Source organism: Acetobacter orleanensis (assembly GCF_001581005.1).
Lineage (GTDB): Bacteria > Pseudomonadota > Alphaproteobacteria > Acetobacterales > Acetobacteraceae > Acetobacter > Acetobacter orleanensis.
This window is the reverse complement of record NZ_LHZV01000067.1, coordinates 285,148-342,818: the sequence shown is the minus strand read 5'-3', so window position 1 is coordinate 342,818 and position 57,671 is coordinate 285,148. Positions and strand designations below refer to the sequence as shown.

The 57,671-nt window shown below is 58.4% G+C and carries 49 protein-coding genes and 1 pseudogene (2 of these 50 only partly in view); 32 read left to right on the top strand and 18 right to left on the bottom strand.

The window, feature by feature from the left end:
• Nucleotides 1–655: the 5' end (the start) of an FUSC family protein gene (locus tag AD949_RS13415; protein ID WP_052944531.1), read on the bottom strand. 1,556 nt of this gene lie to the left of the window's left edge; 655 of the gene's 2,211 nt are visible here — the first part of the coding sequence; it begins with the start codon at nucleotides 653–655; its stop codon lies beyond the left edge, outside the window.
• Between the two features lie 95 nt (nucleotides 656–750).
• A complete protein-coding gene (locus AD949_RS13410; protein WP_048835255.1) occupies nucleotides 751–2,934 on the bottom strand; it encodes an FUSC family protein in 2,184 nt (727 codons plus the stop codon).
• A gap of 253 nt (nucleotides 2,935–3,187) precedes the next feature.
• Between AD949_RS13410 and AD949_RS13405 the strand changes: the two genes are divergently transcribed.
• Nucleotides 3,188–3,559 (top strand): YidB family protein, encoded by a 372-nt coding sequence (locus tag AD949_RS13405; RefSeq protein WP_048835256.1) that lies wholly within the window; start codon nucleotides 3,188–3,190, stop codon nucleotides 3,557–3,559.
• A gap of 115 nt (nucleotides 3,560–3,674) precedes the next feature.
• Complete coding sequence (locus tag AD949_RS13400) at nucleotides 3,675–4,202, top strand: hypothetical protein (RefSeq protein ID WP_048835257.1); 528 nt, start codon at nucleotides 3,675–3,677, stop codon at nucleotides 4,200–4,202.
• Here AD949_RS13400 and AD949_RS13395 read toward each other — a convergent pair whose 3' ends face one another.
• The gene (locus AD949_RS13395) at nucleotides 4,203–5,180 is read right to left on the bottom strand and encodes a hypothetical protein (protein WP_244463302.1); all 978 of its coding nucleotides are present in this window, start codon (nucleotides 5,178–5,180) and stop codon (nucleotides 4,203–4,205) included.
• A 322-nt stretch (nucleotides 5,181–5,502) separates the two neighbouring features.
• On the opposite strand from AD949_RS13395, the gene AD949_RS13390 reads away from it, so the two are divergent.
• Together AD949_RS13390 and AD949_RS13385 are read left to right on the top strand one after the other, a co-directional pair.
• Nucleotides 5,503–6,759, top strand: a complete 1,257-nt coding sequence (locus AD949_RS13390; RefSeq protein WP_048835258.1) for a dicarboxylate/amino acid:cation symporter — start codon at nucleotides 5,503–5,505, stop codon at nucleotides 6,757–6,759.
• Nucleotides 6,760–6,939: 180 nt separating this feature from the next.
• Complete coding sequence (locus AD949_RS13385) at nucleotides 6,940–8,367, top strand: carbohydrate porin (protein WP_248845783.1); 1,428 nt, start codon at nucleotides 6,940–6,942, stop codon at nucleotides 8,365–8,367.
• Nucleotides 8,368–8,412: 45 nt separating this feature from the next.
• Here the strand turns inward: AD949_RS13385 and ccmI are convergent, their stop codons facing one another.
• The 7 genes from ccmI to AD949_RS13355 all read right to left on the bottom strand — a co-directional run bounded on the left by ccmI (nucleotide 8,413) and on the right by AD949_RS13355 (nucleotide 13,820).
• The gene (ccmI, locus tag AD949_RS13380; RefSeq protein WP_048835259.1) at nucleotides 8,413–9,144 is read right to left on the bottom strand and encodes a c-type cytochrome biogenesis protein CcmI; all 732 of its coding nucleotides are present in this window, start codon (nucleotides 9,142–9,144) and stop codon (nucleotides 8,413–8,415) included.
• A 4-nt stretch (nucleotides 9,145–9,148) separates the two neighbouring features.
• Nucleotides 9,149–9,625, bottom strand: coding sequence for a cytochrome c-type biogenesis protein (locus tag AD949_RS13375; RefSeq protein WP_174766751.1), 477 nt, complete (start codon nucleotides 9,623–9,625; stop codon nucleotides 9,149–9,151).
• Nucleotides 9,619–10,194 (bottom strand): DsbE family thiol:disulfide interchange protein, encoded by a 576-nt coding sequence (locus AD949_RS13370; protein WP_048835261.1) that lies wholly within the window; start codon nucleotides 10,192–10,194, stop codon nucleotides 9,619–9,621. The genes AD949_RS13375 and AD949_RS13370 overlap by 7 nt, the downstream gene beginning before the upstream one ends.
• Nucleotides 10,191–12,176, bottom strand: coding sequence for a heme lyase CcmF/NrfE family subunit (locus AD949_RS13365; RefSeq protein WP_048835262.1), 1,986 nt, complete (start codon nucleotides 12,174–12,176; stop codon nucleotides 10,191–10,193). Before AD949_RS13365 ends, AD949_RS13370 begins: the two co-directional genes overlap by 4 nt.
• Nucleotides 12,177–12,310: 134 nt before the next feature.
• Nucleotides 12,311–12,877, bottom strand: coding sequence for a cytochrome c maturation protein CcmE (ccmE, locus tag AD949_RS13360; RefSeq protein ID WP_048835263.1), 567 nt, complete (start codon nucleotides 12,875–12,877; stop codon nucleotides 12,311–12,313).
• Nucleotides 12,874–13,035 (bottom strand): heme exporter protein CcmD, encoded by a 162-nt coding sequence (locus AD949_RS14200; protein ID WP_141325324.1) that lies wholly within the window; start codon nucleotides 13,033–13,035, stop codon nucleotides 12,874–12,876. Before AD949_RS14200 ends, ccmE begins: the two co-directional genes overlap by 4 nt.
• Nucleotides 13,032–13,820 carry a heme ABC transporter permease gene (locus AD949_RS13355; RefSeq protein ID WP_048835264.1) on the bottom strand — a complete coding sequence of 263 codons (789 nt, stop codon included), beginning with the start codon at nucleotides 13,818–13,820 and terminating at the stop codon, nucleotides 13,032–13,034. The genes AD949_RS14200 and AD949_RS13355 overlap by 4 nt, the downstream gene beginning before the upstream one ends.
• A 169-nt stretch (nucleotides 13,821–13,989) precedes the next feature.
• On the opposite strand from AD949_RS13355, the gene AD949_RS13350 reads away from it, so the two are divergent.
• A complete protein-coding gene (locus tag AD949_RS13350; RefSeq protein WP_048835265.1) occupies nucleotides 13,990–14,283 on the top strand; it encodes a YciI family protein in 294 nt (97 codons plus the stop codon).
• Nucleotides 14,284–14,285: 2 nt separating this feature from the next.
• Complete coding sequence (locus tag AD949_RS13345) at nucleotides 14,286–14,702, top strand: EVE domain-containing protein (protein ID WP_048835266.1); 417 nt, start codon at nucleotides 14,286–14,288, stop codon at nucleotides 14,700–14,702.
• A 101-nt stretch (nucleotides 14,703–14,803) separates the two neighbouring features.
• On the opposite strand, the gene AD949_RS13340 is transcribed toward AD949_RS13345, so the two are convergent.
• Nucleotides 14,804–15,139, bottom strand: coding sequence for a TIGR01244 family sulfur transferase (locus tag AD949_RS13340; RefSeq protein WP_048835267.1), 336 nt, complete (start codon nucleotides 15,137–15,139; stop codon nucleotides 14,804–14,806).
• Nucleotides 15,140–15,298: 159 nt separating this feature from the next.
• On the opposite strand from AD949_RS13340, the gene AD949_RS13335 reads away from it, so the two are divergent.
• From AD949_RS13335 to AD949_RS13325, 3 genes are all read left to right on the top strand, one after another.
• On the top strand, nucleotides 15,299–16,273 hold the full coding sequence (locus AD949_RS13335; protein WP_048835268.1) for a threo-3-hydroxy-L-aspartate ammonia-lyase: 975 nt from the start codon (nucleotides 15,299–15,301) through the stop codon (nucleotides 16,271–16,273).
• A 194-nt stretch (nucleotides 16,274–16,467) separates the two neighbouring features.
• On the top strand, nucleotides 16,468–16,884 hold the full coding sequence (locus AD949_RS14595) for a hypothetical protein (RefSeq protein WP_048835269.1): 417 nt from the start codon (nucleotides 16,468–16,470) through the stop codon (nucleotides 16,882–16,884).
• 219 nt (nucleotides 16,885–17,103) lie between these two features.
• Nucleotides 17,104–17,943 (top strand): sulfotransferase family protein, encoded by an 840-nt coding sequence (locus tag AD949_RS13325; RefSeq protein ID WP_244463303.1) that lies wholly within the window; start codon nucleotides 17,104–17,106, stop codon nucleotides 17,941–17,943.
• 110 nt (nucleotides 17,944–18,053) lie between these two features.
• On the opposite strand, the gene AD949_RS13320 is transcribed toward AD949_RS13325, so the two are convergent.
• A complete protein-coding gene (locus AD949_RS13320; protein ID WP_048835271.1) occupies nucleotides 18,054–18,758 on the bottom strand; it encodes a hypothetical protein in 705 nt (234 codons plus the stop codon).
• Nucleotides 18,759–19,096: 338 nt separating this feature from the next.
• Here AD949_RS13320 and AD949_RS13315 point away from each other — a divergent pair, with 338 nt between their 5' ends.
• Nucleotides 19,097–19,933, top strand: coding sequence for an EcsC family protein (locus AD949_RS13315; RefSeq protein ID WP_048835272.1), 837 nt, complete (start codon nucleotides 19,097–19,099; stop codon nucleotides 19,931–19,933).
• An 80-nt stretch (nucleotides 19,934–20,013) separates the two neighbouring features.
• On the opposite strand, the gene AD949_RS14195 is transcribed toward AD949_RS13315, so the two are convergent.
• Together AD949_RS14195 and AD949_RS13310 are read right to left on the bottom strand one after the other, a co-directional pair.
• Entirely contained in the window at nucleotides 20,014–20,199 is a 186-nt protein-coding gene (locus tag AD949_RS14195; RefSeq protein WP_141325322.1) for a hypothetical protein, read from the bottom strand.
• A 25-nt stretch (nucleotides 20,200–20,224) separates the two neighbouring features.
• Nucleotides 20,225–21,199, bottom strand: coding sequence for a 2-hydroxyacid dehydrogenase (locus tag AD949_RS13310; RefSeq protein ID WP_048835273.1), 975 nt, complete (start codon nucleotides 21,197–21,199; stop codon nucleotides 20,225–20,227).
• A 184-nt stretch (nucleotides 21,200–21,383) separates the two neighbouring features.
• Here AD949_RS13310 and aat point away from each other — a divergent pair, with 184 nt between their 5' ends.
• From aat to AD949_RS13290, 4 genes are read left to right on the top strand one after another with little or no spacing between them, the layout of a single operon-like run.
• Nucleotides 21,384–22,085, top strand: a complete 702-nt coding sequence (aat, locus tag AD949_RS13305; RefSeq protein WP_048835274.1) for a leucyl/phenylalanyl-tRNA--protein transferase — start codon at nucleotides 21,384–21,386, stop codon at nucleotides 22,083–22,085.
• Between the two features lie 42 nt (nucleotides 22,086–22,127).
• On the top strand, nucleotides 22,128–23,024 hold the full coding sequence (locus tag AD949_RS13300; RefSeq protein WP_052944532.1) for a DUF4412 domain-containing protein: 897 nt from the start codon (nucleotides 22,128–22,130) through the stop codon (nucleotides 23,022–23,024).
• On the top strand, nucleotides 23,021–23,839 hold the full coding sequence (locus AD949_RS14590; RefSeq protein WP_244463304.1) for a hypothetical protein: 819 nt from the start codon (nucleotides 23,021–23,023) through the stop codon (nucleotides 23,837–23,839). The genes AD949_RS13300 and AD949_RS14590 overlap by 4 nt, the downstream gene beginning before the upstream one ends.
• Before the next feature lie 34 nt (nucleotides 23,840–23,873).
• Nucleotides 23,874–24,596, top strand: coding sequence for a hypothetical protein (locus AD949_RS13290; RefSeq protein WP_052944533.1), 723 nt, complete (start codon nucleotides 23,874–23,876; stop codon nucleotides 24,594–24,596).
• Here the strand turns inward: AD949_RS13290 and AD949_RS13285 are convergent.
• Nucleotides 24,554–27,775, bottom strand: a complete 3,222-nt coding sequence (locus AD949_RS13285) for an AsmA-like C-terminal region-containing protein (protein WP_244463305.1) — start codon at nucleotides 27,773–27,775, stop codon at nucleotides 24,554–24,556. The two genes, AD949_RS13290 and AD949_RS13285, sit on opposite strands and share 43 nt — an antisense overlap.
• 71 nt (nucleotides 27,776–27,846) lie before the next feature.
• Between AD949_RS13285 and AD949_RS13280 the strand changes: the two genes are divergently transcribed.
• Both AD949_RS13280 and bcp read left to right on the top strand, forming a co-directional pair.
• Nucleotides 27,847–30,963 carry a bifunctional [glutamine synthetase] adenylyltransferase/[glutamine synthetase]-adenylyl-L-tyrosine phosphorylase gene (locus tag AD949_RS13280; RefSeq protein ID WP_082064627.1) on the top strand — a complete coding sequence of 1,039 codons (3,117 nt, stop codon included), beginning with the start codon at nucleotides 27,847–27,849 and terminating at the stop codon, nucleotides 30,961–30,963.
• A 56-nt stretch (nucleotides 30,964–31,019) separates the two neighbouring features.
• On the top strand, nucleotides 31,020–31,517 hold the full coding sequence (bcp, locus tag AD949_RS13275; protein ID WP_048835276.1) for a thioredoxin-dependent thiol peroxidase: 498 nt from the start codon (nucleotides 31,020–31,022) through the stop codon (nucleotides 31,515–31,517).
• A gap of 48 nt (nucleotides 31,518–31,565) precedes the next feature.
• Here bcp and AD949_RS13270 read toward each other — a convergent pair whose 3' ends face one another.
• From AD949_RS13270 to AD949_RS13260, 3 genes are all read right to left on the bottom strand, one after another.
• Nucleotides 31,566–31,976, bottom strand: a complete 411-nt coding sequence (locus AD949_RS13270) for a hypothetical protein (protein WP_048835329.1) — start codon at nucleotides 31,974–31,976, stop codon at nucleotides 31,566–31,568.
• Between the two features lie 128 nt (nucleotides 31,977–32,104).
• Nucleotides 32,105–33,367, bottom strand: coding sequence for an MFS transporter (locus AD949_RS13265; protein WP_048835330.1), 1,263 nt, complete (start codon nucleotides 33,365–33,367; stop codon nucleotides 32,105–32,107).
• Between the two features lie 73 nt (nucleotides 33,368–33,440).
• Complete coding sequence (locus AD949_RS13260) at nucleotides 33,441–34,730, bottom strand: dicarboxylate/amino acid:cation symporter (protein WP_048835277.1); 1,290 nt, start codon at nucleotides 34,728–34,730, stop codon at nucleotides 33,441–33,443.
• 177 nt (nucleotides 34,731–34,907) lie between these two features.
• Here AD949_RS13260 and AD949_RS13255 point away from each other — a divergent pair, with 177 nt between their 5' ends.
• From AD949_RS13255 to tuf, 16 genes and pseudogenes are all read left to right on the top strand, one after another.
• Entirely contained in the window at nucleotides 34,908–36,191 is a 1,284-nt protein-coding gene (locus tag AD949_RS13255) for a DNA recombination protein RmuC (protein ID WP_048835278.1), read from the top strand.
• Nucleotides 36,188–36,931 (top strand): response regulator transcription factor, encoded by a 744-nt coding sequence (locus AD949_RS13250; protein ID WP_048835331.1) that lies wholly within the window; start codon nucleotides 36,188–36,190, stop codon nucleotides 36,929–36,931. The genes AD949_RS13255 and AD949_RS13250 overlap by 4 nt, the downstream gene beginning before the upstream one ends.
• Nucleotides 36,918–38,288 carry a sensor histidine kinase gene (locus tag AD949_RS13245; RefSeq protein ID WP_082064628.1) on the top strand — a complete coding sequence of 457 codons (1,371 nt, stop codon included), beginning with the start codon at nucleotides 36,918–36,920 and terminating at the stop codon, nucleotides 38,286–38,288. The genes AD949_RS13250 and AD949_RS13245 overlap by 14 nt, the downstream gene beginning before the upstream one ends.
• 116 nt (nucleotides 38,289–38,404) lie before the next feature.
• Nucleotides 38,405–41,574, top strand: a pseudogene (locus AD949_RS13240) (efflux RND transporter permease subunit).
• Complete coding sequence (locus AD949_RS13235) at nucleotides 41,571–42,890, top strand: efflux RND transporter periplasmic adaptor subunit (RefSeq protein WP_048835280.1); 1,320 nt, start codon at nucleotides 41,571–41,573, stop codon at nucleotides 42,888–42,890. The pseudogene AD949_RS13240 and the gene AD949_RS13235 overlap by 4 nt, the downstream one beginning before the upstream one ends.
• Nucleotides 42,891–42,964: 74 nt before the next feature.
• Nucleotides 42,965–44,515 (top strand): efflux transporter outer membrane subunit, encoded by a 1,551-nt coding sequence (locus AD949_RS13230; RefSeq protein WP_244463312.1) that lies wholly within the window; start codon nucleotides 42,965–42,967, stop codon nucleotides 44,513–44,515.
• 105 nt (nucleotides 44,516–44,620) lie between these two features.
• Nucleotides 44,621–45,052 (top strand): 50S ribosomal protein L11, encoded by a 432-nt coding sequence (rplK, locus tag AD949_RS13225; protein WP_048835282.1) that lies wholly within the window; start codon nucleotides 44,621–44,623, stop codon nucleotides 45,050–45,052.
• Nucleotides 45,053–45,056: 4 nt separating this feature from the next.
• The gene (gene rplA, locus AD949_RS13220) at nucleotides 45,057–45,749 is read left to right on the top strand and encodes a 50S ribosomal protein L1 (protein WP_048835283.1); all 693 of its coding nucleotides are present in this window, start codon (nucleotides 45,057–45,059) and stop codon (nucleotides 45,747–45,749) included.
• A 99-nt stretch (nucleotides 45,750–45,848) separates the two neighbouring features.
• Entirely contained in the window at nucleotides 45,849–45,983 is a 135-nt protein-coding gene (locus AD949_RS14655; protein WP_257007521.1) for a hypothetical protein, read from the top strand.
• 53 nt (nucleotides 45,984–46,036) lie between these two features.
• Nucleotides 46,037–46,561 (top strand): 50S ribosomal protein L10, encoded by a 525-nt coding sequence (gene rplJ, locus AD949_RS13215; protein WP_048834593.1) that lies wholly within the window; start codon nucleotides 46,037–46,039, stop codon nucleotides 46,559–46,561.
• A 98-nt stretch (nucleotides 46,562–46,659) separates the two neighbouring features.
• Nucleotides 46,660–47,034: a 50S ribosomal protein L7/L12 gene (gene rplL, locus AD949_RS13210; protein ID WP_048834594.1), complete on the top strand. Its 375-nt coding sequence runs from the start codon at nucleotides 46,660–46,662 to the stop codon at nucleotides 47,032–47,034.
• 229 nt (nucleotides 47,035–47,263) lie between these two features.
• Entirely contained in the window at nucleotides 47,264–51,436 is a 4,173-nt protein-coding gene (gene rpoB / locus AD949_RS13205; protein ID WP_048834595.1) for a DNA-directed RNA polymerase subunit beta, read from the top strand.
• Nucleotides 51,437–51,529: 93 nt separating this feature from the next.
• Complete coding sequence (rpoC, locus tag AD949_RS13200; protein WP_048834596.1) at nucleotides 51,530–55,705, top strand: DNA-directed RNA polymerase subunit beta'; 4,176 nt, start codon at nucleotides 51,530–51,532, stop codon at nucleotides 55,703–55,705.
• Between the two features lie 351 nt (nucleotides 55,706–56,056).
• Nucleotides 56,057–56,428 (top strand): 30S ribosomal protein S12, encoded by a 372-nt coding sequence (rpsL, locus tag AD949_RS13195; RefSeq protein WP_025826436.1) that lies wholly within the window; start codon nucleotides 56,057–56,059, stop codon nucleotides 56,426–56,428.
• Between the two features lie 14 nt (nucleotides 56,429–56,442).
• Nucleotides 56,443–56,919 carry a 30S ribosomal protein S7 gene (gene rpsG / locus AD949_RS13190; protein ID WP_043552235.1) on the top strand — a complete coding sequence of 159 codons (477 nt, stop codon included), beginning with the start codon at nucleotides 56,443–56,445 and terminating at the stop codon, nucleotides 56,917–56,919.
• A gap of 91 nt (nucleotides 56,920–57,010) precedes the next feature.
• Nucleotides 57,011–57,671, top strand: partial view of an elongation factor Tu gene (gene tuf / locus AD949_RS13185; protein WP_048834597.1) — the 5' portion only. Its footprint extends 530 nt past the window's final position; 661 of the gene's 1,191 nt are visible here — the first part of the coding sequence; its start codon is at nucleotides 57,011–57,013; the stop codon falls past the right edge of the window.

Below are 57,671 nucleotides of genomic sequence, written 5' to 3'. Positions count from 1 at the left end.
TGCTCAGGCAGGCACCGCTGAGGGCTTCCATCAGCCGGGTGCGAATTTCATCATGCGCCACAGTATTCAGCCGGGGCGCGAACAGACCCGCCAGCGTGCTTTCACACACAATGCCCAGCGTGATGTAGGTGGCGCGGGATATGGCGATCATGAAAATATTGTCGGGCTGACTGGCTCCGCTCAGCACGATGATGGTGCAGGTAAACGCGACCAGAACCAGCGCGTAGGACCGGAAGTTGCGCAGAAAGGTCGCTTCCGCGCAGCATGCTCCGGCTCCCAGCGCCAGCAAGGGGAAGAGCAGCCACGGCTCTTGCGGAAAAGCCGCCAGAAACGCGATGCCGCATATGGCCCCGATGCAGGTGCCAATCAGCCGCCATTTCGCTTTGGAGATGCTCTGCCCGCGTGAATTCTGCGCGACAATCCATGTCGTCATAGCCGCCCATTGTGGGCTGTCCAGTTCCATCCACAAAGCGAGGCTCAGGGCCAGCAGAGCGGCGCAGGTTGTGCGTAGTGCGAAACCCAGATTGGCCGGGGAGGGGGCGATCAACCACGCAAGGGGTGCGTTTTCTGAAAGACCGGGTCGGCCCGATAAAACTCTGTTCCCCCATGCACGCATACGCTGCGCAAGGTGGTCAGATAACGAAGACACATGCACGGGCCAGCTATTCCTCCAGACCTCGTGTTATAACACGAAGCGGAGGGTCTGGAGCATATTAAAATAGTTTTTCAGAAGAGCGGGTTAAGCGGCTCTTAAACAGCCTTGTAGGGTTTGGAGGCATCAAGGAATACCGCGTTGGCGTCCAGTTCGTGCGAGACCACAATCAGGTAGGCAATCGCGCGGGTCAGCTCAATGCGGGTGCTGATATTGGCTTCCATCGCCTCAATACGGCGCAGGGCTCTCGTGGCAATACGCGCGCTCTGGGCGGTGCGACCATATTTGCCGGTAAAGCGGCTCATGCGCTGCATCACCACTTCAATCGGCCTGCGGGCCGAAGGCGGGATCTGGTCGCGTTGCAGCAGATTGCGCAGGCGGATGATATTGAGGCCAATGGTCATGGCCGCCAGCGTGCCCTGTAGGCAGCCTTCAATGGTGGGGGAGGGCGTAGGCCCGGCATGGCGGATCAGCCGCGCGAAGCGGTCAATATTCCGGCCAATCCAGTTCTGGTTAAGCGGAATGGGATTAGCCGACGCCAGTGTGCGGAGGTCACGCAGCAGGGTACGCCGCATGCGCCAGCGTTCCGCCGCGCTGTTAAAGGGCATAACAGCCCGGAACATGATAACGGCAAACCCCACGCCAAGCACAACGGCGGCCGTCGTGTTGAACCACGCAATTTCGTTCTCGCGCCCCTGATTGAAGGGATGCACAAAGTTTGGCAGCAGCAGCGTATAGGCTGCGGCGTGCAGCGCGGTTCCGGCGTTCCGGCTGGCCAACCCACCCGCAATCATGGGCAGAGTAAGGGACGCGACCAGCATTTCATAATTTTCCTGTGTGGGCAGGACCACAAACACAAGAAAGAATGCGACAAGAGCAGCCCACAAGCTCCCCACCATGAACTGCGTTGTGGCCAGCACCGGGTTTTCCCGCGTGGCGAACAAGCCGCAGACAATGGCCACAAAAGTAATAAAACCGAGGCCCGCGGGCCATGCGGTGACTTCCCACACCAGCCCGGCGGCCGTGATGGCGACTGTCGCGCGTAGTCCGTTATAAAAGGCTTCCCGTTTGTCCACATGCGATTGCAGACGGAAGTGAAAGTGGTCTCCGCGAATAAAATGCTGGCTAGCATCATATTCCCGAATGGCCTGCTCCAGTTCTCCCAGCAACTCATCCAGCGCGTTGTGTAGAATACGGCCATCCAGAAGAGCCTGAATTTCCGGATTATCCTGCACCCGGGCCTGCTGCATGCTGATCTCGGTCGTCAGCGCATCGACAATCTGCTGGCGGCATTCCGCGCGCAGCAGACGGAGGTCTTCCAGAAGATTCTGGACGGTATCATCATTTTCAAGCTGAGGTGGTAGACTGGTCAGGAAGGTGCTTACCCTCGCAGCCGTCGCTCGGAAAACCGGCTGGTCCGTATCCACATATTGCAGCCGCACGGCCATGCCCAGTCCGCGGGAGAGCAGGACGGAAACAGCGGCCAGTGCCGCGCGGGCGTGGTCGCCCTCATGCCCGTGCGGCCCCATTTCCACTTCAGAGAATTCAATCTGGTCATTAATGGACAAGATGGGGCCAAACATGGCGCGGGAACGGACGAGCGCTTCCTCATCGCCCGAAAGCAGGCTGGAGACGGAAGCAGAGACATTCCCCAGCGCGGTGCGCAGTTTGTCACGGATATTACGGCGGGCGATATCCGCCAGATTATGCGCAAACAGGCCTGCCAGAACGCTCTCACACGTAATGCCCAGTACGATATAAGTCGCGCGGGACATGGCGGTCATGAACACGTTGGCGGGGTTGGGAATGGCCCCAATGGCAATAATGGCGCAGGTATAACCCGCCAGAACCAGCGCGTAAGACCGAAAATTGCGGACAAGTGTGGCGAGCGTACAGCACAACCCGACCCAGATACCCAGAGCCGGGAAGAAGAGCCACGCCTGCTGGATAAAGGCGGAAATCAGCGTAATGGACATCACCACGCCAATGGCCGTACCCACCAGTCGCCATTTGGCTTTGGAAATACTCTCCCCGCGTGAGCCCTGCGCCACAATCCAGACAGTCATGGAGGCCCATTGCGGGTCATCCAGTTCCATCCACAACGCGATAACCAGCGCAATCAGGGCAGCTGCGGTGGTGCGCACGGCAAAGCCGACCGCTGGCAGCGATGGCGCAAACAGCCACCGGAGGCGGCCGCTCTGCTGCTCGCCGGGGCGGCGCAGCGGACGCAGATGGCGCAGAGGCCCGATGCGGTCGAGAAGGAAGAGGGGGAGACTGGGCACGGTGCTACTTTTTTGGCTGCGGCTGTTTGAAGCGTTTCAGTCTTTCAAACTAGCCCGATTCCCTGAACTTTCCTCGTAGGCTCAGACGCATATCAGCTATCAGCCCCTCTCAGCAGGGTACCCGGACGATAAGAAAGGCAATTATAAATCTCGCACATGATTGTTATCTGGTCCATAATCATAATGATAAATGCGGGTCTGGCACAGCAACAGATTTGCACACAGGCTTAGTGGAAGAGCAGAGAGGCTTTACATGTCCGATTTCATTCAGAATCTCGTTGGCAAAGTAGAAGGCGCGCTGGGTGTCAACCTTCAGGGCGAGATGCAGCAGCAGCTTCAGAAACTGCTCCAGCCTGAAACGCTTCAGAACATTCTGGCGCAGGCTGATCAGGCCGGTCTGGGTGACAAGGTCCGCTCATGGATTGGTCAGGGCAGCAACGTGCCCGCAACGGCTGATGAAATCCGCGATATTCTGGGTAGCGGCACGGTGCATGATCTGGTGCAGCGCACCGGCCTCCCGGCTGATGCCGTGCTGACCACGCTGGCTCATTTCCTGCCGCAGGCTGTGGACAAAAAAACACCGGACGGCACCCTACCCACCACAGAGCCCGCAAAAGAAGCCTGAGAATACCGCTCGCGCCCGGCCCTCAGCGATGGGCCGGGCGTGATTTTGTTATCCGGATGGCAAGCTTGCAGGATTGAAAGGTGCATCCCGCCTGACAATCCGTTAGGATGCTGCCATGAACCTTGGTGAGCGCATCACGCGTGTTGATAGCTGGCTGCTGGATGAACTCTGTCAGCCTCTGGCGGACAGGTTGCCCGAGCGCATGCCTGCGCTTGAAGTTGGTATGAGCTGCCAGCTTGGCTCTCTGCTGTTTTCCGCTGTCTCCATTATCGCCGTGTTTGTCATTGGCGGCATGGAAGATATTTCCAATATGATGTTCAACGTGCTGGTCTGGGGCCTGTGCGTGACATTTTTTATCGGCCTCAACCGCATGCGGGTGCTGGTGCAGCCCGGCAAGCCAAACCCGTTGCGTTATATGCTGGTGGGGGTGCGGTTGGTCTCCATTCCGTTTACAGCTTATGTGCTGTTTCAGGCGTATGGAGCACCGGCACCGTATCGGTTGCCAATGTGGTTTAACGCGCTGTCCAACCTTGTTTTTGTGGTGGGGCTTTATTTTATTTCCTGCCAGCCCCGTCCACCCCAGCGCCGCGCGCGGGAAGATATCTGGGCACGGACTCCGTTGCAGGAAGCCGGGAATAGCTGATCAGAACACGGTGTTCACAGCAAACTGCGGGGCGATTTTAATGCCCGTATCATGCCCCGCGTAATAGACGGCGGCGCCGACAATCACACCCCAGCGTGGGTTCCAGTTATATTCAACTGCCGGTGCAATCTGCCAGTCTGTTGAGGCAGCGCTGATTTTGTTGATCCGCGCCCCCGCAGCGTTCCACCCCTTGAGGTGAGACCCATTTCCCCAATCCCGCGCCAGATCCATAGCCAGAACCCAGCGTTGGTTAATGCCGTATTCCAGAGAAAAGCCGGTCTGGCCGCTCATGCCCGGACGCCCAGTGCCCCGGAAGCCTGCTGCGGTGCCGTAGGTCGTGACATCCCGCAGGCGCGCACTTGTTAAAGCGCGCCGCCACCAGTTCCACACGCGTAGGCGCAGGGCATGGTTACCCGGCAATGTGTAAGTGGACTGGCTGGTAATGGCAAAGCGGAAAACATAGGCGCCTGTGCCGTTGCCATCCTGCGCGGAGCGCAGGTGGGAATAAGCCCCCGTTGGCATGACAACACCGGCAAACAGGTTGAGGTCCGGGATAAAGCGTTTCGGGTTGGGGTGGAGAAACCGCCAGATGAGATCCACCGGGAAATCACCAAACTGCGGGCCGTGGGCATGTCCTGCTGCATGTTTCCAGCCGTAGCCGACCACCGTATGGGCCTGAACGCTGAGGTCATCCGTAATGCCGTATTTCCACAAGGTGGAATTACTAAAGCTCTGTTGCCGGGGGTGAAGGGGATGGCTGGACCCGTTGGACGCAAAGGAACCGACCGGCTGGCTGTACGAGTAGTAAGGTTCTATCCCCATATCGCCCGCATGGTTTTTTGCGCCAGACGGAGAAACCAGAGAGCCTGTGTACCACTGGTCCGCCTGTGCCGCATGACCGGAGAGATTTGCTAGGGATGATCCGGCCAGCACTGCGTAAAAAAAGTGGCAACAACGATGCAGTGACGGTCTGACCATAACCTTAAAAAACACCTCTTTATTGAACTCTGGCACGAGGGAGCCAGCAAACCCGCTGAAAATCAAGAACAGGTGGCGATATTTTTAAAAATAATATAAGAGATTATTGAAAGACTGTGAGTTTTCTGCGGTTGATTTGGAAATTTTATTTCGTTGCGAAGTTATATCGTTTTGTTATTGTTGCGATTATTTAACTATTTTACGGAGTCTGTTTTGGCAGAAAGAATTCATGAGATAGGTCCGGTCTGGTCTTCAAATATTCTAGCCGGTAGCGTAGAACCCGGCAAAATAGTGGCAAAAAACCAGAATAGGGAACAACGTGATGGCTATTGGGACGCAGCCGGTCAACACCAGACGGCGGACTTATGCTATTTTGATTGCCCTTGTTCTGGGCGTCCTGAGCGGACTTTTTATTCATACGCTCTCGCCTGCCGTTATTCATTTTGCCGAGCAGGCCGCAACCCTGATGACGGGTATTTTCCTGCGGTTGATCAAGATGGTGATCGCGCCGCTGGTGTTTGCCACGCTTGTCAGCGGGATTGGCAAGCTGGGGGGCGACAGTCAGGTGTTCCGCGTTGGTGGTAAAATCCTGCTGTGGTTTATCTGCATGTCCTTTGTCTCTCTGCTTATCGGGCTGTTAGCAGGGAATGTTTTTCAGCCGGGGTCTGGGTTTGAACCGCCTGCGGTGGCGGATATGGCTAATCTGAAACACCCGTTTCAGCCGGTGGACTTCCTACTGCATATTGTGCCAACCAGCATTCTGGATTCCATGGCCCGGAATGACATCCTCCAGATTGTCGTATTTTCCGTACTGTTCGGTCTAGCCCTTCCCGCGGCAGGCAAGACCGGAAAGACCATGCTGGGCTGGACGGAGGAACTCGGCCACATCATGCTGCGTATGACCGATATGGTCATGCTGCTTGCGCCCATGGCCGTTTTTGGCTCTGTTATGGGCAGTATTGCCCATAGTGGCGGCGGGATGCTTATCCAGTACAGCCGTTTTCTGGTTGAATTCTACACCACCATTCTCCTGCTATGGGTTGTGCTGACAACGCTCGCTTTTCTAGTGCTTGGCCCGCGGATTAAAGACCTGATCCGTGAACTCGTGCAGCCACTTATTCTTGGCTATGCAACCGCCAGCAGTGAGTCCGTCTATCCGTTGCTTTTGGAAAAGCTGGAAGCTTTCGGGGTGCCGGTACGGATCAGCGGTTTTGTGCTGCCGCTGGGTTACAGCTTCAATCTGGATGGTTCCATTCTGTTCCAGAGTTTTGGCGCGCTGTTTATCGCACAGGTGTATGACATCCATCTGTCCGCCATGCAGCAGCTCACTATGGTGCTGGTCATGATGCTGAGCAGCAAGGGTATTGCCGGTGTGCCCCGCGCTTCCATTGTCACACTCGTTGCCGTGCTGCCGCAGTTTGGCCTGCCGGAAGCCGGCATTACATTGATCCTCGGCATTGATCACTTCCTCGACATGGCCCGCACGGCCACCAACGTGCTGGGCAATGGCTATGCCGCTGCGATTTCCGCCAAGTGGGAAGGGGTGCTGTCTGATGGGCCGACAGAGGATCGGCTGTAGAAGGTACAGTCAGTTTAATTAAAAATAGACACACGAATAATTTAGTTGGCAGGTGATTATATTTTTATGTCTTTTTAAAAAAAATAAGAAAGACATTATGTGGATCAGGCTTTTCTTGTTGGCGATTTGACGAGAGCTAAGCCGTCAAGTGCCGACGCAATCATGCGGACAGCCCCGTCTATGCTCTCTCTTGCGCTGGGCGGTGTGCTGTTTTGGGGCGCACCCGCCAGCGCACAGGTCATGGACCGGGATATCGGATCGGCTCCCAGCCTGCTGGTGTCGCGCCCGTTGCCCAGTCATGATGCATACAAGACGTGGGTGCCGCCGTTTTCGCAACCGGAAGCGGTGGCACCCAATCCTGTCTCAAAATGGTTGCGCCGCCGAGGCATAAATTTCCTGCTGGACAATACCAACGAATTTGCGGGTGCCATAACGCCACCCACGCGCGGGACAACACCGGGATTCAGCAATTACAAACAGGGCGCGAGCAATGCGGGACAGTATGCCGTGCAGCTTGACGTGGACTGGGACAAGCTGGTGGGGTGGCGCGGCTTTGCCACGCATATGGTGACTGTCGGCCGTTATGGCACGACCGCCAACCGCATGTTCGGGGACTGGCTGAACCATGCATCGGAAGATTATGGCGGTGGTGGTAACGTGGTGGTCCATCTTGTCTATGCCTATGGGGAGGAAACGCTTTTAGGCGGGCGGCTGGCGATTGCGGCAGGTCGCATGGCCGAAATATCGGACTTTGCCGCCAGTCCGCTGTTTTGCAACTTCCAGAATGGAAGTTTCTGCGGTCGGCCCAAGGGGATAACGGACACAAATTTTGCTGCCGGTTATCCGGCATCGACATGGGGGTTCCGCGTGCGTGGTCGTCCCGCGCGGTCCATCTATGTGCAGACAGGTCTGTATCCGATTGAAAACGGGATTTATCAGGTGTACCAGCACCGGACCGGGTTCAAGTTCAATGGCGCGAACATCATTGGCTATACCGCACCGATCGAAACCGCGTGGGAACCTGTTTTCCGTCATAACACTTTGCCGGGCCATTACAAATTCGGTGCGCAACTGTTCAGCACGCAGCAAAGTGACAATTACTTTGACGTTAATGATGAGTCTTACGGACTGACGGGTCACAAACAGAAGCAGCATGGTGCGTCGTGGTCCACATGGGCCATGTTCGACCAGCGTCTGCTGCATTATCACGACAAAGAGTCTGGCCTGACCGCGCTGGCCGGTGCGATTTATAACGACCCGCGTACGTCATTGCGTCATTATCTTGTGTATGGGGCACTGCTCAATCGGGGTTATTTTCGCACGCGTCCCTATGACACGTTGGGCTTTGCCATCACTTACACAAAAATCGCTGATGGTGTGAGCCTGACGGAACAGAACATGATTGATCGCGGCGCGAGAAGAGGCCTGCCTAATCATGCGACTGGCGTGCAGCACAATACGATTGTTATGGAAGCGAACTACGCCATACATGTCATGCGGGGCGTTATTTTTACCCCTCTGTTTGAATATTATATTCACCCCAATGCCCAGTCCAACCTGCGTAATGCCGCCCTTCTGGGTTTTAAAAGCCATATCCAGATCATGTGACGCAGGTATTTTTCTGTTTTGGTCTTATGTGGTGTTTAAAGTCTTTTACGGATTATCCTGCTCATGCTCACCTTCGGCAATGCGGGCCTGAATGGCACCGCGCCATGGGGCATCTTTGGGGGCGGCATCAAGGGCTTTGCGGAATAGATCCAGCGCCTGCGGGGTAACATGACTTGCGGCGCGCGTCAGGGCTTCACCCGTGCGGGCGGCCACTTCGGGGTCAAAACCCAGTGTGAGGGCGTGGTTCCACGCCTCGGCGGCTTCCGCATAATGTTCCCGGCCTGCCTCGGCCTGCCCGAGCAGCAGGTAGCCTTGCCGTAGGTTCGGGTCTCCTGCCGGGATCATCGCCAGAGTGGCTTTCAGGCGCTGGATGACGGCATCTCCACGGGTGTTCTGCTCATGCTGTGCCGCCAGACGCGGGCCGAGTGGCTGCGCGGGCAGGGACGGGACGCCGTTGGTCAGATAAAGCCCGACAGCAGCGACCGGGATGAGCGCCAGCGCACCCCATACGGCAAAAGGCGGTAGCACATCATGCGCGTGCGTAGGGGCGGTATCGGCCACCAGAATACGGCGCTGGATTTCCAGCCGGGCAATATCATGCTCCGTCGGGGCGATCAGGCCGATCTCTAGATCACGGTCAATTTCAGAAAGCTGGGCTTCATGCAACGCCAGTGCGGCGCTGCGTTCATCCCGGACCTGCCGGGTGCGCCGCCAGAGCGGGAGGGCCGCCGGAGCCAGAGCCAGACAGCTTAACAGCAGAATGGAAAGCCAGATCATGCGCTCAGTCCTTTGTCAGGTCGGCCAGACGGGCCTTTTCTTCCGCTGTCAGCGGTGGGGGGGCAACAGGGGCGGTGCGTCGGCGGCGATAGGAGAAAAACGCAATGGTCAGACCCAGCAGCAGCGCCAGAACCGGCATACTCCACAGCAGCAACGTGCCTATGGAAAGAGGCGGGCTGAGGCGGATGAAATTACCGTAGCGGTTGACCATCCAGTCCATGATCTGGCGGTTACTCTCGCCTTTGGCGACGTGCTCGCGCACCACGCGGCGCAGGTCTCGCGCAAGGCCTGCGCTGCTGTCCTCAATGGATTCATTCTGGCAGACCAGACAGCGCAGCTGGGAGCCAATGGCTTCCGCCCGCGCTTCTTCCTGCGGGTTGGGGAGTATTTCGGACGGATCATCCACCGCCAGAACCAGAACTGGCGCCACGAGCAGGGCGCAGCCCAGAAACAGGGCGGAGAGGCGGCGCAGCATCATGATTTTTTCAGGCTTTCCAGCAGAGGGGCCAGTGTGCTGCGGATGGTGTCTACATCCAGCGGGGCCGCGCTATGCCAGCGGATAATGCCGCCGGGGCCGATCAGGAATGTTTCCGGTACGCCAGAAATGCCCCAGTCAATGCCAACCCGGCCATCGTGGTCATTGCCCAGCCGGGTGAACGGGTTGCCAGAATGTTTCAGGAACCCGGCGGCGTTTTCCGGGCGATCCTTGTAGGCGATGCCCCACATCGGCAGATCATCCTTCAGGCCCATCAGGGTAGGCATTTCTGCAAGACAGGGGATGCACCATGAGGCAAAGAAATTGACCAGAACCGGCTGCGTCAGCGCCCGAAGGTCCTGCGCCGTAAAGCCCTGACCGGGGGCCTGATCCGGCACACTGAAGTCAGGCACCGGGCGATTAAGCACAGGGGCGTTGATGTTATGCGGGTTAAAAGACCCGTGCTGCATGCCGGACAGCATTTTCCAGAACCCTACGCCGACAACCGCCGCTCCGGCCAGAGGGACGGCCATCAGCAGCCGTCTGCGGGTGGTGTTTTCGGGAGGTGTGCTCATGCTGTCGTCACCGTATCGGAGGAAGATTTGGCGCGGCGCGGCGCGCCCACGCGCATGCGCCGGTCAGACAGGGAGAGCGCGCCACCAATTGCCATAATCAGCGCGCCCAGCCACATCCACGGGGCCAGCGGATTGTAATGCAGGCGCAGCACATAGGTCGGGGCAGCATCCGTGCCGTGTTTATCCCCCAGCACGCCATACAGATCAGCCAGCAGATTGGTGTGGATGGACACTTCCGTGGTCGTCTGGTTCTGGCTGTTAAAGCTGCGTTTGGACGGGTGCATGATGGTGACGATTTTACCGTTATGTCGCACCTCAAGGGTTGCAACCAGAGCGGTATAGTTCGGCCCCGGCTCCTGCTTCACATCTGTCAGCGTCCAGTCATACCCGGCCAGATGTTCCGTAGTGCCAACCGGTACTTCCACAATCTTGTGCTGGGCCTGAGACATGGCGGCCAGACCAAGAATCGTTATCCCTACACCGGCATGGGCAATAGCCGTGCCGAAAATAGAGCGGGGGAGCATCCGTGCCCGCTGGAGACTACCGGAAAGCGGCATACGGAACAGGCGCACACGGTCCGCAATATCCAGCACGGATGAGCAGATGACCCACACCGCCAGCGCACTGCATAGAATAGGCGGAATGCCGGACATGCCAAATGTAAACACGGCAAAAGCCACGCCAGCCAGTAACGCGGCAATCCACAGCCGTTGCAGGACCGGCCAGAGCTGCGCGCGCTTCCATGGCAGCATGGGGCCAAACCCCATGAAGATGAACAGCGGAATGGCCAGCGGAATGGTTGTGGCATCAAAGAACGGTTTGCCGACGGAAATGGTGCGGTCAAAGAGCAGGGACATGAAGGGCGGATACATGGTACCCGTCACGACAACCGCGCACAGGGAGCACAACAGAATGTTGTTGAGTACGAGTGCGCCTTCCCGCGAGACGGGGGCGAACAGGCCGCCCGCCGTCAACGTGGGGGCACGATAGGCGAACAGCGCCAGAGAGCCACCAATCACCACAGCCAGCAGGCCAAGAATGAAAATGCCGCGTGCCGGGTCATTCGCAAAAGCATGTACGGAGTTCAGAATGCCCGAACGGACAAGGAACGTGCCGGAGAGCGAGAAGGAGAACGTGGCGATGGCCAGCAGCACTGTCCAGATTTTCAGGCTTTCCCGCTTTTCCACCACAATGGCGGAATGGATCAGCGCGGTGCCGGTCAGCCATGGGATGAGGGAGGCGTTTTCCACCGGGTCCCAGAACCAGTAACCACCCCAGCCCAGCACGTAATAGGACCACCATGAGCCAAGAGCGATGCCGCAGGTCAGGAAACACCATGCCGCCACGGCCCACGGGCGCACCCAGCGACCCCATGCGGCGTCCACCCGGCCTTCCATAAGGGCCGCAATGGCAAAGGCGAATGGCACCGCAAACCCGACATAGCCGGTGTAGAGAATGGGCGGATGGAAAGCGAGACCGGGGTCCTGCAACAGCGGGTTCATACCCTGCCCATCCATGGGCGCGGGCCAGACGCGGGCAAACGGGTCTGATGTGGTCAGGCAGAACAATTCAAATCCGGCGGCCACGGCCCCCAGCACGGCAATCACCCGCGCCCGCAGGGCGGAAGGCAGGTTGCGCCCAAAGGCCGCCACGGCAGCCCCGCAGATGCCCAGAATAAGCGCCCAGAGTAGAATGGAGCCTTCATGATTACCCCAGACACCGGTGATTTTATATAGCAGCGGCTTGGAAACAGCACTGTTGGCCGCAATGTTCTGGACCGAGAAATCATCCGTCACGGCGGCGTTTACCAGACAGAGGAACGAGGCCAGCAGAGCCAGAAGCTGGCCGACAGCTAGCCCCGGCGCGAGCATCATCACCCGTCTGTCGCGTCGTTGCGCGCCGATAAGAGGCAGAATGCCCTGCGCGGCGGCAAGGATGCAGGCAAGGGCCAGCGCATAATGTCCGAGTTCAGGGCTCAGCATGTCAGAGGGGTGTCTCCGGGTGGCGGGCTGTGGGGACAGCGTAAAAGAGAGCGTAAAAGAGTCTGGCAGGGCAGAAGTTCTGCCAGACAGAGGTTTAAAGCCTCAAAAAGAACAACACGGCGTGGCACGGGGCTTCAGTTGCTTGCCGGGGAAGTGGGCGGCGCTGTGGGCGCTCCAGAGGGTGCTCCGGCGGGCGCAAGGTCTTTCTTCGCATCCTGCACCGTCATGCTGTTCCAGCTTGCGGCACTCGGCGGCGGGCCGAAGCGCGGGTCCCACTTGCCGGACTTTTTCAGAGCTTCCGCCACTTCTTTCGGCATGTAAGTTTCATCATGCTTGGCCAGAACCTCACTGGCGACAAATCCGTCCTTATGCATGGTGCCCACGGCCACAACACTCTGCCCCTCACGGAATAGGTCGGGCAGAATGCCTTCATACCGCACGGTTACAGCGGCCTGTCCGTCTGTCACGTCAAAGCGGGCAATGGGAGTTTCCCCCTGCTTTTCCCGTTTGACGGACCCGGCCACCACCATGCCACCCAGCCGCACGGTACGGTCAGGCGGTGGCGCAGAGGCTGCTACCTGTGAGGGCGTGACAAAGAAAACAATATCCGAGGAAAACGCCTTGAGCATGAGGGCGGCAGCCGCCCCCAGACAGGCAACGCAGGCGAGGACGAGCCAGAGGCGACGTGTCTTGCGGGTCATAGAGACGGGGTGGCTCCTGTCGTGCGGTCGGTCGGTCGTTCAAGGGCGGCCAGACGTGTCCGGGCTTTTTTCAGGCGGACGGCGGCCCCGACGGAAAGGGTCAGGGCGATCACGGCGGCCAGACCGTAGCTGGCCAGAATATAGGGCAGATGGGTCATGCTGCGTCTCCTGCGGCATTGCTGCCACGGCGGCGCGGGCTGGAGAGCAGGCTGCGGATACGGCTTTCCATGACAGCCGCCCGGGTGCGGGCCAGCACAATGGCGGCAAAACCCAGAGAAAAGCCTAGCGTGGAGAGGGCCAGCGGCCACAGCATGGAGGAGGACATGGTGGGGGCACCTGTTAGCGTAATGCTGTCCGGCTGGTGCAGGGTGTTCCACCACTGCACGCTGAATTTGATGATCGGCAGGTCAACAGCGCCAGCTAGCGCAAGAATGGCGGCGGCCCTGTAGCCCCGCTGCGGGTCATCAAATGCGCGGATCAGCGCGATGTGGCCAAGATACAGGAAGAACAGCACCAGCACGGAAGTCAGCCGGGCATCCCACACCCACCATGTCCCCCACATCGGCTTGCCCCACAGGGAGCCTGTGGCCAGACACAGAGCGGTGATGCAGGCACCCACAGGGCCGATTTCCACAGCGGCCAGATCAGCCAGCGGGTGCCGCCAGACGAGGGAGAGCACAGCGCAGACAGCAAGCCCGGCATAGCCAGCGGACGCCAGCATTGCGGCGGGCACATGCACATACATAATGCGGACAGAATCCCCCTGCTGCCAGTCAGCGGGGGAGAAAAACAGTCCCCAGCCCAACCCTGCGAGGGTGAACAGTAGGGCAGGCCATGTCAGCCAAGGTTGCAGGCGTGCGCCCAGCTTGAGAAACCGGCCGGGATTGGCATACCGATGGAAAAATGTCCCGGCACGCGCGACGAGGGTCGGTGTGGCGCTCAAATGTCAGTCCGTTCCGTAGCTCAACAAATCAGGTCAATGTGCAGTGGTCCGTGCGCGGGAGTCCCCCGCCCAGACATGCGCTCGCGCACCTTTTACATCATTCGGGGCATCTTGACACGGGGCAGTTATTCATGGGCGTCCTGTTCCGACAACACAGCGGAGAGAAGACATGGTGTTTGCCATTATTTGCACAGACCGTCCCGGAGCACTGGAAATACGCAAAGCGACGCGTGAGAAGCATCTGGCTTTTCTGGAACAGTACAAAAAGGCCATTCAGTTCGCCGGACCTCAACTTGACGTGAACGGTGCGCCTTGCGGCAGCCTTATCCTGCTGGATGTGCCGGACCGTGCTGCTGCGGAAGGCTTTGCCGCAGCGGACCCGTATGCCGAGGTCAATCTGTTTGAAAGCGTGGTGGTGCGTCCGCTACGCACCGTGTTCCGTGATGGCGAATTGGTGGAATAGCCATGGCGTACTGGTTGATAAAAAGCGAGCCGGACGCTTTTAGCTGGGATGAGCAGGTGGCGCATAATGTCGAGCCTTGGACCGGGGTGCGGAATCATCAGGCTAAGAAGAATCTGGCTGGCATGAAGCTGGGGGACCGCGCGTTTTTCTACCATTCCAACGTGCAGCGCGCGATTGTGGGGGTGGTTGAGATTGTGCGGGAAGCCTACCCGGACCCGACGGCGGAGAGCGGAAGCTGGGTCTGTGTGGATGTCAAAACTGTCGGCCCCATGCCTCGGCCTGTGACACTGGCTGAGATCAAGCAGGATGAGGCTCTGGCGGATCTGGCACTGGTTCGGCAGTCCCGCCTGTCCGTCTGTCCTGTCTCGCCAGAACATTGGCGGTATCTCTGCCAGATGGGCGGCTGGTCTGGCGATTGAGTGCCGGGACGGCGGCGTGTCTGACTCAGGCATGTTTGTAAAATTACAAAAAAGGGAGCGGCCCGGTCTGGGCGCTCCCTTTTTTGTTCGCTCTTTGGGGATCAGCCCTGCGTGGCCAATGTCCAGAGCTGGCCTGCGCGGTTGCCGGAACGACAATAGGCAAAAATCGGGCCGGGCAGGGTGTTGAGTGTTTCCTGCATGATGATCACGGCATCGGATGACGGCGGCTGCCCACCATGAACAGGAATGGACATGAAGGAGAGCCCTTCTTTTTTGGCGGCGGCACCAATGGTTTCAGCACTCGGCTGGCCGGGGTCTTCCCCGTCCGGGCGGGTGCAGAGAATGGTTTTGAAACCTGCCTCTTTGATGGCCGGAATATCGCTGACGGCAATCTGCGGCGCGACAACAAAATCGGGGGAAATGCTGCGATAGTTCATGGTCAGTAATGTCCTTTCAGACTGTGCTCGGCTCACAAGCTCCCTGATCTTGTAGGCCCGGACCGGGCGAGCGGAAAGAGGGGGCTGCAATGTTCTGGCTGTATGCCTGTTCGGGGTGCAGATAGAGTGCGGGAACACAGGACGGAAAAGGAGCGTGTCATGCAGGTTGAACCGGATTTTTCAGACGTTGTTGCGGCATCGGTGCGGCTGAAAGGACATGCGCATCGGACACCGGTTCTCACGTCCCGCTATCTGAATGCGCTGAGCGGTGTGGAACTCTTCTTCAAGGCGGAAAATTTTCAGCGTGTCGGGGCCTTCAAGTTCCGGGGTGCGCTGAATGCAATCCTGTCTCTGCCGGAAGAGGTGCGTCGCCGGGGCGTGGTGGCGTATTCCTCCGGCAACCATGCGCAGGGTGTGGCCTGTGCCGCGCAACTGGCCGGGATTCCCGCCGTGATTGTCATGCCGGAAGATGCGCCCGCCATGAAGCAGGCGGCAACCCGCGACTATGGCGCGCATGTGGTGCTGTATGACCGCTATACGGAGGACCGGCAGGCGATCGGCTCCGCCCTTGCGGCGGAGCGCGGAGCGACGTTGCTGCCGCCGTTTGACCATCCGGACATTATTGCCGGGCAGGGCACGGCAGCACTTGAACTGTTTGAGGAGACTGGACCTCTGGACGCCCTGTTTGTGCCGGTTGGTGGGGGTGGGTTGGCCTCAGGCTGTGGATTAGCCGCGCAGGCGGTTGCTCCTGGCTGCACGGTGATCGGGGTGGAACCGGCTGCTGGTGATGATGCGCGGCAGTCTTTCGCGGCGGGTCATATTGTGCAGATCGACGTGCCCAAAACTCTCGCGGATGGGGCGCAGACAACAGCGATCAGCCCGCTGACTTTCGGTTTAATGCGCAGGCTCCTGCGTGAAATTATCACGGTGGAGGACGCGGCCCTTGTGGCCACCATGCGCACACTGGCTGAGCGGATGAAAATTATTGTCGAACCAACCGGCTGCCTTGGTGTCGCTGCCGCTTTGGCTGCGGCCTCGCAATGGCAGGGGAAGCGTGTTGGCGTCATCATTTCCGGCGGGAATGTCGATATGGCGCGGTTTTCCCGCCTGATGCAGGGGATGGAAGAGGGGTAGGGGTGGTGTTGCCTATGGGGCAAAGATGCTCCTGATGCGTGGGAAACCTTTAATTTTAGCGCGATAAATGAATTTTTGTAACAGGATGAAATAGAGTTTTATGAAAGTGTTTTTAGTTTAATCTGTATATGTGGCTTTAATGTGACAGGGCGGAGATGTCCCGTCCGCACTCCCAAGGCTACAGGACAGTAAAGATGATTTCCCACGCGCTTTCAACACGGGAAAAGACCCAGCGAGCATCGCACATCTTTCACGTCCTGTTCATGCTGCTGCCGGGGGCTGGATATGCGCAGTCCACAACTCCGACCAGTGTTCTGAAAGTCAACACGCCGCTGACAGCATCTTTTTATAAAAAGGCTCCTGATCCGCATTTATATGACCGCTTTGAAGCGGTGGGGGACTGGACGCATCTGGGGGTATTTACTGTTGAACACAGCACCGCCGCGCCCATGCTGTTTGAGCAGGGTACAACCGTAACTTTCGCCTACCCGGTTAAAGGCGTGCAGGGGCTGGATCTGGTGCTCAACACGTTTGGCGGACACAGGCAGACCAATACTGGCAGCCACGTTGGGTCAGCCGCCGTTACGGCGGGCGTGCGGCTGAAATGGTAAGAACGGCAGGGCGTTTCTCTGGGCAGAGTGTCTCAGCGTCTCGCGCCCGGCTTCTTTGACAGTATCGGTGTAGGCCGCACCAGACAGGTCTTCCACGCTATTCCTTAAACACTGAAGTGACAGACAGTCTTTTACCAAAAGCCAGAACGCTGGCTGAGGAAAAAGAGACTGTAGCGTCCCTTTTTGACACTTCTGTACAGCCCATAAAGGTTGCCTCCTGTGCCAACATCTTCCGTGCATTTTATGTCTGGACTCCCTCGCTCCGGCTCAACGCTTCTCAGCGCCATTCTCATGCAGAACCCGGCGGTTCGTCATGCCGGAATTATTACGCCTGTCGCCCCCATGATGGTGAAATTGTCATCCCTGATGGTGGAGGGCGAGTATGCGACGGAATTTGATGAAGAAACCCGTAAACGCCTCCTGCGTGGTGTTCTTTCACATTATTATTGCGAGAAGGACCCGGAAACTGGGCGTCGGGCAGGGATGATTATTGATAATAACCGGATGTGGTGTACGCGGCTCGGGCTTATTGAGCATCTCTTCCCCGCAGCGCGCATTATCTGCTGCGTGCGTAACCCTGTTTGGATTATTGATTCGTTCGAGCGTGTTATCCAAAAAGACCCTGCTCTGGGCTCAAAGCTTGTGCCTATTGAGCGGCGCGGCACATTATATGACCGCGTAGAAGCCTTAACCGCGCCCAACGGGTCATTCGGCTATTGTTGGCGTGCCTTGCAGGAAGCCTTTTACAGCACTTTGGCACATAAGCTGATTGTGGTTGAGTATGACCGGCTGGTTAAGCACCCGCAGGACACAGTTGGTCATGTCGCGAGCCTGCTGAAACTCCCTGAATGGCGTTATGATTTTAACGACGTCGAGTTTAACGGCGCATCAGGGTTTGATCAGGCGCTTAATACGCCGGGCCTGCATGAGGTGCGCAGAAAAGTGGCCTATATGCCGCGTCGGCCCGTTTTACCGCCAGAAATTGTGGAGCGGTTATCGGGTGAACTGTTCTGGCGGAACCCGGAAAGAAACCCCGGACGCGCAACCGTTCTGGCGTGATGGGCCGTTGTGGTGCGACAAGTGGCAGAACTGACAGGCCTTCTGTCCGGAAGCGAGAAGACGGCTTCTCTCTCCCGGACAGATATCATGCAGGCTGTTCACTCAGTCTGTTAGCGATGAATGAAATACAGGTCTGAATACAGGTCTTTCAGCGCGGCCTTGTTGGCCAGACAGCGGCGGACCAGATGCGCGCGGAGGTCTAGAGCGCCCTGTTGCACAATCGGGTCTTTGGAGGGCGTATCAAAGGCGGGGTAACGCTGGATGCAGGATTTCAGGTCCGGGTCGTTCATGTCCAGCCCGGCTTCAATCTGCTTCATCGTCGCATCATATTCTTGCGTGACTTCCGCGTCGGAATACCATTCGGTCAGAGCGGAGCGCACTTTATTATCGCGGATCAGGTAGGTGAAAGTCAGAAACCCGTTTTCCGTTTTGCCATCCGGCAGTTTTGTGCTCAGGCGGCAAACACGGTGGAAGTAGGGCGGCAGGCTGAGGTCCGGCATGGCCGTGGCGCTGGTTACGCTGACCGTCATGCTTGGCTGGAACGAGGAGTCCGGCTTGTCATCCCGCTTTGCGGTCTTGCCGGATTGCAGGCTGTGGTCGCGCTGCATGGCTTCCGCCAGCAGCGTGTCATACTGGTGAGAATAGCAAAAAGACGGGTCCGTCCGCGCATGTTCCAGTGCGGAGTGATAGGCCTGTTGCTGCGGCGTTTGGGCACAGCCGGTGGCCGCGAGAACAGCAGCGACAGAGGCTGCACGCAGCAAATGCTGCCAGCGTCCGCTGCGGGCAGGGCGGGGGGAGCGCAGTGTGTGCGACATGGAAAAAACTCCTGTTGGCGCACGGTCTGCGCCGAAATGGTCTCACACTGAGGTGTGTATGGTGTTCCGCCGCGTGTGACAACCATTGCGGCGTAGCGGGATGCGGTGCCCCATAGCCGGGGTGTAGCAGGCAACTTTTCAGTCCGTCAGGCTTTTGGGAAGGAAGAGGAACATCCCTGTTCTGGAGATGGGAGGCATATGCGCCACGAGGGGCGGCCTGTGTCGCTTTTTGGACATGCTATGCTACACTCTCCGTTACAAAACAGAGTTTTACGGGCGCTGCATTGCGCCCCCTCCCGGTCTTTCAGGGCAGGGACGAGTAAGCAGAGAGGGCGCAGATGACAACGCAGGACATGACAGGCAGCGAGATGGTAACGCTCAGGCTCAGCGGTCAGGATCTGGTGGAACTGGAGCAGGCTCTCGCACAGGTCGAGTCTGGCAAGGGCGTTCTGGTGCGGCTGGCGGACCTTATGGGCGGGGCCGTGGGGCATGCCACGCGCCTTGGCCTGCGCGGGCTGGGTATGGCGCCGGGGATGGAAGACAAGTTGCGTGGTCTGGCGGAAACGGCCATTACCCGCGCTTTTGATATGGCTATTCTGGGCATGCGCAACGCGGGGGATGCCTTTGCGGAACCGCAGCCGTGGCGCGGACCAGCCTTGCAGGCTGCGGTGGCGGTTTCCGGTGCAGTTGGTGGTTTTGCGGGGCTTGCGGGGCTGGCGCCGGATATTGGCTTCACAACGCTGACGATCATGCGTGAAATCGGCCGGATTGCGCGCGAAGAAGGCGAGGACCTGTCCGCCCCGGATGCCCGCCGCGCCTGCCTTGAAGTGTTCGCCCTGCGCGCCTTCCCCAATGCGCGCAAGGCGGATGAGAGTGAACTGGGATATTTCTCAGCCCGTGCGCTGCTGCGGGGCCGCCCGGTAGTGATGCTGATTGCGGAAGTCGCTTCCCACTACGGTCTGGCGCTAGGCCAGAAAGTGTCTGTGCAGTTGATGCCGGTTGCCGGGGCGTTGTGCGGGGCCTCGCTGAATACGGCGTTCCTTAACCATTATCGCGCACTGGCACGGGCGCACTTTACTATTCGTCGTCTGGAGCGCGAACACGGTCCGGTTGTGCGGGATACGGCTGAAGCACTGCGGGATCAGGTTGCAGCGCACGGTGGCCGGGTTTCCTGACGTGCGAAAAGCCTTCATGAAAACAGCCCGAGGGTGATCCTCCGGCTGTTTTTTCAGGCTGCTTTTTTGGAGCCGGGTCCTTAAGCGGGGTCCGGCTTTTTTTGTTTTTTGGCCGGTGGCGGTTCTTCATTCATCAACGTGGCAATCAGTGCGACAAACAGCATCACGCCGCCGACAGTCACGCAGGTCTGTTGATAGTGGAAGTCGATCAGTCTCACGATTACGCAGATCACGATGCCCATCAGGCAGGCCAGTCGTAAGGTCATAAGGCGCTCCGATTATACGGTTTTTTCAGGCTGTCACGGGGGTGACAAGCGGTTTGCCTGCGGCGAGTGCCGCCACGTTATCCAGACAAAGCATGCCCATGGCCGTGCGGGTTTCCACTGTGGCGCTGCCGGTGTGCGGGGTCATGAAAATCTTGGGCAGGGCGAGCAGGCTGGGGTTCGGGTTGGGTTCGTTCTGGTAAACATCCAACCCGGCGTTAAAGAGATGGCCGGAACGCAGGGCGTCTAGCAGAGCCGTCTCATCCACCAATGCGCCGCGCGCGGCGTTAACCAGCACGCTCCCGCGCGGCATGAGGCCGAACATGCGGGCTGTCATCAACGGTGGAGCACCGGCTGTTGCGGGCATATGCAGGCTGAGAATGTTGCAGTGGGGCAGCATCTCTTCCAGATTTTCAAAATAGGTCGCACCCTCTTCCTGCGCGGGGTCCAGCTTGCGGCGGTTGTGGTAGAGCACCTTCATCTCAAACCCGCGCGCACGGCGGGCCAGCGCCTGCCCGATGCGCCCCATACCGACAATGCCCAGTGTCTTGCCGGTAACGCGGATGCCGAGCATTTCGTCCATTTCCAGCGTGCGGCCCCAGCCGTCTTTCATCAGCGTATAATATTCCGCGGCCCGGCGGCAGGCGGCCAGAATGAGCATCATCGTCAGATCTGCATTACAGTCGGTCAGTACATCCGGCGTGTTGCAGACCTTAATGCCGCGCGCCAGCAGAGCGGGCACGTCCAGATGGTCAAGCCCGACGCTGACTGTCGCGACCAGTTTCACACAGTCCGGAATGGCGGCAACATCGGCCCCTTTGAGCGGGCAGTGATGCGTCACCAGCATCGCAAAGGCCTTCTGCTGCTCGGCCAGCGCCAGCATTGCGGCGGTATCAAGCGGTGCGTCGGGCGGGGGTAAGGCGGTAAAGTCGGTCTCAATCCGCTTTTCAACAGCGGCAGGGAGCCGGACGGAACGGATCAGGTAAGGCTTTTCGGAAGGCATGGGCGTTCCTTTTTTCTGTAGGGCAGATTGAGTTTCCGTATCGGCAGACTAGCATGGCCCTTCAGAAAAGCCATGGTGCGCCTATAACGACCCAGATGGGTTGAGGATCAGCCTCCCGTCTGAAAAAAAAACGGCAGGGTCGCACTGGCCCGGATGGGCGACTAGGCTGACCAGAGGAGGACGCATGACGGACGCGCTGACACCGGAGTTGATTTTAGGCGCGTATGCCACCGGGATTTTCCCCATGGCGGCCGATGCCGAGGATGACGAACTGCAATGGTATGACCCGGACCCGCGCGGCATTCTGCCTCTACGGGGGTTTCATCTCTCACGCCGCCTGTTGCGCACTGTTTTGTCGGGCCGGTTTGCTGTGTCGGTTGATCAGGATTTTCCGGGTGTCATGAAAGCCTGCGCCGCCCCGGCGCCGGGGCGGGAGGAGACATGGATCAACGGGGAGATTTTCCGGCTTTTCTGTGCGCTGCATGACATGGGTTACGCGCATAGTGTGGAATGTCGGCAGGACGGAAAGCTGGTAGGCGGCCTATATGGCGTGGCGCTTGGTGGGGCGTTTTTTGGAGAAAGCATGTTCAGCCGTGCGACCGATGCCTCCAAGGTTGCGTTAGTGCATCTGGTGGCGCGGTTACGGGTTGGCGGGTTTATCGTGCTTGATACACAGTTCGGCACGGACCATCTCGCCCGTTTTGGTGGGCAGGATATTCCGGCGGAGCTTTACAAAGCGACTCTGGAGCAGGCTGTCCAGATGATGCCATGTTGGCGGCCTACACTTCCGGCTGATGTGCTGGAGGCCGAAATCCGCGCTCTGCGGGCCGAAACACAGGCGGCGGAAAACCGGCAGAGCGCCAGCGCAGTTGACGATCCGGCGTGAAAGCGGCGTGATCTGGATAAGAAACAGGAAAGACACAGACGTATGACACACTGCCAGCCGCGCCGGATGCGCCGTAAGCTGACCCTTTGCAGCCTTCTGGCCACGGCACCTCTGGCGGCAGGGTTGCTGATAAGCCCGCTCGTCTCTGCTGCGGAAACAGGGAATAAGCCTGCCGAGGCTCAAGCCCCGCAGGTGGACCATCCGCGCCTGATGCCATCGCGGGACGCGACGATTGATTACGTCTTTCAGCCGCGTCCGCCAGCAGGAGGCGCACCAACACCCGCCGCGCCGGTTAAGGACCGGCATGTGCAAGTGCTGTTTTCTGGTGATGGCGGGCTGATGCGCATCAACTACATGCTCACCATGGACGGGCCGGAAAGCCGTGGCGCGGTGATTGTCAACCGGGCGGCGCAGGAAGTGCTGATTATCCTGAATGACCGGAAGATTTACACCCGGCTGGTGCAGCAGGAAGTGGCGCGGAGCCCGTTCCTGCTGGATATGTCCATGACCTTTACCCGCAAGGGCAAATCCGAGGTCATCGGGCAGCCCTGCACACTCTGGGGTGTGCAATCTATGGAAGGGAATGGTTCGGCCTGTGTGACGGATGACGGCTTTATTCTGGAGCAGGACGGAGTGGATGTGGATGGCCTGAATGGCCACCTCAAGGCGACAAAAATCTCGTATGACGATGTCCCGGCCTCATCCTTCCAGCCGCCTGCGGGCTTTCAGGAAGTAACGCCCCACGCTCCCGATACACAGTCCGGCGGGGCTAATGCCCCCTCTGGCGCACCGCCGTCCGTCCTGCGTGGTCCAGCCAACATGCAGCATGAACGCCCCAGCATGCCTGCTACCACGGGTGCTGTGCCGGGTGTTGGCCCGATGACGACCATCCCCCCCACAGACTCTGGTCTGCATGATGCCTCAAGCAACACGCTATGAAGAGGATGCGGAGCGCTACTGCGGAACAGGCCGTACGGGGAAAGGCTGTCATCAGCGATAGTCTGGCCAGCAAAGCGGCCCTGAGGGGTGAAAAATTTTTGGCCGCGTGGTGGGGGGCTGGAGTGTGCGCGTGGCCGCATCGTACGCTATGCATGGGTGCCGCAACGGCTCTCGCGTTGGTTGCCTTATCGCAGTCCATCGCCGTGGCGCAGAGCACGGCTCCTGTTGGGACAGCCGGTAGCACGTCCTCCGCACAGGGAGCCGGAGCCGGGGGGCAGGCTGGCGGTGAGGGCACCCCCGTTGCGCCGCAGGACGCGCCGTTCATTACCCCGTCCGTGGATGCGGATGTGCTGTATGAACTGACATCCCCTACCGGGGACACGGTGATGAAGCAGCGGATGCGCTGGCAAGTCGGCACACTGCGCCAGCGGTTGGACCCGGATGGCTCCAATCTGTTTATGATAACCTCATGGCCCCAGCATACGTTGACGGTGGTGGACCCGGACCGCAAGACGGAAAGCGTGATGCCCGCGCCCAGTCAAGGTCTGACTCCGCCCGGCCACCCCGCCATGGTTGGCACCTATGCACGATTGGGTGGTTCCGTTGTGGCAGGAGAACACTGCATTATCTGGCGCACCAGAGATGCCGACGGACATGCCAGTGATGTCTGTTACACGGCGGATGGTCTGTTGTTGCAGGTTGCACAACAGGGACAGATTACCGTCCGGGCGCTCCGTGTCAGCCGGGTGGCCCAGCCTGATGCGGTGTTCGCCATTCCATCGGGTTTGAAAAAAGAGGCCCCCGTCAAACCGTAATCCGCCCGGACCGTTACGGCGGGAAGGAAGAGGGATGCGGTTGCGTAACCCTACGGTGCTGGGCGTGGTGTTCAGCGGACTGATCGGGCTGGGGCTGGGGCAGGCTCTACCGGAGCCAGCAGCGTTTGCCGCGCCCCGAACTGGCGGCAGTATCACCGCTGCGGACGCAGGACGCCAAGCCGGACCCGAGGGCGGCGCGACCCAAAGTGCTGACAACGCGGCAGGCAGTTCCGCTGGGACGCAGGCAGTCTCTCTCTGTTTCAAACCGCAGCCGGGGGCTGCGCGGAATACGGTGCTGGTTATTCCCTCCGGCACGGTTCTTATCGGGCGGGCTGTCCCCAAGACCTCCCGGCAGAGTGGGCCGATGGAAGCCGTTGTCACCACGGAAACCGTTACCCTGACAGACATGCAGCCCTGTAGTGGGGCGGATGCCTCAACGTTGGTTTCCCACACCCGTCATTGGGAGGTGGACCCGGTGCGGCCCAGAGCGGACGTGGTGTTGCGGCCCGTGGGCGAAGTCAGCGGGAATGGCGTAGATACGACATTTGATGAAGAACCCGATGATTTTCGTAAGGCTATAAAAAGCGGTGCTGTTACAGCGCAGGTGCAAGGCACGCTGAAAGAAACGGTCGCGTTGACTGAAACGCAGGCGGACATACCGGAGATGCCCGACAGTGCTTCAGGCCCGGACTGGACCCGCAGCACGGGGTGGGATCAGAACAGTTTGCGCAAAACACCGGGCAACAGAACGGAATAAGGGTTTACGCTTAGGTCCGGGTTTTCCAGCTTGCCAGCGATGCCAAATGTCATGGCAAGCAGGCCGCCATCTTGTTCCGGGCTGAACAGTTTGCCAATGCCGGGCAGTTTGCCGGGCAGTTTGTTAAGCGCGAAAATCGGGACAACCGTGCCATTCAGGTCCAGCTTGCTGTGGCCCAGATCAATCGTGCCTTCTAGCGTGGCCCCCAGCGCATCATTTCCCATACGGCCATTCTGGATGGTCAGCACGCCATCTGAAAACGTGACGGGCATGATGAGTTGCGAGACTTCAAATTCAGGGGATTTGCGGGCGCTCAGCCATCCGTACAGAGAAAGATTACGTGCAAGAAGCACGGTGGCCGGGGCTTTTTTCAGCACAAACGGGCTGACATGCATGGTGCCCTTGAACGGGGCGGAAGCCTGTGTGTCATCAAACGCGCCGGTTAGGGTTGCGTGGCCACCCTGCACATTGGGCAGAATGTTGAGAGCCGCCAGAAACCCGCCCATATCCGGAATGTTGACATGCAGGCTGCGCACGCCGCCGGTCGGCTCCAGTGTCATGGTGACGGGGGATGGCCCGCGCATGGCAAAGCGCATGCGTTCCAGACGTTGGCCGTTATCTTCAAAATGCGCGGTTACAGTACGCAGCGGCTGCTTGGTCTGGCTGTAATACAGGGCGTTGGCCGTCATATCGATGGTCCACGCATTCCCCGGCGGCCCGTGGAGCCTGCCTGTCGCGGCTTCGGGCACATGATAGCCTGCGGAAGCCTTTTTCGGCGCGTTCGGGTCACTTTCCATCAGGGGGGCGAGGTCCAGCGTATCGGCATAGACACCCACCTGAATGGTTTTATCCTGCGAGGCATAGGGCAGCACAAGGCGCGCATGGCCTGTGGACCGCGCTATTTTGAAAGAAGACACCAGCAGTTCCGGCGCCGTTTTTTCCCGCAGGACCGCATGGCCCCGCACGTCCAGATCCGGCCCGGTGGCGAAAATGTTTTCTACAGACGTAATATGCCCGTCCAGCAGGGCCAGAGTGGCGGAAACCTGCGCCGCATGGCCTGTCTCCTTGTGCCAGAGCGGGATGATAATGGCAGAGCGTTTCAGGTCCAGATTGATGTTAACCGTCCCGTGTTTATTCGCCTGCCGGGCATACTCCACGCCCAGATCAGCACTGCCGTAAAAATGACTGCTGGTATCAATACCGGCGGCGTTGGCTGTCTCAGGCGTAATACGGGTAAACAGATGCGCTTTTTCCGCAGTGTCCTGCGGGCGCAGGGAGCGGAAGTTCATGAAATAGGTAATGTCAGATGGCAGACCGCCCAGCACGCCATGCCCGCTCAGCTCCATCTGCTGCGTGGTGGCGGCAATCTGGAAGGTGCCATCGGTAATTGCGCGTCCGGCCACGACGTTACCCAGATGGGTGTTGCTCACCTGTGCATGCGCGTCCACCACCATCTGATCGGTTGTGACTTTACTTTCCAGCGGCAGGGTCAGGGAGAATTTGGCGCTGGCCTGCCCGGAGGGTCTGGTAAAGCTGATGGGGTGGCGGGAGAGAAGATGCAGCCGTGGCTCGGCCAGCATGGCCAGCAGGTCGCGCAGATTACCACGCAGTTCGGTCTTAATTGTGCCCATCTGGTCTTTTCTGGACAGGCCGGTAATTTCCATGGAACCGGGGCCAGCAGCCACGCGCCCGATGCCAGTAGCGCCGACGTTTTTATCTGCGCGGTCCACAAGCTGATAGGCGTGGTCAAAATGAATGGTCAGCTTGTCCAGATCATTCACTTCAAGATGCGCATCCAGATGATGTAGCGGTGAGATAGGGCGCAGCCAGTGCACCGTCAGGTCTGACCCTTCCACGCTGCCTTTCAGCGAGGTGAGCTTGACGCCATTCCAGCCCTTATCGCTATGCAGCGTTATGGCCGTATGCAGGTCATGCGCCGTGCCATCTGTAATATTGTTTTCCACCCATTTCCGGCCACCTTTCGCCGCTTTGGCGGGCCAGTAGCTGGCAATATCGCCAAACGGCACGGTGGGAATATCCAGCGCCATCTGGCCGGACAGCACGGTGGGGCTGAACAGGTCTGACGCATTCAACTGGCCGGTAACGCCCACGGTAATGCCAGCGTTTGCGTCCTCCGGATGTTCCGGGTTCAGCAGAGCAAGTGTCAGGCTTTGCAGCGTAATGGTGGCGGGCGTGTGCGTGGGGGAGCGATGATCAAGGGCAACATGTGCCGCCAGCCCGCCGTGGCTGAGCAGATAGGTGGAGCCGCCGCCCTGAAGTTCGCCTTCGCCAAAATCGGTTTTCACATCAAGGGCTTGCGGGAGCAGCCATGCACTTGGCGGGGCTGGCGCGAAGGTGGTGTCCGCCGTCAGGCTCACAGGTACATCCAGCGTTTTCAGCGCAGGGGCCAGACCCGCAAACGTGCTGGGGCGTACTGAAGCAAGGGTGAGATGCCATTGCACAGTGCCCTGATCCGTCTGCGCGCCCTGCGCCGTTATGCTCAGGCGTTCCGTAGTGTCCTGCTGGGCCTGAAAGGTAATGGCTACGGAGCCGGTCACGCCGGTCGCGCCATGGACGCTGACAACGTGCAGGGTTGAGGTAATGGGCGAGGCAATCCACTGGATATGGGTCAGCCGATCATCAATTGTCACCTGCGTATCGGTCAGGCCGATGCGTTGCAGGCTGCTGGGGTCCAGTGAGCCATTTTTATCAGTGGAGGACGCCGGGGCTGGTGGGGCATCCACGTCCAACCCGACGGAGCCATCTGTGCCGCGCCGCAGAGCCATCCGCACGCCGCTCAAATCCACAGTGCGCAGGGCAATGCTGCCATGGACAAGTGCTATTGGGTCCAGCGTGACATTGGCGGCCCGTATGGTATCCGCCGTTGTGTTGTCCGCTTTAAGAATGCGCACATCATGCAATGAGAGCGTGACAGGCACACTCAATCCGTCACGCAGGCCGTTCCATTGCAGAGAGGCCCGCCGGAGCGTGAGGGTTGCCGCCGCAGGCTGCCCGCCTTGGCCGCCCAGCACGGCCATGGGTAGGAAGGGGCGGATGATGGGTGTGACATTCAGCGGCCCGAACTGCATCCGCACCACAAGAATGACCACACACAGCACCGGCAGAACCAGCACGCCAGCGGCCATAAAGGTCAGAACGCGCAGAGCCCTTTTGTGCAAGGGGCGCGGAAGGTCTTGACCGTTGGGAGTCAACACAGCAACCCTTTGCGTTCCATAAGAATGGTCAGGTTATGACGGCAGCTTTTTCTTCTTATTTTCGGGATGTCCGCGCTCCAAGAGGAGCCGCCACGCGCGTGTGGCCGGATGCCAGTTGGCCCGCTCCGGCGGATACGCAGGCCGCTACCCATTTTGCAGAGGATATGGCTGCGGCCCTGCGTGAAGCCGGAGGGCAGGACGATGTGCTGAACCTGCTCGGTGCTGCGGGGCTGGTAGCCTGTCTGGGCGGAAACAGCCCGTTTCTGTCTGATCTGGCGCGGCAGGATCCGGCTTTTTTTGCAGCGCTGGCGCGGGGTGGACCGGAACCGTGTGCGAAGGACGTGTTTGCAGCATTCGCCGGGTTTGACATCACATCGGGGCGAGAGTGTGTTGCCCGCTTCCTGCGGCAGGCAAAAAAACGCACAGCCCTGATATGCGCTGTGGCGGACCTTGGCGGTTTCTGGCCGCTGGAGGAGGTGACGCAAACGCTCAGCCGGCTGGCCGATGCGGCGCTGGAGGTGGCGGTCAGGCATTTGTTATGGAGTGCTCATCAGGCTGGCCAGCTTCAGTTGCGAGACCTCCAACGCCCGACGCATGCCAGTGGTTTTGTTGTGCTGGCAATGGGAAAGCTTGGGGCACGGGAACTGAATTTCTCCTCGGATATAGACCTGATGGTGCTGTACGACCCATCCGCGCAGACCCAGCCTGACGCCGTGCGGCGCGTCTTCATTCGTATGACTAGCGATCTTGTGGGTCTTATGGAAGCGCGGGATGCGGATGGCTATGTTTTCAGGACAGATTTGCGCCTGCGGCCTGACCCGTCTTCCACCCCACCGGCTGTCTCCGTGCAGGCGGCAATCCAGTATTATGAAAGTCTGGGGCAGACATGGGAACGCGCCGCCATGATCAAGGCGCGACCTGTGGCGGGTGATATTACTCTGGGTCGGAAATTTCTGGCGGCCATCCGTCCATTTGTCTGGCGCAGACACCTCGATTTTGCACTGATTGACGATATTCATGACATGAAGGCCCGTATCGACCGCTATCGCAAGGCCGGGCGGACAGGGCTTGCTGACCTGCCCGACGCCGTGCTGGCGGACCCTGCGGCCAGTCGGGACTGGCTGCTTGGCCATAACGTCAAGCTGGGGCAGGGCGGTATTCGGGAAATCGAATTTCTGGCGCAGGCCATGCAGCTTGTCTGGGGCGGGCGCGTGCCCGCGCTGCGGGACCGCACGACATTTGGCGCGCTGAAAAAACTGGTGGGTTCCGCCTATCTCCCGCGGGAGGAAGCCGAAGTGCTGGCCCGTACTTACAGATTTCTGCGTGATGCGGAGCACAGGCTGCAAATGCGCGCGGACCACCAGACGCACGATCTGCCAGACCGTGCGGAGGCGTTTGATGCCTTTGCCGTATTCATGAACTATACGGATGGCGAGGCACTGGCGTTGGACATGCTGCCGCGCATGCGGGAAGCCCGGCGTATTTTTGAGCGACATTTTGTCTCCTCGCAGGCCAGCGCGCCGGAGCAGGATACAACCCTTCTGGCGGTCGCGCCGGATGATGAACAATCGCCCCTTCTGCTAGAACGCCTCGGTTTCCCTGCCAGTCAGACGGAAGAGGCCGTGCAGGTTTTAGCCCGTTGGCAGACCGGCAGCCTGCGGGCGCTACGGTCCGAGCGGGCGCGGGCGCTGCTGCGAACATTGTTGCCCGCCTTGCTGGCCAGTTTTGCCGCCCGCAGTAACCCGTTGGCCTGCCTGCGGCGGTTTGAGGCGTTGCTGGCGCGGCAGCATGCCGGGGTGCAACTGCTTTCGCTGTTTGAACGCAACCCGGCTTTGATTGACCGGATTGCCGTGTTGTTTGATTCCTCGGCGTTTCTGGCAAATCATCTGGCTGATACTCCGTCCGCACTGGAAGGGCTGCTGGAACCGGAGCCGGAAGAAGGCCGTAACGTGCTGGACCGCCTGCGGCATCTGGCAACAGAGGTTGATTCAGCGGAACTGCTGGTGACAGCCCTGCGCCCGTTGCTGCGCGGGGAAGAGTTCCGTCTTTCCGTAGCCGTGCTGGAAGGGCGGCTGTCGGAGGATGAAGCAGAAAAACAGCGGACGGCGCTGGCGGATACCATCATGATCGTGCTGATGCGCGCCGTGGAGGCTGAGCACCGCAAGCGTTACGGGAGTGTGCCCGGTGGGGGCATGGCGGTTCTGGCGCTCGGTAAGGCAGGCTCTCGCGAGATGATGCCCGGCTCTGATCTGGACCTGCTGCTCGTTTTTGATCATCCAGAGGACGTTCATGCCAGCGATCTCCCCACACGCCTGCCTAAAAATTCGGACGGACTGCCGGTGCGTGCGCCTCGGTCTCTGGCGGTTTCGCAATATTACACCCGGCTGGCACATGCCTTTATTGCAGCACTGACCGCCCCCGGACCGGAGGGGCCGCTTTATGCGGTGGATATGCGGTTGCGCCCGTCTGGCGCTGCGGGTCCGGTGGCGGTGTTCCGCACAGCGTTCCTGAAATATCATGAAGACGCTGCATGGACATGGGAACGTATGGCGTTGACCCGTGCGCGCGTGATTACGGCTCCCGCAGCCCTCAAGGCCCGTTTGCAGGCGGATCTCGCACAGGTTTTGAACGGGGACCTGCGCAAGCCCCGGCCATCGGCGGAACTCTTGCTGGAGGATGCGCGGCACATGCGGGCGCGTCTGGCGCGCGATCTGCCCGCGTCCAGCCCGTGGGACATCAAGCGGCGGGCTGGCGGTTTGATGGAAGTAGAGTTTATCGCCCAGATTATGCAGCTTGTTGCTGGCACACAGGATGTCAGAAATCCCTGCACGCGGCGGGCGCTCAGCCTGCTAAGAAAGCACGGATTTCTCTCCGCGGCTGAGACAAAGCTGCTGCTGGAGGCGGATGCTGTCTGGCGACAGATGCAGTGTTTGCTGCGCCTGCTGTGCGGGCCTGTGCCGCCCGTTGATTTGGAACGGGAACTGGCTCCCGGCGCGTTGAAAATTCTGTTGCGTGTGATGGGCGAGGCCAACCTAGCAGACCTGATGATCCATACGAACGCTCTGGCTCAGGCTGTAAGGCAGATTTTTGAAGTGCGGGTTGGGACTGTTGACGGCGGAGAACGCTCCGGCCCCTCAGCAGTTTCATTATGAAGGCGGTGCAGGCTGCGTCTTCATTCTCGTTGTTTTTGTAAGGAAGGAACTGGACCATGACTGATACGAAAAACACCACACACCCAGAGTTGAAGGAAGGCGAATCCGCCCCAGATTTCCACATGGAGGCCAGTGGGGCGCGCACGGTCAGTCTTGCAGGCCTGAAGAGTAAACCATTTGTGTTGTATTTCTACCCCAAGGCGGACACCCCCGGTTGCACGAAAGAGGCTTGCGGGTTTAGTGAGGCGCTTGAGCAGTTTGAAGGGGTAGGGCTGACCGTCATCGGTGTCTCGCGTGACCCGGTTAAAAAGCTCGATAAATTTGCCGAGAAATATGACCTGACATTCCCGCTGGCGTCAGATGAGGCCGGGGTTGTGACGGAAGCCTATGGCGTGTGGGTTGAAAAATCCCTGTATGGCAAAATCCATATGGGGATTGACCGCACCACATTCCTGATTGGCGCGGACGGCAAAATTGCGCACATCTGGAAGAAGGTCAAAGTGCCCGGCCATGTAGAAGCCGTGCTGGATGCCGCGAAGGCTCTGCGCACGTAACGCAGAGCCTTCGGTTTCGGCGCAAAGAGAGAAATGGTCCGGCTGGGGTCACCAGCCGGAATAATACCCACCGGGAGCGTAATAGCCCGGCGCAACCGGTGCCACGGGCACAACAGGCATGACCGGCACCGCATAGCCCATGGGCGGTGGAGGCGGGGGCGGAGGGGGCGCGTAAGCAATAGGCGGTCCACCACCCCCAAGTGCCGCACCAGCCAGCGCGCCGACAGCCAAGCCGCCAATGAGCGCGCCCGCAATGGCCCCGCCGCCGGGGCCACGGTGCCAGTATCTGCGCGGGCCACCACCCCAGTATCCACGCGGCGGAGGCGGGCCGCCCCAGCCGGGTCCACCCCACCCCGGACGGCCCCAGCCACCCGGATGCGCCTCTGCAGCGGGCAGTGTGGTCAGCGTTGTCCCTGCGATGAGGGGAAGAGCGAGAAGAAGTTTTGTCATACGGCGCATCATGTGCCTCCTCGAAACGACCGGGGGAAGCACCGAAGTGTTCCCTCCTGAAGGCATAGTAACGGACCGCCTCATGGCAATTTCAAGGCCGCTTTCCGGGCGATTTGTGTCCGCCCGGAAAAGGAACATCAGCTCTCATCAATCCGTGTGGTTTTCGGGAGTGTCAGCACGGTCAGCAGCGTGACGAGAGCGCAGGCGGAAACGTAATAGGCAAACCAGCCTTCATGCCCGGCCTGTTTGCACCATAGTGCGATATATTCCGTCGTGCCGCCAAAAACAGAGACCGTCACGGCATAAGGGAGTGCGACGCCCAGCGCGCGGATGCGGGTGGGGAAGAGTTCCGCTTTCACCACCGCGTTAATGGATGTGTAGCCGGACGCAATAAACAGCGCGCCTGTAATCAGCGCAAAAGCTGCCCATGGGGAGTGAACACCTGACAGCACTGTCAGCAGAGGCACAGTGCCCAGCGTGGCGCAAATGCCAAAATAGAGCAGCAGCGGGCGGCGACCAATACGGTCAGACAACGCGCCAAATGCAGGTTGTATGGCAGCAAAAACAAACAGACTGGCTGAGGAGACCAGCGTTGCGGTCTCTTTTGGAAAACCAACGGTGTTGGCAAGATATTTCTGCATATAAATTGTGTAGGTATAGAAAATGACGGTGCCGCCCAGCGTCATGCCGCACACGGTCAGCACGGCGCGGGGATATTGCAAAAGAGTGCGCACCCCTCCTTTTTCTTTTTGCTGAGCGGATTTTTCAAAACGCTCGCTTTCCTGCATATGCCGCCGGAGCCAGAAGATCAGCAAAGCCCCGAGCGCTCCGATAAAGAAGGGTACGCGCCAGCCCCATGTTGCAATCTGTTCCGGTGTGAGCAGCACATATTGCATGAGGAGCAGAAGAACGAGGGCGAGGAGCTGCCCCATCACCAGTGTGACATAGAGAAAACCAGACCAGAAACCGCGATGGCCAGCGGAGGCCATTTCCGCCAGATAGGTGGCGGAGGCCCCATATTCCCCACCCAGACTGAGGCCCTGCACCAGTCGGGCCAAAAGCAGAATGGCGGGTGCTAAAAGCCCGATCTGCTCATAGGTTGGGCAGACAGCAATGGCCAGTGAGCCAACACACATGGCGGTAACGGAATAGGTCAGGGCCGTGCGGCGGCCATAACGGTCTGCCGCCATACCAAGCAGCCAGCCGCCAACCGGGCGCATAAAAAATCCGACCGCAAAAATTGCAGCGGCATTCAGCAGTTCTGCTGTCTGGTTTCCGTGTGGGAAGAACGCGTGTGCGAAATAGATGGCAAAGGAGGAATAGACATACCAGTCGTAATATTCCAGCAGGTTTCCAGCAGACCCTGCCAGAATGCCACGAAGGCGCTGCGCCGTTGTTATTCCGGTTTTCATGTCGCACAGTCTCGCATCGGGTAAGGGGCTTTTAAAGGCGCAAAAAAGAAGAAGGGATTGCTCAGGCGTGTGTTTTATCGTTTAGCGCGGCGTGGAGCTGCTCTGTATCCAGTGCATTTTCCCATCGGGAAATAACGAGAGCAGCCACGGCATTCCCCACAAGATTGGTCAGAGAGCGACACTCTGACATAAAGCGGTCAATGCCCAGAATAAGGGCCATTCCAGCTACGGGGACGCTGGGAACAACGGAAAGCGTTGCAGCCAGCGTAATAAAGCCAGCTCCGGTTACGCCCGCGGCACCCTTGGAACTCACCATGGCCACCAGCAGCAGGGCAAGCTGTTCCCCAAGGCCTAGATGCACGTCCGTTGCCTGAGCGATAAACAGGGCGGCAAGTGTCATATAAATGTTGGTGCCGTCCAGATTGAAGGAATAGCCCATCGGCACGACAAGCCCGACAATACCCTGAGGGCAGCCGGCTTTTTCCAGTTTGGAAATCAGGCCCGGTAGGGCGGATTCCGAAGAACTGGTGCCGAGCACAATCAGCAATTCTTCCTTGATGTAGGCCAGCAGGCGGAAAATACTGAAGCCCATCATCCGCGTGACCAGCCCGAGAACGCCGCAGATAAACAGAATGGCGGTCAGGTAAAACGCCAGCACCAGTTCAAACAGGTGGCCAATGGACGCCACGCCAAATTTACCAACCGTAAAGGCCATGGCCCCAAACGCACCAATAGGGGCGACATACATCACCAGACGCACCACGCCGAAGACCAGTTCTGTCAGGCTGCGGAAGAGAGACAGCACTTTCTGGCCGCTCTCGCCCATCTGCGCGAGGCTGACACCAAATAGAATGGCAATCAGCAGAACCTGCAAAATTTCACCCGATGTAAAAGCCCCGGCGGTGGTGTTGGGGATGATCCCCATCAGGAATTCGGTAAAGGAGTGGTTGTGGGCTGCGTTCACAAAGGTTGTGACAGAGCCGGTATCGAGAGAGGCCGGTTTGATATGCAGCCCGGCACCGGGGCGCGCGATATTGGCCACCAGCATACCAATAATGAGCGCCAGCGTGGAAAAGCACAGGAAATAGATCATGGCTTTTCCGGCCACGCGGCCTGTCTGTTTAAGGTCGGCCATGCCCGCAATGCCAGTACAGACAGTCAAGAAAATAACTGGTGCGATGACCATTTTGATGAGTTTGACAAACCCATCCCCCAGCGGACGGAGGGCCGCGCCAAGAGTGGGGAAGAAATAGCCTACGAGGATGCCTGCTATAACGGCAATTACCACCTGAATATAGAACAGGTGCGCGCGGGAGGATCGGGCGGGGGCGGAGTGGGTCAAGTCAGGCATGGCCAAGAGGGTATGTCCCCTGTTTGTTCTAATTATTCTTGTCAACGCCGAAGCCGCGCGGCAAACCTTGGGTGCTGTTGCAGACAGGCTTTTCGTTGCTGAGGCCTCGTAACGTCTTGTGAAGCAAGCTCAGCACGAACCGGCCTCCCTGCCGAGAGAAAATGAGACAGATCACGAATGGATGATGGAATAATGCTGGCTGTTGTGGCTTTGGGGGCACTTGCACTTGGAGCCGCACTGGTCTGGTTTTTGACGGTAAACGGGCGCAAAGGGCCGGGCGGCGCGGATACAGACCTGCTGGCCCGGCTCTATGTGCTGATGGAGCAGGAAACCGCTGCCGCTCGCACAGAGGCGGCGCATCAGAGAACCCATCTGGCGGAAATGGAACGCGTCATGACGGGGCGGATTGAGCAGGTGCGCACGGAACTGGCCGAGCGTCTGGCAGGCATGGCGGGCAGCATGGGGCGGGAGCAGGCGGAAGTGCGGGCCGCCCAAGCCGAGGCACTGCGCGAGATGGCGGAAGCCTCCGCCCGCCAGCTTTCCGCCATTCGCGTAGCGGTGACGGACCAGTTGCATGAGGCCGTGGAGCGGCAGATGCAGACGTCTTTCCAGCGTGTGCTGGAGCAGTTCAGCGCCATGCAGACAGCCATGGGAGAAGTCCGCGCCATGACCGCACAGATCAGCGACCTCAAGCGGCTGTTCGGCAATGTGAAGACCCGTGGTGGCTGGGGGGAAGCCCAGCTTAAGGCCATTCTGGATGACGTTTTGCCCGAAGGGTCTTACGACTCGAATGTGCGGCTGGGGCCGGGGAATGATGTGGTGGAATTTGCTATTCGCATGCCCGTGCGCGCCAGCACACCGCCGGTCCTGCCGGTGGATAGCAAGTTTCCGACCGAGGCGTATGAGCGCCTGCTGAACGCGGTGGATGAGGGGGATGCGGCGGCGGAAAAAGCAGCCCGTAAGTCTCTTGAAAGCACGCTGCGGCTGGAAGCACGAAAAATTGCGACCAAGTATATTCACCCACCCCGCACGGTGGAATTTGCCGTTCTGTACCTGCCCACGGACGGGCTTTATGCGGAAGCTGCGCGCATTCCCGGCCTGATTGATGAAATTGGCCGTACCTGCCGGGTGATGATCATGGGACCGGCCCTGATGCCCGCCCTGTTGCGCACGGTCCATCTAGGGTACGTCACGCTCGCGCTGGAAGAGCGGACGGAAACCATTGCCCGTCTGTTGGGCGCCACCCGTCAGGAAATGATCCGTATGGATAGCGTGCTGGAAAAACTGGCACGGAACGCACAGGCCATGTCCACGTCTATTGAGGAAGCGCGCAGGCGCACCCGTGTTGTCAGTCGTCGCCTGAGGGAGTTGGATGCGCCGGAGACGGAAGAGATGGCGCTTAATCCTGAAATGGAATTTACTGGCCCTGACACGGAGAACACAGCATCAGGACAGTCATGACGGAAGAAACAGCACTCAATACAGATCCGGATACGGTACAGCCCGTCGAGCCCGGCCAGTCCAGAGGCGTCGTGCTGCTGATCGAGGATGACAGCGCCATTGCCGAGGAAATTGTGGGCGAACTGATGGCCCACGGTTTTGAAGTCCGGCATGAGGAAACGGGGGATGCCGGCCTAACGGCGGCTCTACTGGGTGAAGCGCATGTCATGGTGGTGGACCGCCTGCTGCCGGGTATGGACGGGCTGAGCGTGATCGAGGCCGTGCGTCAGCGCGGTATCCGCACGCCCGTGCTTGTGCTCTCGGCGCTGTCCGCCGTGGATGATCGCGTCACGGGTCTGAAAGCGGGGGGGGATGATTATCTGACCAAGCCCTTCGCGATGGAAGAACTGATGGCGCGGGTCGAGGCACTGCTGCGTCGCCCGGATGATACGCGCAACACCACGCTGCGTGTCGGCCCATTGTCCATGGATCTAATCGAGCGCCGTGTGTGGCGGGACGGGCGGGAGATTGAACTCCTGCCGCGTGAATTTCGCCTGCTGGAATATCTCATGCGCAGGCCCGGACAGGTGCTGACGCGCTCCATGATGTTGGAAGATGTTTGGCAGTATCGCTTTATTCCGCGCACCAATCTGGTGGACGTGCATATCGGCAAGCTGCGGCGGAAAGTGGATGCACCCGGAGAAGACCCGCTGATCCGCAGCATTCGTGGCACAGGATTTCTGCTGCGTGTTCCTGACTGAACTTTTCCGCACCGCGACCTTCCGCCTGACACTGGCTGCTCTGGCGGCCATGGCGGGGGTGATGGTGATGCAGTTCGCGCTGGTTTACACCCAGATGGAAGCCGTGGAATCCCGCCGCTCAACTGAACTGCTGCGCGGCGAGGCACGTCTGCTGTCGCAGATGACGCCAGAGCATCTGGAATATGTCGTCCGTAAACGCGCCACGGATGACTTGCGGCTGGTTATCAGCAGCGCTGGGCTGTTTGACGCCAGCCACGCCCTGATTACTGGAGACCTGCACTCATGGCCCAAAGGGCTGGTGGCGGACGGTAAGCCGCATAATATCGAAATCTATCCCGAGGAAGGGGCGGCCTATCCGCTGCGGTTGCTGGCGGAAACCCTGCCGGATGGCACCATTCTGGTGCTGGGGCGGAGTTTCCACTTGCTGGCCGAGCAAAAGCTGATGCTGCGGCACGCAACACTGGTTGCGGCGGTGCCCACGCTACTGTTCGCCCTGCTGCTGGGCATGGTGCTGAGCCGCCGCGCCCTGTTCCGGGTGAAGGAAATGCATGAGGCTATTGACCTCATCATGGCTGGGGACATTCATGAACGTCTGCCCGCAGGGAAGGAGCGCGATGATCTGGAGCGTCTGGCAGGCAGCGTAAACCGCATGCTGGACAGGCTGGAACGGCTGATGGACGGGATGCGGGAGGTGGGGAACGACATCGCGCATGACCTTCGCACACCGCTCTCCCGCGTGCGGGCCAAGCTGGAGCGTGCGCTGACTTCCGGTGGAGAGCGCGAGGCGCTGGAAGAGGCTGTTAGCAGGGCCGTGGATAACCTTGACCAGTGCCTTGGGATTATCACCGCGCTGCTGCGCATTGCGGAACTGGAAAGCAGCCGCCGCCGCGCCGGGTTTGAGACGGTCAATCTGAATGACCTCGGGGCTGACGTGGTCGATCTCTATGAGCCGATTGCGGAAACGGAGGGGGTGACGCTGGTCATGGACCCCACCGCCGTGCCCATCAGTCTGGAAGGGGATAGGCATCTGCTGATCGAACTTCTGGTCAATCTGGTGGATAACGCCATCAAATTTACGCCGGAGGGCGGGCAGATCACGGTCACTGTCCGTCGTCAGGAGGGCGCGGTCTGCCTGATGGTGACAGATAACGGGATTGGCATTGTGCCCGAAGAGCGCGGGGCCGTGCTCTCCCGGTTCTATCGCTCGGATAAAAGCCGCCATGTTCCGGGCAGCGGGCTGGGGCTCAGCCTTGTTTCGGCCATTGCGCATCTACATGACGCCACGGTGCAGATTGATGCCGGGCCGGATGGGCGTGGCACACGCTTCAGTATTATATTTCTGTTACAGAATCCTTGAAAAACCAAGATTAAACGCATTTTTATTGGCGCTCTGAGGGGATGTCTGTATCTCAGTTCGTATGAGCGATTTATCTGGATGCTGGCGTTTAGGCGTGTCGGCAGGGGCTGGCACGTATGAATGAGATTGTCGTAACGGCGCTTAAAAAGCCGTATACCTTTGTGGTGCTCTCCATTCTGATTCTGGTGTTTGGCATCAGGGGCGTTTTCACAACCCCGACTGACGTCTTCCCCAGTATCAAGATTCCGGTGGTGGCGGTTGTCTGGAACTATACCGGTCTGATGCCGGAAGACATGTCCGGCCGCATGATCTATTACTACGAGCGTGCGCTGACCGCGACCGTGAACAATATCGAGCATATTGAAAGCCAGTCCTATTACGGGCGCGGGATTGTCAAAATCTTCTTCCAGCCCGGCACGGATACCTCTGTCGCGCAGACGCAGATCACTTCGGTCTCCCAGACTGTCATCAAGCAGATGCCCACGGGCGCCACGCCGCCGCTAGTGCTGGCCTATAATGCCTCCTCTGTGCCGGTCATCACGTTGCAGGTCTCCTCGACCTCCATGACGGCCTCACAGATCTACGATATGTCGTCCAACCTGATCCGGCCTGCGCTGGTCTCCGTCGCAGGGGCGGCCATCCCGAACCCTTACGGCGGGATGCCCGGCAACGTGATGGTGGATCTGGACCCGGTCAAACTGTTGGCGCACCGGCTCTCGCCCGTTGATGTTTCCAAAGCTCTGAACAGCCAGAATATTGTGCTGCCCGCTGGTGACCAGCGGATTGGCGCGTTGGACTGGATGGTGCAGACCAACGCCTCGCCGCGGGATATGAATGACCTCAACATGCTGCCCATCAAGCAGGTGGGCAATGCCGTGGTCCGCCTGCAGGACGTGGCGTGGGTGCATCAGGGTGGACCACCCCAGACCAACCTTGTGCTGGTTAAAGGCCAGCAGGGCGTTCTGATTGTGGTCATGAAGAGCGGGGATGCTTCGACGCTGGATGTTGTGGCCGGTGTCAAGAAACTGCTGCCCGGTATCGTCAACACGCTGCCGCAGGGTGTGAGCATCAAGGTGCTGAATGATGCCTCCACCTTTGTGAAAGACTCCGTGGAGGACGTGTTGCGGGAAATGCTGACAGCCGCCTGTCTGACCGGGTTGGTGGTGCTGCTCTTCCTTGGCTCATGGCGTTCCACCGTGATTATCGCGACCTCCATTCCGCTGGCCATGCTGTGCTCCGTTATTGGGCTAGGTTGGGCCGGACAGACCATTAACGTCATGACGCTGGGCGGACTGGCTCTGGCCGTCGGTATCCTCGTGGATGATGCCACGGTGATGATCGAAAATATCGATACGCATCTTGAGATGGAAAAGGACCTTGAGACTGCGATTATCGATGCGGCCAACCAGATCGTCATCCCGACCTTCGTTTCCACGCTGTGTATCTGTATTGTGTGGATGCCGCTGTTCCAGTTGACGGGCGTGGCTGGCTGTTCATGCCGATGGCCGAAGCCATCATCTTCGCCATGATCGCCTCCTTCATCCTCTCCCGCACACTCGTGCCAACCATGGCGAAATATATGCTTGCGGCTCAGGTGGCGGCGCATGCCCATGGTCCGGTGGCGCCCAAAACCATTTTTGGCCGGTTCCAGAAAGGATTTGAACGCAAATTCGAGGCGTTCCGGCAGCGCTATCAGGAACTTCTGAAATATCTGGTGGCAACACGGAAGACATTCATTCCGGTGTTTGTTATGTGCTCTCTGGCGTCTCTGGGGCTGCTGATCTTTGTGGGGCAGGACTTCTTCCCGGAAATCAATTCCGATGCCATGGCCATTCACATGCGCGCGCCTCTGGGCACAAGGCTATCGGAAACCGGCACGGTTTCCCAGCTTGTGAATGATGAGATTGAGCGGACACTGCCGGGGCAGGTGGAAAGTATTGTCGCAAACTGCGGTCTGCCCTTCAGTTCCCTGAATCAGGCCTATATTCCGACCCCGACAGTTGGTTCGCAGGATTGTGACCTCACGGTTTCGCTGAAGGACCCGGACTCTCCTGTGGCGGAGTATCGCAAGATGATCCGCAAAAACCTGAGCGAGAAATTTCCCGGCACGCAGATTTCCTTCATGCCGGGGGATCTGACCGCCAAGATCCTGAACTTCGGTCTACCAGCCCCTATTGATGTGCAGATTTCCGGGCGTAACCTTGCGGACAATTTCCGCTTTGCCAACCGTCTGGCAGAACGTTTGCGGCACGTGACAGGGCTGACGGATGTGTCCGTCCAGCAGCCTATGACAACTCCCACGCTGCGCGTGAATACCAAGCGTACCTACGCGTTGGGCACGGGTATTACGGAAGCGGACGTTGCCAACAACATGCTGGTTTCTCTCTCTGGCAGTTCTCAGGTTGGACAGGTCTACTGGCTGGATACCAAGACGGGTGTATCGCATCTGATCGATATCCAGACCCCGGCCACGTTCCTGCAAACCATGAACGATCTGGAAACCACGCCGATAGACAAGGGTGACGGCAATCCAACGGGTCAGGCCCCGCAGATTCTGGGTGGTCTGAGCAAGATCGTGCAGACGGGCACACCCGGAGAAGTGGCGCATTACAACATCATGCCGGTGTTTGATATCTATGCCACCAATGAAGGGATTGATCTTGGCACCGTATCCCGTGAAGTCAGCCGGATTGTGGATGAAGTCCGACCGGATCTGCCGCGAGGTTCTACGCTGGCGGTGCGTGGGCAGGCCGTAACTATGAACAATGCCTATGTGCAGTTGTTGGGCGGTCTCGCCATGTCCATCCTGCTGGTTTACCTGCTGATTGTCGTGAATTTTCAGTCCTGGCTGGACCCGTTCATCATCATCACAGCTCTTCCGGGCGCATTGGCAGGGATTGCGTGGAGCCTGTTCCTGACACACACCGCGCTCTCGGTGCCTGCGCTGACTGGGGCGATCATGTGTATGGGCACCGCAACGGCCAACGCCATTCTGGTGGTGTCCTTCGCGCGGGAGCGGCTTGAAGAGCATGGAGACGCCATTGCCGCCGCGATCGAAGCGGGGTTTGAGCGTATCCGCCCCGTGCTGATGACAGCCTCCGCCATGATTGTCGGGATGCTGCCCATGTCCATCAGTAATTCTCAGAACGCGCCGCTGGGCAAAGCCGTCATGGGCGGCCTGCTGGTGGCAACAGTTGCAACCTTGCTGTTTGTGCCATGTGTTTTCGCCATGCTGCATAATCGAAAAAAGCCGACCGAGACGACGGAACAGGGAGAAGGCGCATGAGCGGGTATCATGAAGACGGTGGCCAGCCGGAGCACGCGACACAGCAGGGGGCGGCGTCTTCCCGCAAGCGGACCATAGGGATTGCAGTTGTTGCGCTGGTTGCCATTATTCTGGCGGTGGTCGGCATTGTGCAGCGGCAGGCGCATTATATGCATCTGGCTACGGAAACGCGGGAAAATGCGATTCCGGCTGTGCAGATTATCTACCCGCAACCGGGTCCGTCTGTGCGCACGCTCTCACTGCCCGCCAATATTGCCGCATGGTATCAGGCGCCCATTTACGCGCAGGTCTCCGGCTATGTGAAAATGTGGTACAAGGATTTTGGTGCTGTCGTGAAAACGGGCGACGTTCTGGCAGAAATCGACACGCCCGGACTGGACGCACAATACGCTGCCGCCAAAGCCAATCTGGATGTCGCGCAGGCCCGTTACAAACTTGCGCAGATTACCGCGCGGCGTTGGAAAGCCTTGCAAGGCACGCAGGCGGTCTCGCAGCAGGAAGTGGACGTACAGGCCGCCAATGCTGAGGCCCAGCAGGCGCAGGTGGAAGCCGCGCGGCATGATGTGGAGCGGTTTGCAGCACTCGAAGGCTTCAAGAAAATCGTGGCACCCTTTGACGGCATCGTAACATCCCGTTTTGCGGATGTGGGTGATTACGTCAACGCAGGGCGAGGCGATGTGAATTCTCAGGGGAATGCGACAGAGCTGTTCAGTGTTGCGGATGTGCACGCCATGCGCGTGTTTGTGTCGGTCCCGCAGGACTACGCGGATATCATCTCACCACGTCTGGAAGCCGAGCTGAGTGTCCCGCAGTATCCTGATCGGACCTTCAAGGCAAAATTCCTCGCCACGGCGACCGCCTTCAACGCGTCAACCCGTACGGTGACAACGGAACTGACACTGGACAACAAATCCGGTGAACTCTGGCCGAATTCCTACGCCACAGCCAAATTCAAAGCGCCGGGTGACCCGGATATGCTCATCCTGCCGGAAGGCGCCATTATTTTCCGGGCAGACGGGACACAGGTGGCGCTGGTTGATGACTCTAATCATGTGCATCTGGTGGGGGTTGCCGTCGGCACCAATCTTGGCACCACCGTGCAGATTCTGAGCGGGGTCAAAAAGACCGATCGTGTGATTAACAATCCTTCTGCCGGCCTACTGGATGGGCAGACTGTGCGGGTGGTCAAAGGCACGCCCGGCTATAATATCCCGCCTAAAAAACCTGCGGCTCCTAAGGCAGTGCAGGATAAAGACGATACGCGCGCCATGCCGGAAGATGACCGGCCAGTTCCCGAAGCTGGAGGCCGCCCATGACAGGGCGCGCCGTGACGTTGCGATTGAAGCGGAGCTATCTGGTCGGTCTTTCTGCCGGTCTTTCTCTGGCTACCATGCTTTCGGGGTGTGACATGGCCCCCCGCTATAACCCGACCAAGCTCACGTTGCCTGCACAATGGGAAGGGCAGAGCCATGGCGTGCTCCAGTCCGCCCACCCGTCGGATGACGCCATTCGACCGGACTGGTGGACCCTGCTGGGGGATGCGGACCTGAACCGGCTGGAAGAGCAGGCCATGCGCCTCAATCCCACCATTCAGGCGCAGGCGGAAGCCTTCATGCAGGCGCGGGACGTGGCGATGGAAGCAAAGTCTCACCTGTATCCGCAGCTTAATGGCGCAGCGTCGGGCGAAAAATATAAAGGCTCGCGCCACAGGCTGTGGCGTGGGGCCGGTGCGCAGGGGCCGGTTTATATGTCGTCCGAGCAGTACACGGGCACTGCGACGTGGGAGCCGGATTTCTGGTCCGCCATCCGGAACAAGGTGCGCATGGCCAAGCAGGGCACGCAGGCGGAAGCCGCTGCCTATGCATTGGCGCGTCTGAGCCTTCAGGCGGAACTGGCCAGTGATTACGTGGCGTTGCGCGGTCTGGACGCGCAGGATGCGGTCTATCGGGACTCCATTCACTATTATCAGGCAGCGGTGCAGGTCACCAAAATGCGTCTGGCGGGCGCGATTGCGCCGGGGATGGACGTCTCCCGCGCGGAAACACAGCTCTATACCACACAGGCTCAGGAAACCGAGGTACGCGCGCGGCGCGACGTGATGGAGCACGCCATTGCCGTGCTGGTCAATCAGGCTCCGGCGTCCTTCCATATCGCGCCGATATCCCAGCTGGCGTTTGCTGACGTGGAACCACCGGTGGCTCTGCCGTCCACCCTGCTGGAGAGACGTCCTGACATTGCAGAGGCCGAGCGGCGGATGGCACAGGCCAACCGGGCCATCGGGATCTCACGGGCTGCCTTCTATCCGCATGTAACCTTCAACGCCATGACAGGCTTCATGGATAACGGGTTTGACCTCGCGTCTCTCTCCAACTCCATGTACCAGTTTGGTGTTCAGGCGCTCATGCCGCTTTTTCAGGGCGGTTTGCGGCGCGCTGAACTGCAACGCAACTGGTCGCAGTATAGAGAACGGGAAGACCTGTACCGTGCCACCGTGCTGGATGCGTTTCAGGAGGTGGAAGATAATCTGACGCGCACCACCCGTCTGAAAACGGAAGCGCAGCAGCAGGGGAATGCTGTGACAGCGGCCCTGCGGACCCAGACCATGACCATGGCGCTCTACACGGGTGGCCTCACCAACTATCTGGATGCGGTTGTGGCGCAGGTGGCGGCACTGAATGCCCGTATTGCGCTCGTGCAGGTGCAGACGCGGGCCGTGGATGCGCGTGTGGAGTTGATTCGCGCGCTGGGTGGTGGTTGGTCTCGGGCAGAGCTGCCGCAGTCAGACAAGATCATGCCGTTCCATCCGCTTCAGTATGGCAATTTGCGCCATGCGGCCCCCCTTGGCGGCATCACGACAGAGGGTGATCCTGCCGCGTCTGATCTCACATCAGGCAGCGCAAATATGCGTCAGCCTCTTGACATATCTGGCGCGCACCGGTAAGCGCGCCTTTCCTATCGGAACGCGGGAGGCTCATCCTGTGCCATCACCTTGGCGCGGAGAGTCGTGAGAACCGCGGTTCGGGTTCATTAATAAGGAGTCCCGGATATGGCCAAAAAAGTTGTTGGCTACATCAAGCTTCAGATTCCCGCTGGTAAGGCGAATCCTTCGCCGCCGGTTGGTCCCGCGCTCGGTCAGCGTGGTCTGAACATCATGCAGTTCTGTAAAGAGTTCAACGCCAAGACCCAGGGTCTTGAGCCGGGTATGCCGATTCCGGTCGTCATCACCGCTTATGCGGACCGCACGTTCAGCTTCATTACCAAAACCCCGCCGAACACGTACTTCCTGCTGAAGGCTGCCAAGGTTTCCAAGGGTAGCCCCACGGTCGGCAAGTCTGCGGCTATTGGCAAGGTGACCATGGATCAGCTGCGCGAAATCGCGGAGCAGAAATTCCAGGACATGAACGCCAATGATATCGATGGTGCTGTGCGGATGCTGGTTGGCTCCGCACGCGCCATGGGTCTGACGGTGGAGGGCTGAGAGCATGGCTAAGAACAAGCGTATTGCCGCTGCACGCAGCAAGGTCACTCACGGTCACGTCTACGGGCTGGACGAAGCGCTGGCTCTGGTAAAGGGCAACGCGACCGCCAAGTTTGACGAAACGGTTGAAATCTCTCTCAATCTGGGCATTGACCCGCGTCATGCAGACCAGATGGTCCGTGGTTTCGTTTCCCTGCCGAACGGCACAGGTAAGACACTGCGCGTTGGCGTGTTTGCTCGTGGCGCAAAAGCTGAAGAAGCAACCGCTGCTGGTGCCGACGTTGTTGGTGCTGAAGACCTGATGGAAAAAGTGCAGGCTGGCGAAATCGCATTCGACCGCTGCATTGCAACCCCGGACATGATGGCTCTGGTCGGTCGTCTGGGTAAGATCCTCGGTCCGCGCGGCCTGATGCCGAACCCGAAGCTGGGCACAGTGACCATGGACGTTAAGGGTGCCATCACGGCAGCCAAGTCCGGTCAGGTTGAATACCGCGCTGAAAAAGCCGGTATCGTGCACGCTGGCATTGGTAAGGCGTCTTTTGATGAAGCAAAGCTGGCTGAAAACGCCCGCGCCTTCATTGACGCCGTGCAGAAAGCTCGTCCGTCTGGCGCAAAGGGCACGTATCTGAAAAAGATCGCTCTTTCCTCCACCATGGGCCCGGGCGTTCAGGTCGATACCTCAGCTTTCGCAGGCTGAGTTTGAAATGTTGCTGCGTCGGGCTCCAGTCTGACGCAGCGCATGACAGGAAGTGTCTTCGGGCTAACTTCCTGATCCTGTCCGAGATCACACGTGGCCTTGAGCCGTAAAAAACCGTCATGGTTTGCGCGTGTAAGACGGGGATGCTGGTTGCAGGCTGTTTTATGGCAGGCTCCGGGTATTCCGTTTGAAGGACAGGCGAGCGGATTTCACGCGCAGGTTGTGAAATCCTGAGGGCAACCCGCTTTGTTCGGCCACGGTCGGATAAAGCAAGATGGAGACGGGATTTGAACCGTACGGAAAAGCAGGCCGCTGTTGCCGCTCTTGCCGCCGTGTTCGCAGAAACGTCCATGGTTGTGGTCACCCAGAATGCTGGTCTGACCGTAGCTGATGTGACAGACCTGCGGCGCAAAGTGCGTGCAGCGGGCGCGACATACAAGGTCGCAAAAAACCGGCTGGCAACTCTCGCCCTGGATGGGACCCAGTTCGACGGCATCAAGCCGATGCTTAAAGGACCGACTGCTCTTGCATGGGCAGCTGATCCGGTAGCAGTGGCAAAGGTGATCGTCGAGTTCGCCAAAACCAATGACAAGCTTGTGCTGGTCGGGGGTTCTCTTGGTTCGCAGGTGCTTGACGCCAACGGACTGAAGGCTCTGGCCGAACTGCCGTCTCTGGATGCACTGCGCGCGCAGCTCGTGGGTCTTATCTCCACGCCCGCTACGCGTATCGCAAGTGTTGTTCAGGCACCGGCAGGGCAGCTTGCTCGGGTTTTTGGGGCCTATGCCAAAACGGGTGAGGCGGAAGCCGCCTAACGCACGCCTTCATCTGAAGACGTGTTCAAGAAATCGCACGGCCTTCCATCCGGGAGGTTGTGCTTTGCAAACCAGTGTTTATATTAGGAAGTCTAATCATGGCTGATCTTAACAAGCTCGTTGACGAACTGTCTGCTCTGACCGTTCTTGAAGCTGCTGAACTCTCCAAGCTGCTGGAAGAAAAGTGGGGCGTTTCCGCCGCTGCTCCGGTTGCTGTTGCCGCTGCTGGTCCGGCTGCTGCCGCTGCTCCGGTTGAAGAAAAGACCGAATTTGACGTCATCCTGACCAAGGCTGGCGAAAAGAAGATCAACGTCATTAAGGAAATCCGTGGCATCACGGGTCTGGGCCTGAAAGAAGCCAAGGACCTGGTTGAAGGCGCACCGAAGACCGTTAAAGAAGGCGTTAACAAAGACGAAGCCGAAAAAATCAAGAAGCTTCTTGAAGACAACGGCGCAAGCGTCGAAATTAAATAAGTCTGCCAAAATCCCGCTGCCTAACGGTGGCGGGGTTATGGAAAAGGTTTTCGGGTGGAGGTATGTTGCCTCTGCCCGTTTGCCTGTTTCGGATCCGGTTCGGAGCAGGTAGAAAAGCCGGGATTTCCCGGTATAAGGTTAAGGCCGGTTACTACAGGTCGGACCATCAGGCTCGCGGTAGAGCGCGGCGGGCCTGATGGTCCGAGACAAGGGCGGGGCAGGAGCGACGATGAACGCAATCACCAAATCGTTCACAGGACGGAAGCGGATTCGCAAGAGTTTCGGGCGGATCCCCGAAATCGCTCCGATGCCGAACCTGATTGATGTGCAGCGCGCGTCTTACGAGACGTTTCTTCAGGCGAATGTGTCGCCTGATGCGCGCACACCGACAGGTTTGCAGGAGGTTTTCCGGTCTGTTTTCCCGATTAACGACTTTGCAGGTCGTGGGCGGCTTGAATTCGTAAGCTACGAATTTGAAGAACCGAAATATGATGTTGAAGAGTGCATTCAGCGCGGGCTGACCTATTCCGCCCCGCTGAAAGTGATCCTGCGTCTCATTGTATGGGATGTGGATGAAGATACGGGCTCCCGCTCCATCCGGGATATCAAGGAGCAGCCGGTTTATATGGGCGACATGCCCCTGATGACCGACAACGGGACCTTCATTATCAACGGGACTGAACGTGTTATCGTCAGCCAGATGCACCGGTCTCCGGGTGTGTTCTTTGACCACGATAAAGGCAAGACGCACTCTTCCGGCAAGTATCTGTTTGCTGCGCGCGTCATCCCGTATCGCGGGTCATGGCTTGACTTCGAGTTTGACGCCAAAGACCTGATCTATGTGCGTATCGACCGGAAGCGTAAGCTGCCTGTCACCACGCTGCTCTATGCGCTGGAAGGTGCGGCCTCAGCTGCGGCCCGCAAGGCGAAGGTTGCTGAGGGCGGTGACGTCGATGCTCTGGATATCAAGGGGATGGATGATAATGAAATCCTCTCCTATTTCTATGACACCGTCACCTTCACCAAAACGGCTAAGGGCTGGGCCCGTCCGTTTGATGCGGATTCCTTCCGTGGCATGAAGCTGCTGGCGCCGCTGGTGGATGCGGAAACCGGGGAAGTGGTGGCTGAGGCAGAAGCCAAGCTGACCGCCCGTATGGTCCGCAAGATTGCTGAAAAAACCCGCGAAGTGCTGGTTGGTGAAATTGACCTGCTGGGGCGTTTTGTTGCCCGTGACATGGTCAATCTGGACACCGGCGAGATCTATGCGGAAGCCGGTGATGAAATCACCGAAGCAACGCTGACGACTCTTGATGAAGCGGGTGTGACGGATCTGCCGGTTCTGGCCATTGATGCCGCAAAAGGACCGTGGATCCGCAACACGCTGGTGGTGGATAAAAACAGCGCGCGTGATGAAGCGCTGATTGATATCTACCGCGTGATGCGCCCGGGTGAGCCGCCGACGGCTGAAACTGCTGACGCCATGTTCAATGGCCTGTTCTTTGATTCTGACCGCTATGACCTGTCTTCGGTCGGTCGTGTGAAGATGAACATGCGCCTTGATATTGATGTGCCGGACACCGTGCGCGTGCTGCGCAAGGAAGACATTCTGCGCACCATCAAGGTGATGTGTGAACTGAAAGACGGCCGTGGTCAGGTCGATGATATTGATAACCTTGGTAACCGCCGTGTCCGCTCGGTGGGTGAACTGATGGAAAACCAGTATCGCGTCGGTCTGCTGCGCATGGAGCGCGCCATTCGTGAGCGGATGGGGTCTGTCGATATTGATACGGTCATGCCGCATGACCTGATCAACGCGAAGCCTGCTGCTGCTGCCGTACGTGAGTTCTTCGGGTCTTCCCAGCTCAGCCAGTTTATGGATCAGACCAACCCGCTGTCTGAAGTCACGCATAAGCGTCGTCTCTCAGCGCTTGGTCCGGGTGGTCTGACCCGTGAGCGCGCAGGCTTTGAAGTCCGTGACGTTCATCCGACCCATTATGGCCGTATCTGCCCGATTGAAACGCCGGAAGGCCCAAACATCGGTCTGATCAACTCCCTGTCCACCTATGCCAAGGTGAACAAGTACGGCTTTATCGAAACGCCGTATCGTCTGGTAAAAGATGGCGTTCTTCAGCATGGCTGGAAATATCTTTCCGCCATGGAAGAAGAAAAGCTGGTGGTGGCTCAGGCTGACGCCAAGCAGGATGCCGATGGCACGCTGACGGGTGATCTGGTGTCTGTGCGTCGTGGCGGGGACTTCCGTCTCGTGCCGCCGACCGAAGTGACGGCCTGTGACGTTTCTCCCAAGCAGCTTGTTTCTGTTGCCGCAGCGCTCATCCCGTTCCTTGAGAACGATGACGCGAACCGCGCACTGATGGGCTCCAACATGCAGCGTCAGGCTGTGCCGCTGGTGCGCTCTGATGCGCCGTTGGTTGGCACAGGGATGGAAGCCGCTGTTGCCCATGACTCCGGTGCTACGATTGTGGCCCGCCGTCAGGGGATTGTGGACCAGATCGACGGTGCGCGTATCGTTGTGCGCGCCACGGATGAGAACGGGTCCACGCAGGGCGTTGATATCTACCGTCTGCGGAAATACTCCCGCTCCAACCAGTCCACCTGCATCAACCAGCGTCCGCTGGTGCATGTTGGGGATACGGTTCTCGCCGGTGATATCATTGCGGACGGTCCGTCCACGGAACTGGGTGAACTGGCTCTGGGCCGTAACACGCTTGTCGCGTTTATGCCTTGGAATGGTTACAACTTCGAAGATTCCATCCTGATCTCCGAACGTATTGCGAAAGATGACGTGTTTACCTCAATTCATATTGAGGAATTCGAAGTCATGGCGCGTGATACCAAGCTGGGTCAGGAAGAAATCACGCGCGACATCCCGAATGTGGGTGAAGAAGCACTCCGGAACCTGGACGAAGCCGGTATCGTTTACGTCGGCGCTGAAGTGAACCCCGGTGACATTCTCATCGGCAAGGTCACGCCTAAGGGCGAAAGCCCGATGACGCCGGAAGAAAAACTTCTGCGCGCCATCTTTGGTGAAAAAGCGTCCGACGTGCGTGACACGTCTCTGCGTCTGCCGCCCGGCACGACCGGCACCATTGTTGACGTCCGCGTGTTCTCACGCCGTGGCGTGGACAAGGACGAACGTGCGATGGCGATTGAACGTTCGGAAATCGAACGTCTGTCCAAGGACCGGGATGACGAGCGCGCCATTCAGGAACGCTCCTTCTACAGTCGTCTGCGTGAAAAGCTGCTGGATCAGACGTCTGGCGCTGGCTTCAAGGGTATCCGTTCTGGCACCGTGATTACGGATGAAGTTCTGGACGAACATCCGCGTGGCGCATGGCGCAACATTGTCGTCGCGTCTGATGAGGTGATGGCTGAGCTGGAAACACTGCGTCGTGAATTTGATGCCTCCGTGGCAAAAATTCAGGCCCGTTTTGAAAGCAAGGTCGAAAAGCTTCAGCGCGGTGATGAGCTGCCGCCCGGCGTGATGAAAATGGTCAAGGTCTTTGTCGCGGTGAAGCGTAAGCTGCAGCCGGGTGACAAAATGGCAGGTCGTCACGGGAACAAGGGTGTTGTCTCCCGCGTGGTGCCTGTTGAAGACATGCCCTTCCTGGAAGACGGTACGTCTGTGGACATCGTGCTGAACCCGCTGGGTGTGCCGTCCCGTATGAACGTGGGGCAGATTCTGGAAACGCATCTTGGCTGGGCCTGCGCCAACCTCGGTCGGGGAATTGGTGATCTGGTGGATGAATACCAGCGCACCGGTGAAAAGCGTCAGGAACTGCTGGATCGTCTGAAAGACGTCTACGGGCAGAATATCTATGATGACGCGATTGCGGACATGGATAACCGTGAACTGACCGAACTGTGCAACAATCTGCGCAAGGGCGTGCCGATTGCGACACCGGTGTTCGATGGGGCCTCCATCCCGGATATTGAAGCCATGCTTGAAAAAGCAGGTGTTGATAAATCTGGTCAGTCCCAGTTGATTGACGGGCGCACGGGTGAGCCGTTTGAGCGTAAGACCACGGTTGGTTACATTTACATGCTCAAACTGCATCACCTTGTTGATGACAAGATCCATGCGCGCTCCATCGGTCCGTACTCCCTTGTGACCCAGCAGCCGCTGGGTGGTAAGGCGCAGTTCGGTGGTCAGCGTTTTGGTGAAATGGAAGTCTGGGCTCTTGAAGCCTACGGTGCTGCTTATACGCTGCAGGAAATGCTGACGGTGAAATCGGATGACGTGTCCGGTCGAACCAAGGTTTATGAAGCCATCGTGCGTGAGCAGGATGACTTTGAAGCCGGTATTCCGGAAAGCTTTAACGTTCTGATCAAGGAACTGAAGTCCCTTGGCCTGAATGTTGAGCTGGAGCAGGGGGCCAAATAAGAGTGACCCCTAGCACCACCATCCGTTTTTATTTTGAGGGGGAGGCCGGAATGACGATTCCGGCTCCTCATTTCCCTTTGGGGGCTTCGGCACATGAATGAACTCATGAAAATTCTTGGCCAGACTGGCCAGGCGATGACCTTCGACCAGATCAAGATTCAGCTGGCATCACCTGAACAGATCCGGTCCTGGTCATTTGGTGAAATCAAGAAGCCCGAGACAATCAACTACCGGACATTCAAACCGGAGCGTGATGGTCTGTTCTGCGCGCGTATTTTTGGCCCGATCAAGGACTATGAATGCCTGTGCGGCAAATACAAGCGGATGAAGTTCCGCGGTATTGTCTGTGAAAAATGCGGCGTTGAAGTCACCTTGGCAAAAGTGCGGCGTGAGCGGATGGGTCACATCCAGCTTGCTAGCCCCGTTGCCCATATCTGGTTCCTGAAGTCTCTTCCGAGCCGCATCGGCCTGATGGTCGATATGACGCTGAAAGACCTCGAAAAGGTTCTGTATTTCGAAAACTATCTGGTTCTTGAGCCCGGCACGTCTCCGCTCAAGCAGTATTCGCTGCTGACGGAAGAACAGTATCTCGACGCCATGGACGAATATGGCGAAGAAGGGATTGAAGTCGGGATCGGTGCCGAGGCCATCAAGAAGGTGCTGGAACGCATCGACTGTGATGCCGAAAAGGTCGAACTGCGTCAGGAACTCAAAGAAACGACGTCTGAAGCCAAGCGCAAGAAGCTTGTCAAACGTCTGAAGCTCGTTGAGGCCTTCTCGGAGAGCGGTTCCCGCCCTGAGTGGATGATCCTTGATCTGGTTCCTGTCATTCCGCCGGAACTGCGCCCGCTGGTGCCGCTGGATGGTGGTCGTTTCGCAACGTCTGATCTGAATGATCTGTATCGTCGCGTTATCAACCGTAACAACCGTCTCAAGCGTCTGATGGAACTGCGCGCGCCCGATATTATCGTGCGTAACGAAAAGCGTATGCTTCAGGAAGCTGTTGACGCCCTGTTTGACAACGGCCGTCGTGGCCGTGCCATTACCGGTGCCAACAAGCGTCCGCTGAAGTCTCTGTCCGATATGCTGAAAGGCAAGCAGGGCCGTTTCCGTCAGAACCTTCTTGGTAAGCGCGTTGACTACTCTGGCCGTTCGGTCATCGTGGTTGGTCCGGAAATGAAGCTGCACCAGTGCGGCCTTCCCAAGAAGATGGCGCTGGAACTGTTCAAGCCGTTCATCTACTCTAAGCTGGAAAAATACGGTCACGCGACAACCATTAAAGCTGCAAAGCGGATGGTTGAGAAAGAACGTCCGGAAGTCTGGGATATTCTGGAAGAGGTCATCCGCGAGCATCCCGTGATGCTAAACCGCGCACCGACCCTCCACCGTCTCGGTATTCAGGCGTTCGAGCCGGTGCTGGTTGAAGGCAAGGCGATCCAACTGCACCCGCTCGTCTGTACTGCGTTTAACGCAGACTTTGACGGTGACCAGATGGCCGTGCACGTCCCGCTGAGCCTTGAGGCCCAGTTGGAAGCGCGTGTGCTGATGATGTCCACCAACAACATTCTCAGCCCGGCCAACGGTAAGCCGATTATCGTGCCGTCTCAGGATATTGTTCTCGGTCTGTATTATCTCAGCCTTGAAACGCCTGAATTCGGCGTGACACCTGACCGTAACGAGCATGACGATACGACGGGTGAACTCATCAAAAAGGGTGCGCCGTCCTTCTCGTCGATCGGTGATGTGGAATATGCGCTTAACGCAGGCGTTCTGAAGCTGCACGATAAGATTCGTGCACGTTTCGAGATCATCGACGCGGACGGCAAGAAGCATCATGAAACGATCGTCACGACGCCGGGACGTGTGCTGATTGCCCAGATCCTGCCGAAGAGCGAAGCTATTCCGTTCTCGCTGATCAATAAGCAGTTGACCAAGAAAGCCGTGTCTGACGTTATTGATACGGTTTATCGTCACTGTGGTCAGAAAGAAGCGGTTATCTTCTGTGACCGTCTGATGGCGCTTGGTTTCCGTCACGCTGCTAAGGCTGGCATTTCCTTCGGTAAGGATGACATGATCATCCCGGCTGAAAAGAAAGTGCTGGTTGATCGCACCGCGGCCGAGGTCAAGGAATTCGAACAGCAGTATCAGGATGGTCTGATCACGGCTGGCGAACGCTACAATAAGGTGGTTGACGCATGGTCACGCTGCACGGACGAAGTTCAGGCAGCCATGACCAAAGAGATTTCCCGTCAGGAAATCGGCAAGCCCATCAACTCCGTGTGGATGATGAGCCACTCCGGGGCCCGTGGGTCACCGGCTCAGATGAAGCAGCTTGCCGGTATGCGTGGTCTGATGGCCAAGCCGTCTGGCGAGATTATTGAACAGCCGATTATTGCGAACTTTAAAGAAGGTCTGTCGGTTCTCGATTACTTTACGTCCACCCACGGTGCGCGTAAGGGGCTGGCCGATACCGCTCTGAAGACCGCAAACTCCGGCTATCTGACACGTCGTCTGGTTGACGTGGCGCAGGACTGCATCATTGTTGAAAATGATTGCGGCACCGAGCGTGGTCTGACCATTCGCGCCGTGATGGATGGCGGTGAAGTTGTTTCGTCTCTGTCTGAGCGGATCCTTGGCCGTACACTGGCTGCGGATGTGATTGATCCGGCGTCTGGTAAGGTTGTTGCTCCGCGTAATTGCCTGATCGACGAAGCTGACGCAGAGCGTATTGAAGGCTCTGGGGTTGAAACAGTGCAGATTCGTTCTGTGCTGACCTGTGACAGCCGCGTTGGCGTGTGTGGCCATTGCTATGGTCGTGACCTTGCGCGCGGCACGCCGGTCAACATTGGTGAAGCTGTGGGCGTTATTGCGGCACAGTCCATCGGTGAGCCGGGCACCCAGCTGACCATGCGTACCTTCCATATCGGTGGCGCGGCGCAGCGTGGTGCTGAGCAGTCCATGATTGAAGCGTCTCGTGACGGTAAGGTGGTTATCCGGAACCGGAACGTCGTGCAGAACAGTCAGGGCGTGCCGGTTGTCATGGCCCGTAACTGTGAAATCCTGCTGACAGACGATGCTGGCGTTGAAAAAGCCCGCTACCGTGTGCCGTATGGTGCGCGTCTGTTGACGACAGAAGGCGCGTCCGTTACGCGCGCCCAGAAGTTGGCAGAGTGGGACCCCTACACCCTGCCGATCATCACGGAAAAGGCCGGTAAGGTTGAGTATCTTGACCTGATCGACTCTATCACGCTCGTCGAACGTATGGACGAAGTGACCGGGCTGACGGCAAAAACTGTGGTGGACTACAAGCAGGCAGGGAAGGGCGTTGATCTGCGTCCGCGCCTCCAGCTTAAGGATGCCAAGGGCGAGGTGATCAAGCTGGATAACGGCAATGACGCCCGCTACTTCCTGCCGCCTGAATCACTGCTCTCTGTTGAAAACGGTGCGGAAGTTCATGCGGGTGACGTGCTGGCCCGTCTGCCGCGCGAAGGGTCCAAAACCCGTGATATTACCGGTGGTCTGCCGCGCGTGGCCGAGCTTTTCGAAGCCCGTCGCCCGAAAGACCACGCGATTATCGCGGAAATGGAAGGCCGTGTTGAATTTGGGAAGGATTATAAGTCCAAGCGTCGTGTTATCGTGAAGAACGATGAAACGGGTGAAGAGACGGAATATCTGATTCCCAAAGGCAAGCATGTCTCCGTTCAGGAAGGCGACTTCGTCGAGAAAGGCGATCCGCTGGTCGATGGTCCCCGCGTGCCGCACGATATTCTGAAAGTCATGGGGGTTGAGGCTCTGTCTGATTACCTCGTGAACGAAATTCAGGATGTGTATCGTCTTCAGGGCGTGAAGATTAACGATAAGCATATTGAAGTTATCGTGCGTCAGATGCTCCAGAAAGTTGAAATTCTGGAACCGGGCGACACGACATACCTCATTGGCGAAACCGTTGATCGGATTGAGTATGAGACGGAAAATACCAAGCGCATGAATGCTGGTGAGCGCCCCGCTCTCGCCATGCCGGTGCTGCAGGGTATTACCAAGGCCTCTCTGCAGACCCAGTCCTTCATCTCTGCCGCATCCTTCCAGGAGACCACACGTGTCCTGACAGAGGCCGCGACCGCAGGGAAGGTGGATACGCTGAATGGTCTGAAAGAGAACGTCATTGTCGGCCGTCTGATCCCGGCAGGGACAGGCAGCGTCATGAACCGTCTGCGGGCGATCGCAGCGTCTCAGGACCGCCAGCGCGTCGGGCGTTCTGCTGCCGAGTAACGTCGTTTTCGTCTTTATGGCGTGAAAAGAGGGGGATCAGGGCATGGCTCTGGTCCCTTTCTTTTTTATGTGAGGGATCCTTTCTTATTTTCCCGGCCAAGAATCGCGTACCGCGCTTGACTTAAGGGGGGGGGAGAGGTAGTTAGCAGCCCTCAGCTTCTGCTCCCGTGCCGGAGCAGAGGTAAATTCGTAATTCTTGTGTAAGCATGTGGCTGGCTTCCAGCAGGAAGTTAAAGCCGGATGCCTAGATAGCCCCACACGGGTGTTGTTGCCTGGTGGGTTTTTTAAATGACAGTCGGCAGCCGATAGAAAGGCTAGCCGGCCGAACTGTGTAAGGATCGGGAAAGGCGCATGCCGACCATCAACCAGCTCATTGCCAAGGGGCGCAAGCCTGCAGTCAAGCGCAACAAAGTGCCCGCACTGCAGAGCTGCCCCCAGAAACGTGGTGTTTGCACCCGTGTTTATACGACGACGCCTAAAAAGCCGAACTCCGCACTGCGTAAAGTTGCAAAGGTGCGTCTGACGAACGGTTATGAGGTGGTGAGTTATATTCCGGGTGAAGGTCATAACCTTCAGGAACATAGCGTCGTGCTTATCCGTGGGGGTCGTGTAAAGGATCTTCCGGGTGTGCGTTATCACATCCTTCGCGGTGTTCTGGATACCCAGGGTATTGCTAAGCGTCGCCAGCGGCGTTCGCTCTACGGCGCGAAGCGTCCGAAGTAAGAGGAAGTTAAGGTATGAGCCGCCGTCACCGCGCTGTTAAGCGTGAGATTCTTCCTGATCCGAAGTTCGGAGATATTGTCATTACGCGTTTCATGAACGCTCTGATGTATGATGGCAAAAAATCCACTGCGGAGAGGATTGTTTATGGAGCTCTCGAGGCGATGGTTCGCCGGAGTGGAGCTTCTGCGGATCCGGTCGCATTGTTCCACAATGCTCTGGATAACGTTAAGCCTGCAGTAGAAGTTCGCTCTCGCCGCGTTGGTGGTGCGACCTATCAGGTGCCTGTTGAAGTTCGCACTGAGCGCCGTCAGGCGCTGGCCATCCGCTGGGTGATCGACGCTTCCCGTAAGCGCGGCGAAAACACCATGCAGGACCGGCTGTCCAACGAGTTGATGGACGCTGTGAACAACCGTGGCGCTGCTGTTAAGAAGCGTGAAGATACGCACCGTATGGCTGAAGCCAACAAGGCATTCAGTCACTATCGCTGGTAATCTTCTAGGTATGGCATTCACTCCTTGTGGAGTGAGGGCGGACTTATTAAAAACTGCATCCCGATAAATTTTCGGGGTATGGAGTAGAGAAATGGCTAAGGCTAAATTTGAGCGGAATAAACCGCACTGCAACATCGGCACCATCGGCCACGTTGACCATGGTAAAACGTCTCTGACGGCCGCTATTACCAAGACGCTGGCAAAAACTGGTGGCGCCGAGTTCAAGGCGTACGATCAGATTGACGCTGCTCCTGAAGAGCGCGCTCGTGGTATCACCATTTCCACGGCTCACGTGGAATATGAAACCGCCAATCGTCACTATGCGCACGTCGACTGCCCCGGACATGCTGACTACGTGAAGAACATGATCACGGGTGCAGCGCAGATGGACGGCGCGATTCTCGTGGTTTCCGCAGCTGATGGCCCGATGCCGCAGACTCGTGAGCACATCCTGCTTGCTCGTCAGGTCGGCGTGCCGGCTCTGGTTGTCTTCCTGAACAAGGTTGATCAGGTTGATGATCCGGAACTGCTTGAGCTGGTTGAAATGGAAGTTCGTGAACTTCTGTCTTCTTACCAGTTCCCCGGCGACGATATCCCCATCATCAAGGGTTCCGCTCTGGTAACTCTGGAAGATGGCGATCCGGAAATCGGTGAAAACCGCGTTCGTGATCTGATGGACGCTGTTGACTCCTACATCCCGCAGCCGGAACGTCCGGTTGACCGTCCGTTCCTGATGCCGATCGAAGACGTGT

Bases quoted from the DNA above. Each gene is read 5' to 3' on its own strand.
- AD949_RS13405 (WP_048835256.1), top strand. From the start codon at position 3,188: ATGTCCGATTTCATTCAGAATCTCGTTGGCAAAGTAGAAGGCGCGCTG.
- AD949_RS13400 (WP_048835257.1), top strand. From the start codon at position 3,675: ATGAACCTTGGTGAGCGCATCACGCGTGTTGATAGCTGGCTGCTGGAT.
- AD949_RS13395 (WP_244463302.1), bottom strand. From the start codon at position 5,180: ATGGTCAGACCGTCACTGCATCGTTGTTGCCACTTTTTTTACGCAGTG.
- AD949_RS13390 (WP_048835258.1), top strand. From the start codon at position 5,503: ATGGCTATTGGGACGCAGCCGGTCAACACCAGACGGCGGACTTATGCT.
- AD949_RS13385 (WP_248845783.1), top strand. From the start codon at position 6,940: ATGCTCTCTCTTGCGCTGGGCGGTGTGCTGTTTTGGGGCGCACCCGCC.
- ccmI (WP_048835259.1), bottom strand. From the start codon at position 9,144: ATGATCTGGCTTTCCATTCTGCTGTTAAGCTGTCTGGCTCTGGCTCCG.
- AD949_RS13370 (WP_048835261.1), bottom strand. From the start codon at position 10,194: ATGAGCACACCTCCCGAAAACACCACCCGCAGACGGCTGCTGATGGCC.
- AD949_RS13365 (WP_048835262.1), bottom strand. From the start codon at position 12,176: ATGCTGAGCCCTGAACTCGGACATTATGCGCTGGCCCTTGCCTGCATC.
- ccmE (WP_048835263.1), bottom strand. From the start codon at position 12,877: ATGACCCGCAAGACACGTCGCCTCTGGCTCGTCCTCGCCTGCGTTGCC.
- AD949_RS14200 (WP_141325324.1), bottom strand. From the start codon at position 13,035: ATGACCCATCTGCCCTATATTCTGGCCAGCTACGGTCTGGCCGCCGTG.
- AD949_RS13350 (WP_048835265.1), top strand. From the start codon at position 13,990: ATGGTGTTTGCCATTATTTGCACAGACCGTCCCGGAGCACTGGAAATA.
- AD949_RS13345 (WP_048835266.1), top strand. From the start codon at position 14,286: ATGGCGTACTGGTTGATAAAAAGCGAGCCGGACGCTTTTAGCTGGGAT.
- AD949_RS13340 (WP_048835267.1), bottom strand. From the start codon at position 15,139: ATGAACTATCGCAGCATTTCCCCCGATTTTGTTGTCGCGCCGCAGATT.
- AD949_RS13335 (WP_048835268.1), top strand. From the start codon at position 15,299: ATGCAGGTTGAACCGGATTTTTCAGACGTTGTTGCGGCATCGGTGCGG.
- AD949_RS14595 (WP_048835269.1), top strand. From the start codon at position 16,468: ATGATTTCCCACGCGCTTTCAACACGGGAAAAGACCCAGCGAGCATCG.
- AD949_RS13320 (WP_048835271.1), bottom strand. From the start codon at position 18,758: ATGTCGCACACACTGCGCTCCCCCCGCCCTGCCCGCAGCGGACGCTGG.
- AD949_RS13315 (WP_048835272.1), top strand. From the start codon at position 19,097: ATGACAACGCAGGACATGACAGGCAGCGAGATGGTAACGCTCAGGCTC.
- AD949_RS14195 (WP_141325322.1), bottom strand. From the start codon at position 20,199: ATGACCTTACGACTGGCCTGCCTGATGGGCATCGTGATCTGCGTAATC.
- AD949_RS13310 (WP_048835273.1), bottom strand. From the start codon at position 21,199: ATGCCTTCCGAAAAGCCTTACCTGATCCGTTCCGTCCGGCTCCCTGCC.
- aat (WP_048835274.1), top strand. From the start codon at position 21,384: ATGACGGACGCGCTGACACCGGAGTTGATTTTAGGCGCGTATGCCACC.
- AD949_RS13300 (WP_052944532.1), top strand. From the start codon at position 22,128: ATGACACACTGCCAGCCGCGCCGGATGCGCCGTAAGCTGACCCTTTGC.
- AD949_RS14590 (WP_244463304.1), top strand. From the start codon at position 23,021: ATGAAGAGGATGCGGAGCGCTACTGCGGAACAGGCCGTACGGGGAAAG.
- AD949_RS13290 (WP_052944533.1), top strand. From the start codon at position 23,874: ATGCGGTTGCGTAACCCTACGGTGCTGGGCGTGGTGTTCAGCGGACTG.
- AD949_RS13280 (WP_082064627.1), top strand. From the start codon at position 27,847: ATGACGGCAGCTTTTTCTTCTTATTTTCGGGATGTCCGCGCTCCAAGA.
- bcp (WP_048835276.1), top strand. From the start codon at position 31,020: ATGACTGATACGAAAAACACCACACACCCAGAGTTGAAGGAAGGCGAA.
- AD949_RS13270 (WP_048835329.1), bottom strand. From the start codon at position 31,976: ATGCGCCGTATGACAAAACTTCTTCTCGCTCTTCCCCTCATCGCAGGG.
- AD949_RS13260 (WP_048835277.1), bottom strand. From the start codon at position 34,730: ATGCCTGACTTGACCCACTCCGCCCCCGCCCGATCCTCCCGCGCGCAC.
- AD949_RS13255 (WP_048835278.1), top strand. From the start codon at position 34,908: ATGGATGATGGAATAATGCTGGCTGTTGTGGCTTTGGGGGCACTTGCA.
- AD949_RS13250 (WP_048835331.1), top strand. From the start codon at position 36,188: ATGACGGAAGAAACAGCACTCAATACAGATCCGGATACGGTACAGCCC.
- AD949_RS13235 (WP_048835280.1), top strand. From the start codon at position 41,571: ATGAGCGGGTATCATGAAGACGGTGGCCAGCCGGAGCACGCGACACAG.
- AD949_RS13230 (WP_244463312.1), top strand. From the start codon at position 42,965: ATGCTTTCGGGGTGTGACATGGCCCCCCGCTATAACCCGACCAAGCTC.
- rplK (WP_048835282.1), top strand. From the start codon at position 44,621: ATGGCCAAAAAAGTTGTTGGCTACATCAAGCTTCAGATTCCCGCTGGT.
- rplA (WP_048835283.1), top strand. From the start codon at position 45,057: ATGGCTAAGAACAAGCGTATTGCCGCTGCACGCAGCAAGGTCACTCAC.
- rplL (WP_048834594.1), top strand. From the start codon at position 46,660: ATGGCTGATCTTAACAAGCTCGTTGACGAACTGTCTGCTCTGACCGTT.
- rpoB (WP_048834595.1), top strand. From the start codon at position 47,264: ATGAACGCAATCACCAAATCGTTCACAGGACGGAAGCGGATTCGCAAG.
- rpoC (WP_048834596.1), top strand. From the start codon at position 51,530: ATGAATGAACTCATGAAAATTCTTGGCCAGACTGGCCAGGCGATGACC.
- rpsL (WP_025826436.1), top strand. From the start codon at position 56,057: ATGCCGACCATCAACCAGCTCATTGCCAAGGGGCGCAAGCCTGCAGTC.
- rpsG (WP_043552235.1), top strand. From the start codon at position 56,443: ATGAGCCGCCGTCACCGCGCTGTTAAGCGTGAGATTCTTCCTGATCCG.